48 protein-coding genes and 2 riboswitches (1 of these 50 cut by a window edge) are annotated in these 57671 nt (G+C 72.4%); of the genes, 21 read left to right on the forward strand and 27 right to left on the reverse strand.

Translation table 11 applies throughout. From position 1 onward, the window contains the following. Positions 1-171: 171 nt before the first annotated feature. The 5 genes from QSK30_RS18825 to cobN form a co-directional block, all read right to left on the reverse strand. Positions 172-2760 (reverse strand): bifunctional FO biosynthesis protein CofGH, encoded by a 2589-nt coding sequence (locus QSK30_RS18825; RefSeq protein ID WP_285504458.1) that lies wholly within the window; start codon positions 2758-2760, stop codon positions 172-174. A gap of 75 nt (positions 2761-2835) precedes the next feature. After that, a complete protein-coding gene (locus QSK30_RS18830) occupies positions 2836-3387 on the reverse strand; it encodes a DoxX family membrane protein (protein WP_285504459.1) in 552 nt (183 codons plus the stop codon). Between the two features lie 11 nt (positions 3388-3398). Beyond that, on the reverse strand, positions 3399-3905 hold the full coding sequence (locus QSK30_RS18835; RefSeq protein ID WP_285504461.1) for a hemerythrin domain-containing protein: 507 nt from the start codon (positions 3903-3905) through the stop codon (positions 3399-3401). Between the two features lie 81 nt (positions 3906-3986). After that, complete coding sequence (dapA, locus tag QSK30_RS18840) at positions 3987-4856, reverse strand: 4-hydroxy-tetrahydrodipicolinate synthase (protein ID WP_285504462.1); 870 nt, start codon at positions 4854-4856, stop codon at positions 3987-3989. A 74-nt stretch (positions 4857-4930) separates the two neighbouring features. After that, on the reverse strand, positions 4931-8524 hold the full coding sequence (gene cobN / locus QSK30_RS18845) for a cobaltochelatase subunit CobN (protein ID WP_285504463.1): 3594 nt from the start codon (positions 8522-8524) through the stop codon (positions 4931-4933). Between the two features lie 49 nt (positions 8525-8573). After that, a riboswitch (cobalamin riboswitch) is annotated at positions 8574-8668 on the reverse strand. Positions 8669-8709: 41 nt separating this feature from the next. Here cobN and QSK30_RS18850 point away from each other — a divergent pair. The 3 genes from QSK30_RS18850 to QSK30_RS18860 all read left to right on the forward strand — a co-directional run bounded on the left by QSK30_RS18850 (position 8710) and on the right by QSK30_RS18860 (position 12385). Further along, positions 8710-10047, forward strand: coding sequence for a ferredoxin-like domain-containing protein (locus QSK30_RS18850; protein WP_285504465.1), 1338 nt, complete (start codon positions 8710-8712; stop codon positions 10045-10047). 209 nt (positions 10048-10256) lie between these two features. Next, on the forward strand, positions 10257-10883 hold the full coding sequence (locus tag QSK30_RS18855; protein WP_285504466.1) for a precorrin-8X methylmutase: 627 nt from the start codon (positions 10257-10259) through the stop codon (positions 10881-10883). Beyond that, complete coding sequence (locus tag QSK30_RS18860; protein ID WP_285504468.1) at positions 10880-12385, forward strand: precorrin-2 C(20)-methyltransferase; 1506 nt, start codon at positions 10880-10882, stop codon at positions 12383-12385. Before QSK30_RS18855 ends, QSK30_RS18860 begins: the two co-directional genes overlap by 4 nt. Before the next feature lies 1 nt (position 12386). Here the strand turns inward: QSK30_RS18860 and QSK30_RS18865 are convergent, their stop codons facing one another. The 5 genes from QSK30_RS18865 to QSK30_RS18885 all read right to left on the reverse strand — a co-directional run bounded on the left by QSK30_RS18865 (position 12387) and on the right by QSK30_RS18885 (position 17458). Further along, a complete protein-coding gene (locus QSK30_RS18865) occupies positions 12387-12800 on the reverse strand; it encodes a hypothetical protein (RefSeq protein WP_285504470.1) in 414 nt (137 codons plus the stop codon). 111 nt (positions 12801-12911) lie between these two features. Then, complete coding sequence (locus tag QSK30_RS18870) at positions 12912-13238, reverse strand: hypothetical protein (protein ID WP_285504471.1); 327 nt, start codon at positions 13236-13238, stop codon at positions 12912-12914. A gap of 149 nt (positions 13239-13387) precedes the next feature. Continuing rightward, positions 13388-14170, reverse strand: coding sequence for a class I SAM-dependent methyltransferase (locus QSK30_RS18875; protein WP_285504473.1), 783 nt, complete (start codon positions 14168-14170; stop codon positions 13388-13390). A 49-nt stretch (positions 14171-14219) separates the two neighbouring features. Continuing rightward, entirely contained in the window at positions 14220-16739 is a 2520-nt protein-coding gene (locus QSK30_RS18880; RefSeq protein ID WP_285504475.1) for a DEAD/DEAH box helicase, read from the reverse strand. Further along, a complete protein-coding gene (locus QSK30_RS18885) occupies positions 16736-17458 on the reverse strand; it encodes a cobalt-precorrin-6A reductase (protein WP_285504477.1) in 723 nt (240 codons plus the stop codon). Before QSK30_RS18885 ends, QSK30_RS18880 begins: the two co-directional genes overlap by 4 nt. Before the next feature lie 50 nt (positions 17459-17508). Here QSK30_RS18885 and QSK30_RS18890 point away from each other — a divergent pair, with 50 nt between their 5' ends. Beyond that, entirely contained in the window at positions 17509-18612 is a 1104-nt protein-coding gene (locus QSK30_RS18890; protein WP_285504478.1) for a cobalt-precorrin-5B (C(1))-methyltransferase, read from the forward strand. A gap of 359 nt (positions 18613-18971) precedes the next feature. Here the strand turns inward: QSK30_RS18890 and cobM are convergent, their stop codons facing one another. The 5 genes from cobM to QSK30_RS18915 are packed head-to-tail and all read right to left on the reverse strand — an operon-like array spanning position 18972 to position 22762. Then, positions 18972-19715 (reverse strand): precorrin-4 C(11)-methyltransferase, encoded by a 744-nt coding sequence (gene cobM / locus QSK30_RS18895; RefSeq protein ID WP_285504479.1) that lies wholly within the window; start codon positions 19713-19715, stop codon positions 18972-18974. Then, a complete protein-coding gene (cbiE, locus tag QSK30_RS18900; RefSeq protein ID WP_352231595.1) occupies positions 19712-21433 on the reverse strand; it encodes a precorrin-6y C5,15-methyltransferase (decarboxylating) subunit CbiE in 1722 nt (573 codons plus the stop codon). Before cbiE ends, cobM begins: the two co-directional genes overlap by 4 nt. Before the next feature lie 33 nt (positions 21434-21466). After that, positions 21467-21676, reverse strand: a complete 210-nt coding sequence (locus QSK30_RS18905; RefSeq protein ID WP_285504481.1) for a DUF397 domain-containing protein — start codon at positions 21674-21676, stop codon at positions 21467-21469. Positions 21677-21678: 2 nt separating this feature from the next. Then, complete coding sequence (locus QSK30_RS18910; RefSeq protein WP_285504483.1) at positions 21679-21891, reverse strand: DUF397 domain-containing protein; 213 nt, start codon at positions 21889-21891, stop codon at positions 21679-21681. 4 nt (positions 21892-21895) lie between these two features. After that, positions 21896-22762 carry a helix-turn-helix domain-containing protein gene (locus QSK30_RS18915; RefSeq protein WP_285504484.1) on the reverse strand — a complete coding sequence of 289 codons (867 nt, stop codon included), beginning with the start codon at positions 22760-22762 and terminating at the stop codon, positions 21896-21898. A 138-nt stretch (positions 22763-22900) separates the two neighbouring features. Between QSK30_RS18915 and QSK30_RS18920 the strand changes: the two genes are divergently transcribed. The 4 genes from QSK30_RS18920 to QSK30_RS18935 all read left to right on the forward strand — a co-directional run bounded on the left by QSK30_RS18920 (position 22901) and on the right by QSK30_RS18935 (position 27451). Beyond that, positions 22901-23188, forward strand: coding sequence for a hypothetical protein (locus QSK30_RS18920; RefSeq protein WP_285504486.1), 288 nt, complete (start codon positions 22901-22903; stop codon positions 23186-23188). A 62-nt stretch (positions 23189-23250) separates the two neighbouring features. Continuing rightward, a riboswitch (cobalamin riboswitch) is annotated at positions 23251-23376 on the forward strand. Between the two features lie 54 nt (positions 23377-23430). Beyond that, positions 23431-25470, forward strand: coding sequence for a putative cobaltochelatase (locus tag QSK30_RS18925; protein ID WP_285504487.1), 2040 nt, complete (start codon positions 23431-23433; stop codon positions 25468-25470). Positions 25471-25481: 11 nt separating this feature from the next. After that, entirely contained in the window at positions 25482-26096 is a 615-nt protein-coding gene (gene cobO, locus QSK30_RS18930; RefSeq protein ID WP_285504488.1) for a cob(I)yrinic acid a,c-diamide adenosyltransferase, read from the forward strand. Next, complete coding sequence (locus QSK30_RS18935) at positions 26090-27451, forward strand: cobyrinic acid a,c-diamide synthase CobB (RefSeq protein WP_285504489.1); 1362 nt, start codon at positions 26090-26092, stop codon at positions 27449-27451. The genes cobO and QSK30_RS18935 overlap by 7 nt, the downstream gene beginning before the upstream one ends. Here QSK30_RS18935 and QSK30_RS18940 read toward each other — a convergent pair. Beyond that, positions 27448-27576, reverse strand: coding sequence for a hypothetical protein (locus QSK30_RS18940; RefSeq protein WP_285504490.1), 129 nt, complete (start codon positions 27574-27576; stop codon positions 27448-27450). The genes QSK30_RS18935 and QSK30_RS18940 overlap by 4 nt on opposite strands. A gap of 170 nt (positions 27577-27746) precedes the next feature. Between QSK30_RS18940 and QSK30_RS36920 the strand changes: the two genes are divergently transcribed. Continuing rightward, the gene (locus QSK30_RS36920) at positions 27747-27920 is read left to right on the forward strand and encodes a S26 family signal peptidase (RefSeq protein ID WP_352231596.1); all 174 of its coding nucleotides are present in this window, start codon (positions 27747-27749) and stop codon (positions 27918-27920) included. A gap of 742 nt (positions 27921-28662) precedes the next feature. On the opposite strand, the gene QSK30_RS18945 is transcribed toward QSK30_RS36920, so the two are convergent. After that, a complete protein-coding gene (locus QSK30_RS18945; RefSeq protein WP_285504491.1) occupies positions 28663-29466 on the reverse strand; it encodes a CbtA family protein in 804 nt (267 codons plus the stop codon). Next, positions 29457-29660 carry a CbtB domain-containing protein gene (locus QSK30_RS18950; RefSeq protein WP_285504492.1) on the reverse strand — a complete coding sequence of 68 codons (204 nt, stop codon included), beginning with the start codon at positions 29658-29660 and terminating at the stop codon, positions 29457-29459. The genes QSK30_RS18945 and QSK30_RS18950 overlap by 10 nt, the downstream gene beginning before the upstream one ends. Positions 29661-29890: 230 nt before the next feature. On the opposite strand from QSK30_RS18950, the gene QSK30_RS18955 reads away from it, so the two are divergent. From QSK30_RS18955 to QSK30_RS18980, 6 genes are all read left to right on the forward strand, one after another. Next, complete coding sequence (locus tag QSK30_RS18955; RefSeq protein WP_285504493.1) at positions 29891-30457, forward strand: histidine phosphatase family protein; 567 nt, start codon at positions 29891-29893, stop codon at positions 30455-30457. A 438-nt stretch (positions 30458-30895) separates the two neighbouring features. Next, a complete protein-coding gene (locus QSK30_RS18960; RefSeq protein ID WP_285504494.1) occupies positions 30896-32680 on the forward strand; it encodes a sensor histidine kinase in 1785 nt (594 codons plus the stop codon). Beyond that, positions 32677-33333: a response regulator gene (locus QSK30_RS18965; RefSeq protein WP_285504495.1), complete on the forward strand. Its 657-nt coding sequence runs from the start codon at positions 32677-32679 to the stop codon at positions 33331-33333. Before QSK30_RS18960 ends, QSK30_RS18965 begins: the two co-directional genes overlap by 4 nt. 154 nt (positions 33334-33487) lie before the next feature. Further along, complete coding sequence (locus tag QSK30_RS18970; protein ID WP_285504497.1) at positions 33488-34702, forward strand: UDP-N-acetylglucosamine 2-epimerase; 1215 nt, start codon at positions 33488-33490, stop codon at positions 34700-34702. Between the two features lie 57 nt (positions 34703-34759). Then, entirely contained in the window at positions 34760-35977 is a 1218-nt protein-coding gene (locus tag QSK30_RS18975) for an MFS transporter (RefSeq protein ID WP_285504498.1), read from the forward strand. Positions 35978-35999: 22 nt separating this feature from the next. Continuing rightward, positions 36000-37355: a GH1 family beta-glucosidase gene (locus tag QSK30_RS18980; RefSeq protein WP_285504500.1), complete on the forward strand. Its 1356-nt coding sequence runs from the start codon at positions 36000-36002 to the stop codon at positions 37353-37355. A 484-nt stretch (positions 37356-37839) separates the two neighbouring features. Here the strand turns inward: QSK30_RS18980 and QSK30_RS18985 are convergent, their stop codons facing one another. After that, positions 37840-38838 carry a beta-ketoacyl-ACP synthase 3 gene (locus tag QSK30_RS18985; protein ID WP_285504603.1) on the reverse strand — a complete coding sequence of 333 codons (999 nt, stop codon included), beginning with the start codon at positions 38836-38838 and terminating at the stop codon, positions 37840-37842. A 207-nt stretch (positions 38839-39045) separates the two neighbouring features. On the opposite strand from QSK30_RS18985, the gene QSK30_RS18990 reads away from it, so the two are divergent. Beyond that, positions 39046-39720 carry a class I SAM-dependent methyltransferase gene (locus QSK30_RS18990; protein WP_285504503.1) on the forward strand — a complete coding sequence of 225 codons (675 nt, stop codon included), beginning with the start codon at positions 39046-39048 and terminating at the stop codon, positions 39718-39720. Positions 39721-39954: 234 nt separating this feature from the next. Then, the gene (locus QSK30_RS18995) at positions 39955-40617 is read left to right on the forward strand and encodes a discoidin domain-containing protein (RefSeq protein ID WP_285504505.1); all 663 of its coding nucleotides are present in this window, start codon (positions 39955-39957) and stop codon (positions 40615-40617) included. Between the two features lie 90 nt (positions 40618-40707). Here the strand turns inward: QSK30_RS18995 and QSK30_RS19000 are convergent, their stop codons facing one another. The 3 genes from QSK30_RS19000 to icmF all read right to left on the reverse strand — a co-directional run bounded on the left by QSK30_RS19000 (position 40708) and on the right by icmF (position 45278). After that, positions 40708-40908: a hypothetical protein gene (locus QSK30_RS19000; protein ID WP_285504506.1), complete on the reverse strand. Its 201-nt coding sequence runs from the start codon at positions 40906-40908 to the stop codon at positions 40708-40710. Between the two features lie 232 nt (positions 40909-41140). After that, complete coding sequence (locus QSK30_RS19005) at positions 41141-41998, reverse strand: 3-hydroxybutyryl-CoA dehydrogenase (protein WP_285504508.1); 858 nt, start codon at positions 41996-41998, stop codon at positions 41141-41143. 46 nt (positions 41999-42044) lie between these two features. Further along, positions 42045-45278 carry a fused isobutyryl-CoA mutase/GTPase IcmF gene (gene icmF / locus QSK30_RS19010; protein WP_285504510.1) on the reverse strand — a complete coding sequence of 1078 codons (3234 nt, stop codon included), beginning with the start codon at positions 45276-45278 and terminating at the stop codon, positions 42045-42047. A 124-nt stretch (positions 45279-45402) separates the two neighbouring features. On the opposite strand from icmF, the gene paaI reads away from it, so the two are divergent. Beyond that, complete coding sequence (paaI, locus tag QSK30_RS19015; RefSeq protein WP_285504604.1) at positions 45403-45768, forward strand: hydroxyphenylacetyl-CoA thioesterase PaaI; 366 nt, start codon at positions 45403-45405, stop codon at positions 45766-45768. Then, positions 45765-46244, forward strand: coding sequence for a nucleoside deaminase (locus tag QSK30_RS19020; RefSeq protein ID WP_285504512.1), 480 nt, complete (start codon positions 45765-45767; stop codon positions 46242-46244). The genes paaI and QSK30_RS19020 overlap by 4 nt, the downstream gene beginning before the upstream one ends. Before the next feature lie 54 nt (positions 46245-46298). Here QSK30_RS19020 and QSK30_RS19025 read toward each other — a convergent pair whose 3' ends face one another. Further along, the gene (locus QSK30_RS19025; protein ID WP_502871851.1) at positions 46299-47873 is read right to left on the reverse strand and encodes a S8 family serine peptidase; all 1575 of its coding nucleotides are present in this window, start codon (positions 47871-47873) and stop codon (positions 46299-46301) included. A 181-nt stretch (positions 47874-48054) separates the two neighbouring features. Between QSK30_RS19025 and QSK30_RS19030 the strand changes: the two genes are divergently transcribed. Further along, positions 48055-50937 (forward strand): ATP-binding protein, encoded by a 2883-nt coding sequence (locus tag QSK30_RS19030; protein ID WP_285504516.1) that lies wholly within the window; start codon positions 48055-48057, stop codon positions 50935-50937. Positions 50938-51578: 641 nt separating this feature from the next. Here QSK30_RS19030 and QSK30_RS19035 read toward each other — a convergent pair. The 4 genes from QSK30_RS19035 to QSK30_RS19050 form a co-directional block, all read right to left on the reverse strand. Next, positions 51579-53378 carry a trypsin-like serine protease gene (locus QSK30_RS19035; protein WP_285504517.1) on the reverse strand — a complete coding sequence of 600 codons (1800 nt, stop codon included), beginning with the start codon at positions 53376-53378 and terminating at the stop codon, positions 51579-51581. 32 nt (positions 53379-53410) lie between these two features. Beyond that, on the reverse strand, positions 53411-54979 hold the full coding sequence (locus QSK30_RS19040; RefSeq protein ID WP_285504519.1) for a S8 family peptidase: 1569 nt from the start codon (positions 54977-54979) through the stop codon (positions 53411-53413). Positions 54980-55200: 221 nt separating this feature from the next. Continuing rightward, the gene (locus QSK30_RS19045; protein WP_285504521.1) at positions 55201-56592 is read right to left on the reverse strand and encodes a lamin tail domain-containing protein; all 1392 of its coding nucleotides are present in this window, start codon (positions 56590-56592) and stop codon (positions 55201-55203) included. A 122-nt stretch (positions 56593-56714) separates the two neighbouring features. After that, positions 56715-57326: a hypothetical protein gene (locus tag QSK30_RS19050; RefSeq protein WP_285504522.1), complete on the reverse strand. Its 612-nt coding sequence runs from the start codon at positions 57324-57326 to the stop codon at positions 56715-56717. 153 nt (positions 57327-57479) lie between these two features. Between QSK30_RS19050 and QSK30_RS19055 the strand changes: the two genes are divergently transcribed. Next, positions 57480-57671, forward strand: partial view of a class I SAM-dependent methyltransferase gene (locus QSK30_RS19055; RefSeq protein ID WP_285504524.1) — the start only. The gene runs 1131 nt beyond the window's last position; only the first 192 of its 1323 coding nucleotides appear in the window; it begins with the start codon at positions 57480-57482; its stop codon lies beyond the right edge, outside the window.

Below are 57671 nucleotides of genomic sequence, written 5' to 3' on the forward strand. Positions count from 1 at the left end.
CGGTCGAGCCGGACGTGGTCGAGCCGGACGTGGTCGAGCCGGACGTGGTCGAGCCGGACGTGGTCGAGCCGGACGTGGTCGAGCCGGACGTGGTCGAGCCGGACGTGGTCGAGCCGGACGTGGTCGAGCCGGACGTGGTCGAGGGGGCGCCGGGGCGGCCCCTCGACTAGGTCAGGAAACGGTGATCGGCAGCAGGTTCGGCTTCCACACCCCGTCGTGGGCCAGGCCCGCGGCGCGGCGCTCCGGAGGGACCACGCCGTAGGTGGTGGTGCGCTGCCGGGCCGGTCGGCCCGCCGCGGCGGCCAGGGCCTCGAGGTCGGCGATGGTCTTGTAGCTGCCGTTGTCGCTGCCCGCCATCCGGCTGATGGTCTCCTCCATCAGCGTGCCGCCCAGGTCGTTCACCCCGCCGCGCAGGACGTCGACCACGCCCGGGTCGCCGAGCTTGACCCAGCTGGTCTGGATGTTCGAGATCCGGCCGTGCAGCAGGATCCGGGCCAGCGCGTGCACCGCCCGGTTCTCCAGGTGCGTGGGCCCGGGCCGGGCGATGCCCGCCAGGTAGAGCGGGGCGTTGGTGTGCACGAACGGCAGCAGCACGAACTCGCTGAACCCGCCGGTGTCGGCCTGCACCGAGGCGATCAGCTTGAGGTGGGCCACCCAGTGCGCCGGGGTGTCGACGTGGCCGTACATCATCGTCGAGGTGGTGGGGATGCCCAGCCGGTGCGCGGTCGTGACGACCTCGATCCACGTGGCGGTGGGGAGTTTGCCCTTGGTGAGGATCCACCGGACGTCGTCGTCGAGGATCTCCGCGGCGGTCCCGGGCAATGAGTCCACACCGGACTCCCGGGCGGCGCTCAGCCAGTCGGCGATGGACAGGTTGGTCCGGGAGGCGCCGTTGACCACCTCCATCGGCGAGAAGGCGTGCACGTGCAGGCCGGGGGCGCGCTTCTTCACCTCGGCGGCGATGTCGAAGTAGGCCGTGCCGGGCAGGTCCGGGTGGATGCCGCCCTGCATGCAGACCTCGGTGGCGCCGACGTCCCAAGCCTGCTCCGCGCGCATGCCGACCTGGTCCAACGACAGCGTGTAGGCGTCGGCGTCGGTGCGGCGCTGGGCGAAGGCGCAGAAGCGGCACCCGGTGTAGCAGACGTTGGTGAAGTTGATGTTGCGGGTGACCACGTAGGTGATGTCGTCGCCCACGGCCTGCGCGCGCAGCGCGTCGGCCAGCGCGGCCAGCGCCTCGATCTCGGCACCGGGGCCCGCCGAGAGCAGGGTCAACGAGTCCGAATCGGACAGTCCGGCCGGGTCGCGCTCCGCGTTGCGCAGCGCCACGAGGAAGTCCGGGCGGATGGCGCCACCGGCGCCCACCGCGGAGGTCTTGCGCTCGACCTGGCCGCGCAGTTCCTCCCAGTCGCCGTAGACCGAGTCGAAGTCGTCGCGGCGGTCACCCGTGCGGCCCTCGGTGTCGATCGAGGTGTGCAGGTCGGTGCGGCCGGAGTCGACGAGGGCGACCTCCGGCTCCTGCCACGGCCGCCCGACCAGCGGCGCGTCCTCGACCGCCAGCCCGGTCTCCGGGTCGGCCAACGCCGCCACGTGCGCGGACAGCCGCGGGTCGAGCCACGGCTCGCCGCGCTTGAGGTACTCGGGGTAGATGGTCAGCCGCTCGGCGAGCCGGAACCCGGCCTCGGCGGTGCGCGCGGCCAAGTCCTCGATCTGCGGCCACGGCCGCTCGGGGTTCACGTGGTCCGGGGTCAGCGGCGACACCCCGCCCCAGTCGTCGACGCCCGCGCGCAGCAGCATCCCGAACTCGCCGCCGATCAGGTTGGGCGGGGCCTGGATGCGCGCCTTCGGACCGAGGACCACCCGGGCGACGGCGACCGTGGCGGCCAGTTCAGCGGCCTCGGCGTCGGGCATGCCGCGCATCGCGGTGTCCGGCTTGGCCCGGAAGTTCTGGATGATCACCTCTTGCACACCGCCGTAGCGGCGGGACACCTGGCGGATCGCGAAGATCGACTCGACCCGGTCGGCCAGTGTCTCGCCGATGCCGATCAGCACGCCGGTGGTGAACGGGACCGCCGAGCGGCCCGCCTCCTCCAGCACCCGCAGCCGGACGGCGGGCTCCTTGTCCGGTGAGCCGTAGTGCGGGCCGCCGGGCTCGGACCACAGCGCCGTCGAGGTGGTCTCCAGCATCATGCCCATCGACGGCGCGACCGGCTTGAGCCGCTGGAAGTCCGTCCAGGACAGCACCCCGGGGTTGAGGTGCGGCAGCAGCCCGGTCTCCTCGAGCACCCGGATCGCCATGGCGCGCACATAGGACAGCGTGTCCGGGTAGCCGGCCGCCTCCAGCCACTCGCGAGCGGCGTCCCAGCGGTCCTCGGGCCGGTCGCCCAGGGTGAACAGGGCCTCCTTGCAACCCATGGCGGCACCCTGGCGGGCGATCTCCAGCACCTCGTCGGGGCTGAGGAACGGCGCGGGCAACCTGCCTGGGACGGTCGCGAAGGTGCAGTAGTGACACCGGTCACGGCAGAGCCGGGTGAGCGGGATGAACACCTTACGCGAGTACGTGATCACCCCGGGCCTGCCCGTGGCCACGAGCCCGGCGTCGCGGACCCGCGACGCGGTGGCGAACAGGTCGTCGAGGTGCTCACCGCGCGCGTGCAGCAGGACCTCGGCCTCGACCTGGTCGATCACCACACCGTCGCGCGCCCGGCGCAACGCGCGCCGGATCGCGGACTCGGTGGGTTCGGGCACGTCTACACGGGTCACGGACACCTCCAGGAAGCGGCTCACACCAACCTATCCACCGATAGGGACGCGTGAGCCGTCCTGGTGATTCCGGACTCAGCCGGGAATGACGTTCCCCACTGCCTTCTTGGCCTTCGTCGGCACGCTCGAGACCGCCGACCCGACCGTGTCGGTGGTGTCGGAGATCCAGTCGCCGAGGTCGTGACCGGCGCGCTTGGCCCGCCAGGCGACCGACGGCTTGCCGTGCGTGTCGGCCGAGGCCAGCAGCAGGCCGCCGAGCAGGCTGACGTTCTTGAAGAACTGGACCTGCTGGCGCTGGCGCTCCTCCGGGTCCTTCTCCTCCCAGAAGCGGTGCGCCGCCAGCGTGGTCGGGACCAGGCTGCCGGAGAGCAGCAGCGCGGCGAGCCGGGGGAACTTGCCCAGCGCGAGCGCGAGCCCGGCGCCGATCTTGACCGCGCCGTCGATCTTGACCAGCGTGGCCGGGTCGGTCGGCACCTGGGCGGGGAGCTTGTCGCCCACCTTGTCCAGGGTGTCGGTCAGCAGCGGCTTGGCCGCCTCGACGTGGGCCTGGGGGGCGCGCAGCACGTTGACGCCGCCCGCGATGAAGATCGTGGCGAGCATCGGCCGGGCCAGCCTGCGCAGGATCATGGTCAGTCCTCTCAGTCGTCGATCCGGTCCTTGGTCTGCTCGACCAGCTCGCGGACGTGGGTCAGGTCGCCGCAGCCCGCCTTGATCCGCTCCTCGCGCACGCTGAGGAACCGCTCCCCCAGCTCCGCGCGGCGCTCGTCCGGGACATTGCGGCGGGCGTCGTCGAGGATGGTCCGCTCCTCCTCGTCGACGTGGTGGTTGACCGCCTTGACCAGGTCCTCGAGCTTCTCGTCCCACTGCTCGGAGCCCGCCGCCCCCGCCTCCAGCACGGCGAGCAGGGCCACGTGGCCCTCGGCGTGCTCCTCGGCACCGTGCTCGACCTCGTGGTCGTCGATGCCCTTGAACCGGCGCAGCGCCGGGTAGACCTCGGACTCCTCGGCCTCGGCGTGCGCGACCAGCAGCCCGGCCAGCTCGCCGAGCACCTGGTCCCGGTCGTTGGAGCTGTCGCGCAGCAGGCGGAACAGGTCCTCGAACCGGCGGTGGTCGGCCAGGATCAACTCGATCACGTCTGCGGACATCATGGCCTCCTGTGCGGTGTGTCGCCTGGGTCTTACCCCTGGCCGCGCCAGGTCAACCCTCAGGCCACGGCAAGTCGATCGTCACCGCAAGTCGATCTCCGCGCGGGCCCGGGCCAGGGCGGCGGCCGAGACGGGCAGCAGCGGCAGCCGCACGGCCGGGGTGGCGATGCGGCCCAGCGCGTGCAGCACCGCCTTGACCACGACCGGGTTGGGCTCGGCGAACAGGGCCGCGGCCAACCGGGCCAGGCGGTGCCCGAGCGCGCGGGCGCGGGCGACGTCGCCGGTGTGCCAGGCGTCGACGAGATCGGCGAAGCCGCGGGTGTCCAGGTGTGCCGAGGCCAGGATGCCGCCGTCGGCACCGATCGCGAGGAGCGGGGAGATCAGCACGTCGTCGCCGCCGTAGACGGTGAAGCCCGCGGGCCGCTCGGCCATCAGGGTGACCGTTTCGCCGTCGAGCGCGCCCGCGGAGTGCTTGGTGCCGACGACGCCGGGGACCCCGGCCAGCCGCAGGACGGTCTCGGCGGTGAGCTCCAGTCCAGTGCGATAGGGGACGTTGTACACGATCAGGGGAACCGGGCCCGCGAGCGCGGCGAAGTGGGCGAGCACGCCGTCCGCGGTCGGCCGGGTGAACGGCGGCACCGGCACCAGCGCCGCGGCGACACCGTCGGGCAGCTCGGCCAGCGCCTTGGCCGACCCCGCCGTGTCGTTGGAGCCACAGCCGACGATCAGCGGCACACCGTGCTCGTCGGCGACGCGGGCGCACACCGACAGCACGGTCGCGCGTTCGTCCACGGTCAGCGTCGCCGCCTCCGCGGTGGTTCCCAGCGCGACCAGCCCGACCGCGCCCCCGGCCAGCACGTCCCGTGCGAGACGCTCAAGGGAGGCGGTATCGACGCGGTCGTCGGCGGTGAACGGGGTGATCAGCGGTACCAGGACACCGGTGGGCAGCATGCCTCCGATCCTGCTGCCCACCGCGCACCGCACACCACCAAGAACCTGCCTGGCCGCGCCGAGAACCCGCCGATCTACTCCGAGCCCGCCTCGATGTCGCCCTCGACCTGCAGGTACAGCTCCTGCAACTGGCGCAGGGTGTCCGGGTCGGGCTCGGCCCACATCTTGCGCTCGGCCGCCTCCAGCAGGCGTTCGGCGATACCGTGCAGCGCCCACGGGTTGGACTCGGTGAGGAACTTGCGGTTCTCCGGGTCCAGCGCGTAGGTCTGCGCGAGCTTGTCGTACATCCAGTCGGCCACCACGCCCGTCGTGGCGTCGTAGCCGAACAGGTAGTCGACCGTGGCCGCCAGCTCGAAGGCGCCCTTGTAGCCGTGCCGCCGCATGGCCTCGATCCAGCGCGGGTTGACCACGCGGGAGCGGAACACCCGGTTGGTCTCCTCGGCCAGCGACCGGGTGCGCACGGACTCAGGGCGGGTGCTGTCGCCGATGTAGGCCGCGGGCGCGGTGCCGGTGAGCGCGCGGACGGTGGCGATCATGCCGCCGTGGTACTGGAAGTAGTCGTCGGAGTCGGCGATGTCGTGCTCACGGGTGTCGACGTTCTTGGCCGCGACGTTGATCCGCTTGTAGGCCGACTCCATGTCCGCGCGGGCGGCGGCGCCGTCTAGCTCGCGGCCGTAGGCGAAGCCGCCCCAGACCGCGTAGACCTCGGCGAGGTCGGAGTCGTCGCGCCAGTTGTGGCTGTCGATCAGCGGCAGCAGGCCCGCCCCGTAGGCGCCGGGCTTGGAGCCGAAGATCCGCGTGGTGGCGCTGCGCTCGCCCTTCTCGGCGTCGGCCTGGACGTGCGCGCGGACGAAGTTGTCCTCGTCGGACTCCGCCAGCGCGGCGACCAGTCGGACGGCGTCGTCGAGCAGGTAGACCACGTGCGGGAAGGCGTCGCGGAAGAAGCCCGAGATGCGCACCGTCACGTCGATGCGCGGCCGGCCCAGCTCGGCCAGCGGGATGACCTCCAGGCTGCTGACCCGCCGGGACGCCTCGTCCCAGACCGGGCGCGCGCCCAGCAGGGCCAGCACCTCGGCGATGTCGTCGCCGGAGGTGCGCATGGCCGAGGTGCCCCACACCGACAGGCCCACCGAGCGCGGCCACTCGCCGGTGTCCTCGCGGTAGCGGGCGACCAGCGACTCGGCCATCGCCGAGCCGGTCTCCCAGGCCAGCCTGCTCGGGATCGCCTTGGGGTCGACGGAGTAGAAGTTGCGGCCGGTGGGCAGCACGTTGACCAGGCCGCGCAGCGGCGAGCCGCTCGGGCCCGCGGGCACGTAGCCGCCGTCGAGGGCGTGCAGCACGTGGTCGATCTCGTCGGTGGTCTTGGCCAGCCGCGGCACGATCTCCGTCGCGGCGAAGGTCAAGACGTCGACGACGGCCGCGTTGTCCTCGTGCAGGACGTCCCGGGTGACCTGCTGGGCCTCGCCGGGCACCCAGCCGTGGTCCTCCATGGCCTGCACCAGCGCGAGGCCGACGGCGTCGATCTCGTCGGTCTTGGTCCGGGTCTCCGAGCCGTCCTCGCGCAGCCCCAGCGCCTCGCGCAGGCCGGGCAGCGCGGCGGCCTGGCCGCCCCACATCTGCCGGGCGCGCAGCATCGAGTTGACCAGGTTGACCCGACCCGGCCCGGTCGGGGCGTCGCCGAGGGTGTGCAGGCCGTCGCGGATCTGCACGTCCTTGATCTCGCACAGCCAGCCGTCGACGTGCAGCAGGAAGTCGTCGAACTCCGCGTCGTGCGGGCGGTCGTCCAGGCCGAGGTCGTGGTCGAGCTTGGCGGCCTGGATCAGCGTCCAGATCTGCGCCCGGATGGCCGGGAGCTTGGCCGGGTCCATCGCGGCGATGTTGGCGTGCTCGTCGAGCAGCTGCTCGAGCCGGGCGATGTCGCCGTAGCTCTCGGCGCGCGCCATCGGCGGCACCAGGTGGTCGACCAGGGTGGCGTGCGCGCGGCGCTTGGCCTGGGTGCCCTCGCCCGGGTCGTTGACCAGGAACGGGTAGACCAGCGGCAGGTCGCCCAGCGCGGCGTCCGGGCCGCAGGCCGCGGACAGGCCCAGGTTCTTGCCGGGCAGCCACTCCAGGTTGCCGTGCTTGCCCAGGTGGATCATGGCGTGCGCGCCGAAGCTGTCGGCGACCCAGCGGTAGGCGGCCAGGTAGTGGTGGCTGGGCGGCAGGTCCGGGTCGTGGTAGATCGCCACCGGGTTCTCGCCGAACCCGCGCGGCGGCTGGACCATCAGCACCACGTTGCCGGTCCGCAGGGCGGCCAGCACGATCTCGCCCTCGGGGTCCTGGGAACGGTCGACGAACAGCTCACCGGGCGCCGGTCCCCAGTGCTGCTCCATCGACTCGCGCAGCTCGGCGGGCAGGGTGTCGAAGAACGCGCGGTAGTCGGCGGCGGAGATGCGCACCGGGTTGCCGGTGAGCTGCTTCTCGGTGAGCCAGTTCGGGTCTTGGCCGCCCGCCTCGATCAGCGCGTGGATCAGCGCGTCGCCGTCGCCTGCCGCGCGACCGGGGAGGGCGCCCTCGGCACCGAGGTCGTAGCCGGCGCGGTCGAGCGCGTCGAGCAGGCGGATGGCGCTGACCGGGGTGTCCAGGCCGACGGCGTTGCCGATCCGAGAGTGCTTGGTGGGGTAGGCCGACAGCATCAGCGCGATCTTGCGCTCGGCGGCCGGGGTGTGCCGGAGGGCGGCGTGCTTGACCGCGATCCCGGCGACCCGGGCGGCGCGCTCGGGGTCGGGCACGTAGACCGAGAGGCCGTCGCGGTCCTGCTCCTTGAACGAGAACGGGACGGTGATCAGGCGGCCGTCGAACTCCGGGACCGCGACCTGGGTAGCGGTGTCCAAAGGGGACAGACCGTCGTCACTGTCCTCCCAGGACTGCCGATCCGAGGTGAGGCAGAGTCCTTGCAGGATGGGGATGTCGAGGTCGGCGAGGGCGCCGACGTCCCATGCGCCGTCGTCGCCGCCGGCACCCGCGGCGGCAGGGAGCGTGCCACCGGCGGCGAGGACGGTGACCACCAGGGCATCGAGCGTGCCGAGGATTGCGAGCAGCTCGGCGGGCGCGGTGCGCAGCGAGGCGCAGTAGACCGGGACGGCGACGCCGCCCTTGTCCTCGACCGCGTCGGCCAGCGCCCCCACGAACGCGGTGTTCCCGGCGAGGTGGTGCGCGCGGTAGTAGAGGATCCCGACCCGCGGCCCCTCGGTGCGGCGCGGCGTGCGCTCGAAGTGGCCCCACGGGGAGAGCTCGACCGGCGGGGCGAAGCCGGTGCCGGTGAGCAGGAGCGTGTCGGAGAGGAAGTGAACAAGCTCACGCAGGTTGTCCGGGCCACCGAAGGCGAGGTAGCGGTGCGCCTCGGCGACGACGCCGCCGGGCGCGGTCGAGCACTCCATCAGCTCCGCGTCGGGCGCCTGCTCACCGCCGAGGACCACGACCGGGCGCCTGCCCGCGAGCAGCGCGTCCAGCCCGGCCTCCCAGGCGCGGCGTCCGCCGAGCAGCCGCACCACGACGATGTCGACACCGTCGAGCAGCGGCGGCAGGTCGTCGACGTGCAGGCGGGCGGGGTTGGCCAGCCGGTAGTCCGCGCCGCTGGCGCGGGCGGAGAGGAGGTCGGTGTCCGAGGTCGACAAGAGCAGGATCATGAGGGCCCTTCCTGGGGTCCTCGCCCCGGGTCGTGGGTGGCGGTGGCAGGAGTGTCCTGGCTCCCGGATCAGCGTTCCCCTGGGTTCAGGGCCGCTCCCCCGGTGACAGTGGCGGGACCGCGCCGGACTCGCACCGGCTTCCTCCACGTGCCATCGCTGTGTCCGGACCACCCTATATTCGGACGGTGGCCTCCTCCCAGCGCCGAACGGGCGCCGACGCCTGCCCCGGCGCGCTCGACGTGCACCAGGCAGCCGACGGCGGCTTGGCGCGCGTGCGCGTCCCGGGTGGCCAGCTCACCGCCGAGCAGCTGCGAGTGGTGGTGGAATCCGCCGCCGACCTGGGCAACGGCGTCGTGGAGCTGACCTCGCGGGCGAACCTGCAGGTCCGGGGGCTGGCACCGGGTACGGAGGTCGACCTGGCGGCCCGACTCGCGGCCGTGGGGCTACTGCCCTCGCTCAGCCACGAGAAAGTGCGCAACATCATGGCCTCGCCCCTGGGCCCGGGTGACCTCGTGGCCGAACTGGACGAGCTGCTGCGCGCCACCCCGGCCCTGGCAGCCCTACCCGGCCGCTTCCTGTTCGCCTTGGACGACGGCACCGGCGACGTGGCCTGGCTGGGCGCCGACCTCACCGCTGTCCCGGTCGACCCACACCACAGCCGCAATTCTCAGAGCCGCACTCCCGCCCCGAGCACCCTCCACCCGCCAACCGCAAGCACCCCCCACTCCGCAAGCGCCTCAGACCCCGCAAGCGGCCCTCACCCCTCAGTGGACGGCCCCCACCCAACCCCGGGGGGACAGCCCACGCCCATTTTATCGGGGGGAGGGCTCGGGCGGGGACGGGACGGGCTGCCTGTGGATAGGTGTGGACAACTGCACGCGGTACTCCTTGGCGGTGTTGACCTGGGGATACGGGTTCGGCGAGAGGACACGGCGCGGGTGCTCGTCACTCTGGCGGGTGACTTCCTGAGATTGCGCGACGGGCACTGGCGGATCGCGGAACTGGGGCCGCAGGTGGCCGAGGTCGCCGCGGCGGTCGGGACCAGCGACGCGCGCATCGCCGTCGGCGCGCCGCCGACCGCGGGGCCGATGGGACCGCTGGTGTTCGCCGACGGGTCGCCGGGGTTCGGCGCTGTGGCGCCCCTCGGACGGATCACCGCGGCCCAAGCCGCCGTCCTGGGCACGGTGATCATCACGCCGTGGCGCGGCGTGGTCGTGCGGGGGGACGGGCGCGGGCTGGCCGAGGCGGGTTTGCTCACCGAGTGGGGGGCGCCAGGAATCGGGGTCACGGCGTGCGCGGGCAAGCCGGGGTGCGCGAAGGCGCTGGCCGACGTGCGGTCCGCCGCGCTGGCGGTCGACCAGCCGGGTCGGGCGGTGCACTGGTCCGGCTGCGGGCGGCGGTGCGGGCGGCCCGCGGGTGCGGTGATCGACGTGGTGGCCACGGCCGACGGCTACCTTCTCGACGGCCGGGCGATCCCCGGCGGCCAAGTGGTCGGAGCGGTCGCCGACAGACGGCAGCAGTGACAGTGACCGATGCGGCGGCCACGGCGGACAGCTACCTTCTCGACGGCGCGGCAACCCCACCGGCCAAGTGACCACGGCGGTCGCCGACAGACGGCAGCAGTCACAGTGACCGACCTGGTGGCCACGGCGGACGGCTACCTTCTCGACGACCGGGCGATCCCCGGCAACCAGGTGACCGCAGCGGTCGCCGACGGACGGCAGGAGTGATGGTGTTCGACTACATCCGGGACGGCGCGGAGATCTACCGCCGCTCGTTCGCCACGATCCGCGCGGAGGCCGACCTGGCCGGGCTGCCCGAGGACCTGGCGCGCGTGGTGGTCCGCATGATCCACGCCTGCGGGATGGTCGACCTGGTCCCCGACGTCGCCCACTCCCCCGACGTGGTGGCCTCCGCCCGCGCGGCGCTCGACGCCGGGCACCCGGTCCTCTGCGACGCGCACATGGTCGCCTCGGGCATCACGCGCAGGCGGCTGCCCGCCGACAACGAGATCATCTGCACCCTGTCCGACCCCCGGGTGCCGGGGCTGGCCCAAGAGCTGGGCACCACGCGCAGCGCCGCGGCGCTGGAGTTGTGGCGGGATCGGCTCGACGGGGCCGTGGTGGCGATCGGCAACGCGCCGACGGCGTTGTTCGCGCTGCTGGAGATGATCGAGAAGGGCGCGGGCAGGCCGGCCGCGATCCTCGGGCTGCCGGTCGGGTTCATCGGCGCGGCCGAGTCCAAGGACGCGCTCGCCGCCTACCCGGGCGAGATCCCGTACCTGGTGGTGCGCGGGCGCCGCGGCGGCAGCGCGATGGCCGTGGCCGCGGTCAACGCGATCGCGAGCGACGTCGAATGAGCGGCACCCTCTACGGCGTCGGGCTGGGGCCGGGCGACCCGGAGTTGGTCACGGTCAAGGCCGCCCGGTTGATCACCGGGGCCGATGTCGTCGCCTACCACAGCGCGCGGCACGGCAAGTCGATCGCGCGCGGTGTCGCCGAGCCGTACCTGCGGGACGGTCAGATCGAGGAGCAGCTGGTCTACCCGCTGACCGTCGAGACCACCGACCACCCCGGCGGCTACGCGGGCGCGATGGCCGAGTTCTACGAGCACAGCGCCGCCCGGCTGGCCGCGCACCTCGACGCCGGGCGCGATGTCGTCGTGCTGGCCGAGGGTGATCCGCTCTTCTACGGCTCCTACATGCACATGCACAAGCGGCTGTGCGACCGCTACCCCACCGAGGTGGTGCCGGGTGTGACGTCGGTCAGCGCCGCAGCGGCGGTGCTGGGCAGGCCACTGGTCGAGGGTGAAGAAGTCCTGACCGTCCTACCGGGAACGTTGCCCGAAGCCGACCTGGCCGAGCACCTCGCTCGGACCGACTCGGCCGCGGTGCTCAAGCTGGGTCGCACGTTCGGCAAGGTGCGCGACGCCTTCGCCGCGGCGGGCAAGCTCGACCGCGCCCTCTACGTCGAGCGGGCCACCTGGGACCAGGGCCGGAGTCTGCCACTGTCCGAAGTAGACCCGACCACCGTGCCGTACTTCTCGTTGGCACTGCTGCCAAGCCCGGTCAACGACGGTGTCCGATCGGCCGCGCGATCCGCCGAAAGCGTCGTGGCGGTGGGCGAGGTGGTGGTCGTGGGCACCGGCCCGGCGGGCAGGCCGTGGCTGACGCCGGAGGCGCAGGAAGCGCTGGCGGTGGCCGACGACCTGGTGGGCTACAAGACCTATCTCGACCGCGTGCCGCCGAACCCCCGTCAGCAGCGGCACGCCTCGGACAACCAGGTGGAGGCCGAGCGGGCGGCGTTCGCGCTCGACCTGGCCAAGCGCGGGCGCCGGGTCGCCGTGGTGTCCTCCGGCGACCCGGGCGTGTTCGCGATGGCGGCGGCGGTCCTCGAGGTGGCGACCGATCCGCAGTGGACAGAGGTGCCGGTGCGGGTGCTGCCCGGCCTGACCGCCGCGCAGGCGGTGGCCAGCCGGGTGGGCGCGCCGCTGGGGCACGACTTCTGCGTGATCTCGCTGTCCGACCGGCTCAAGCCGTGGGAGGTGATCACCCGCAGGCTCGACGCGGTGGCCGCCGCCGACCTGGTGATCGCGATCTACAACCCGGCGTCGAAGAGCCGCACCTGGCAGCTGGGCGAGGCGCGGGACCTGTTGCTGCGCCACCGGTCCCCGGACACACCGGTGGTGATCGGCCGCGACGTGGGCGGCCCGACGGAGTCCGTCCGGGTGCTGCGGCTGGCCGATCTCGATCCATCCACTGTGGACATGCGCTGCCTGCTGCTGGTCGGCTCCTCGCAGACCCGGGTGGTCGAACGAGGCGACGGCACCCGGGTCGTGTTCACCCCCCGGCACTACCCGTGACTCAGGCGGCGCGGCAGGGCGCGCCCTTGATCCCCATCGCCAACTCGGTGGCGTCCGCGCCCTCGACGCTGACCGAGCCGACCTCGAAGCCGTAGACCAGGGTCGAGGCGTCGTCGCAGAGCGCCTTGGCCTTGGCCGAGTCCTTGGCCTTGAACGCGGTGGACACCACGACCCGGGTGCACTGGCCGACGATCTCGACCCCCTTGACCCCGTCGAGTGCGCCGATGCCCTCCTTGAGGTTCTTGATCGCTGCGGGCGGGCAGCTGGCGTCCCGGTCGCCTGAGCCCTCGCTCGCGGCGGGGACCACGGGCGCGCCGGGCACGGTCGGGATCGGTGTGCTCGACCCGCAGCCGCCTAAGGCGAACAGGAACGCGGCGGGGACGACGAGAGCGGCGAGGCGGGCGGTGCGGGTCATCTGGTCCTCCTGTGGAGCGCGGCGGGAGCTCGTCGCCTTTGAGGACGCGACGGCCGGGCACCGGGTTGCGATCTTGTCCGGCCGAATCTCCGCACTCCACAATGGACAGTGTCAGCGCCGTGCGCAGGGCGCGCCCTTGATTCCCGTCGCCAGCTCTGAGGAGTCCACGGCCCGCACGCTCACCGAGCCGATGCCGAAGCCATAGGCCAGGACAGCGGCGTCATCGCAGATGGTGGTGGCACGGTCGGAGACCTCGCCCGCGGCTTTGAGGCTGGTCGACACCACCAGCCGGGTGCAGTGCCCCACGACCTCGGCGCCGGTGACCCCGCCGATGGACTTCACGTCGCCCAGCAGGTCCGCGAGCACCTCCTCGGACAGGCACAGGTCCTGGTCCGACGCCGGGGCGGACCCGGCGGACGAGCTGGGCGGCAGGGGCACGCCGGAGGTGGTGGAGCCGCACCCGACGAGAGCCAGTCCGCTAACGAGGACAAGGGCGAACGCGAGCGGGGTTCTGCCAGGCTTGGGGGCTCTGGAAGGCTTCGGGCTTCCTTCGGGCATGGATGTCCTCCTGGTGGTGGGTCCACCAGTCAAGACGCGGCACGGGGGCTACCGGTTGCGATCAGGTGGGCACTGGCGGCGATCAGCCGCGGATCTCGCTCGACCAGCCGAGCGCAGCGCGCGGCCGCGTCCACCATTCGGGCGAACCCGTTGTCCCCCAGTGCGTCCAGGGTAGGCCAAACGGGTCCCTCGACCCCGTACACCGCCACGTCGGTGAAACCGCCCGCGGCGACCTCGGCGCCGAGCTCGTCGGCGTCGTGGAAGTGCGCCGGGACGAAACCGACGTGCCCGTCGTAGGCGCCGGTGGCCAGCACCTCGGCGACCCGGGGCGCCAGCTCGGCGGAGAGCCGCCCGGCGCTCCCGGTCTCCAGCAGCGTCAGGCACCGGCTGATGGCCGCCGCGAACAGGACTCCACCGGGCCGCAGCACGCGCGCGGCCTCGGCCAGCGCGAGTCGCCGGTCGGCGACGTCGCACAAGTGGTAGAGCGGCCCGAACAGCAACACCACGTCGACGCTGCCGGTCGGCACGGCCGGCTCCCGGGCGTCCCCCACCGAGGCAGTCACCCCTGGCAACGAGGCGGCCGCCTCGACGTGGGCCGGGACGGGGTCGATGACGTGCACCGAGTGCCCGTCCGCCGCCAGCCATTCGGCGTGCGCGCCGGTCCCACCACCGACGTCGAGCACCCGGGCCCGGGCCGGGATGTCCCGGCGGATGATCTCCTTGGTGCGCAACAGCTCCAGCCTGCCGTGCGGCGTGCGGTACAAGCGATCGTGCTCGGTGGTGCCGCTGGTGTAGTAGCTGTGCAGGTCCATGCGCCCATGCTGGCGTTCCCAACCGACCACGCGCCAACGGTTTTCGGGGTCAGGCGCGTAGTTCGACCAGCGCGGCGAGTTCGTCGTCGGTCAGTTCGGTCAGGGCGGACTCACCCCCGGAGAGCACCGAGGCAGCCAGATCCCTTTTGCTGGCAAGCAATGCCGCCACGCGGTCCTCGACCGTGCCCTCCGCGATCAGCCGGTGCACCTGCACCGGGCGCGTCTGCCCGATCCGGTACGCGCGGTCGGTCGCCTGGTCCTCGACCGCCGGGTTCCACCAGCGGTCGTAGTGCACGACGTGGTCGGCCCGGGTCAGGTTCAGCCCGGTGCCCGCCGCCTTGAGGGACAACAGGAACACCGGGAAGGCGCCCGCGGTGAACTCGGCCACGAGCGTGTCGCGGCGGGCCACCGGGGTGCCGCCGTGCAGGAACCCAGTGGCGACACCGCGTTCGCGCAGGTGCCGTTCGAGCAGCCGGGCCATCGCCACGTACTGGGTGAACACCAGCACCGCGCCGTCCTCGGCGAGGATGGTGTCGAGCAGCTCGTCGAGCAGGGCGAGTTTGCCGGAGCGGCCCGCCGTCCGGCCCGACTCCTCGGCGAGGTAGTGCGCGGGGTGGTTGCAGATCTGTTTCAGCACCGTCAGAAGGCGCATCACCTGGCCGCGGCGGGCCATCCCGTCGGCGTCCCGGATGGCGGCCATCGAGCCGCGGGCGGCGGCGGTGTAGAGGCCGATCTGCTCGCGGGTGAGCGGCACCGGGTGGTCGGTCTCGGTCTTGGGCGGCAGTTCGGGGGCGATCCCGGGGTCGGACTTCTTGCGCCGCAACAGGAACGGGCCCACCAGCCGGGCGAACCGCTCCGCCACGGCGGGGTCGGCGGCGATCGGCTTCACCCAGCGGGCGCGGAACGAGTCCAGGGTGCCGAGCAGCCCGGGCGTGGTCCAGTCGAGGATCGCCCACAGGTCGAGCAGGCCGTTCTCCACCGGGGTCCCGGTCAGCGCGACCCGGGCCACCGCGGGGATCGTCCGCAGCGCCTTGGCCGTGCTCGCGGCGGGGTTCTTCACGTGCTGCGCCTCATCGGCGACCACCAGCCCCCAGCGGTGCAGGGCGAGCAGGGACGCGTCGCGGCGCATCGTGGCGTAGGTGGTGAGCACGAACCCGTCGTCGGCGACCGACCGGGTGGCACCGTGGTAGCGCCGGACCGGGACGCCCGGGGCGAACCGGCGGATCTCCCGCGCCCAGTTGCCCAGCAGCGAGGCCGGGCACACCACCAGTGTCGGCCCTCGCGTGTCCACATCGGACTGTCGGTGCAGGTGCAGGGCGATGAGCGTGATCGTCTTGCCCAGTCCCATGTCGTCGGCCAGGCAGGCACCGAGACCGAGGTCGCTCATCCGGGCCAGCCAGCGCAGGCCGCGCAGCTGGTAGTCGCGCAGCGTGGCGGCGAGCGCGGCGGGCTGGGCCACCGGCGCCCCGGACTCCGGGTCGGCGATCCGGGCGCGCACGCCCGCCAGCCACCCGTCGGCGACGACCTCGACCCGGCGGCCGTCGACCTCCGTGCTGCCGACCAGCGCGGCGCCCAGCGCCTCGGCCGCGGCCATCGGCGGCAGCGCGCGCGGCACGGGGCCGGACCCGAGCACGACCCACTTGTCGCGCAACCGCACGGCCCGGTGGTGTGTGTCGGCTAGCCGGTCGATCTCGGCGCGGGTGAGCGGCACGCCGTCGAGCACGAACTCCCACTGCGCGGACAGCGTCCCGTCGCGCTCGGTCCGGCCGAGGACGACGTGCTCGGTCAGCGTGCCCAGCAGGTCGCGCGGCCAGTGCACGGCGAGCCCGATCACGCTAAGGCGCGGGGCGGTGGTCAGGAGGTCACCGACCTCGGACTCGGTGAGCGCGATCCGGTCGGGGGTGGTCTGGAGCAGCAGCCGCCGCAGTGGTGGCCACGAGCGCGCGCCCCGGGTGAGGGCGGTGGTCAACGTCGCCCGGGCGGTGGCGTCGCCGCGCGCCCAGACCTCGACCGCGTCGAACACGGTCCCGGGCTCGCCGACCGGGTGCGCCTGCGCCACGCAGGTCCCATCGGCCTCCAGGCGGAGTGAGCAGCGCACGGCACCGCGCAGTCCGTCCACGATCTCGGGCTCGTCGATCACGGGCGGGGCGTCCATCACTGCGGGCCGCTCGTCGGCGGCCGCGCCTGCGATGGCCGCGACGAAGGCGTGCACCAGGTCCTCGGGGCGGCCGGAGCGCGGTGTGCGGGCGTCGGCGGGCATGGCCGCGGCGAGTTCGCGCAGGCGGGCGGTGTCCTCGGGCCGCCGGTGCCCCTGGGCGACCAGGCGCAGCGCGAAGAGCACGACGGAGCCCCAGTAGCCCGCGGTGGGGTGGGCGTCGGGGCGCCGCCGGGCCCGGCTGAGGACCGGGACCGCCTCGGCGACCGGCAGGTGCGCGGCCACCACGACCCGGGCCGGGTCACCGAGCTCGAGCTCGCCCAGCTCGACCTCGTCGGGGAGGGCGTCGCCGTGGAAGGCCACCACCTGGGCGTTCTCCACCGTGACGGCGCAGCGCGCCAGCCCGTCGATCACCGCTGGTCCAGCCAGGCGAGGACCTCGTCGACGGTGGCGACCAGCGGCACGTCCGGTGGCGCGGGCCGGGCGACCACGACCACCGGGACGCCCAGCGCCTCGGCGGCGTCGAGCTTGGCCACCGTGAGCGGGCCGCCGCTGTCCTTGGTGACCAGCACGTCGACGCGGTGCTCGCGCAGCAGGGCCAGCTCACCCTCGAGTGTGTAGGGGCCGCGGTCGAGCAGCAGGTGCATCCGCTTTGGGAGCGGAGGGTCGGGTGGGTCGACGCAGCGGACCAGGAACCACCGGTCGGTGTCGGCGAACACGGCCAGCCCCTGGCGGCCGGTGGTGAGGAAGATCCGCTCCCCCAGGTCGGCGGCCGCGCGGTTCGCCGCGGCGAGGTCGGGCACCGGGTGCCAGCCGGGCCGGGGTGTCCAGCCCGGACGGCGCAGCATGATCAGCGGGACGCCGCGTTCGCGGGACGCGGTGGCCGCCGACGCGCTGATCCGCTCCGCGAACGGGTGGGTGGCGTCGACCACGGCGTCGACCCGCTCGGCGACCAGCCACTCGGCGAGCTTGACCGGACCACCGAAGCCGCCGACCCGGACCTCCCCCACCGGCAGCTTGGGGTCGCGCACCCGACCGGCCAGGGAGGACACCACGGTCGTACCCGCGCGCCCGTGCAGCGCGGCCGCCAGTGCGCGGGCCTCGGCGGTGCCGCCCAGGACGAGGACCCTCACCGGACCACCCCCGCCGCGCCCGCGCGGTGTCCATCGGTCACCCTGGTGCCATGACCGGAGAGCGGCGGACGCCGGAGGGCCTGCGCTACGGCTGGACCACCGGCGCGTGCGCGACGGCCGCCACCACGGCGGCCTACACCGCGCTGCTCACCGGCGACTTCCCCGATCCGGTGACGATCACCCTCCCCAAGGGACAGACCCCGGCGTTCGCGCTGGCCGTCGAGCACCTGGGCGGCGAACACCCGGGCGGCGAGGCGATGGCGGGCGTGGTCAAGGACGCGGGCGACGACCCGGACGTCACGCACGGCGCGCTGATCCGGTCGACGGTCCGCCACGGCTCGCCGGGCAGCGGGGTCGCGTTCCGCGCCGGTCCGGGGGTGGGCACGGTGACCAAGGCGGGGCTGCCGTTGGACGTCGGCGAGCCCGCGATCAACCCGGTGCCCCGGCAGCTGATCCGCGAGCACGTCGCGGCGGTGGCGGCGGCGCACGGCGGCACCGGTGACGTGGTGGTCGAGATCTCGGTGGACGGCGGTGAGGAGCTGGCGCGCAAGACCTGGAACCCCCGCCTGGGAATCCTGGGTGGACTGTCCATTTTGGGCACGACAGGCGTGGTGGTGCCGTACTCGTGCTCGGCGTGGATCGACAGCATCCGCCGGGGCATCGACGTCGCCCGAGCGGGGGGGTACGAGCACGTGGCGGGCTGCACGGGGTCGACGTCGGAGAAGACGGTCATGGCGCTCTACGGGCTCCCCGAGGACGCGCTGCTCGACATGGGCGACTTCGCCGGCGCGGTGCTGAAGTACCTGCGCAGGCACCCGGTCCCCCGACTGACGGTGGCGGGCGGTTTCGGCAAGCTCTCGAAGCTCGCCGACGGCCACCTCGATCTCCACTCTGGACGGTCGCAAGTGGACTTGAGCGCGCTCGCCCGGACCGCGGTCGCGGCGGGCGGCGACGACGAACTGGCCGCGCGGATCACCGCTGGGAACACGGCGTTGGAGGCCCTGCGACTGGCCGAGGCGGCGGGGGTGCCGCTGGGTGATGCCGTTGCGCGCCAGGCGAAGCAGACGGCAGTCGAGGTGCTCCGCGGGGCCGAGGTGGCGGTGGACGTGGTGGTGATCGACCGCGCCGGGGTGATCGTCGGTCGGGCACACTGAGATCGCTCGGGAGACCCACCGGCGGCGCTCGTGGGGCAGGGGAACCGAGGTCGCGCAGTGGGCTCGGTCCGCGTAGCGATCGACGGACAGGCACATCGAGGCCGCACAGCAGGCCCACTCGCAGCGAACGCCGGACAAGCACACCGAGATCGTGCGGTGGGCACGCCCGCAGCGAACGCCGGTCGGGTCCACCGAGAGCGCGCAGTAGGCCCACCCACGGCGATCGAAGGTCGGGCGCACCGACGTCGCGCAGTGGGCTCGGCGCCCGTGGCGATCGGCGGATAGGCACAGTGAGGTCGAGCGCGGTGAATTTGGCCGTGGAGCCCGGCACCCGTGGCGATCGGCGGGGCGGGGCGGGCTCACGGGCGCTCGCGCTCGGTCGAGTAGAGGTGGCTCTCGCAGAAGCCGCCGGGGTCCAGGACCCGGCCCACGATGATCACCGCGGTGCGGCGGACACCGGCGGCCTGGACCTGCTCGGCGATGTCGGCCAGGGTGCCGCGCAGCACCACCTCGTCCGGCCGGGAGGCGTAGGCGACCACCGCGACCGGGCAGTCCGCGCCGTAGTTGGGGAGCAGCTCGGCGACGACCTCGTCGATCCGCTGGACGGCCAGGTGCAGCACCATGGTGGCGCCGGAGCGGCCGAGTGAGGTGAGGTCCTCGCCGGGCGGCATCGGCGTCGCGCGGGCCGAGGTTCGGGTGAGCACCACGGTCTGGCCCACCGCGGGCACGGTCAGCTCGCGACGCAGGGCCGCCGCGGCGGCGGCGAAGGCGGGGACGCCGGGGGTGACGTCGTAGGGGATGCCTGCCGCGTCGAGCCTGCGCATCTGCTCGGCCATGGCGCTGAAGACCGAGGGGTCCCCCGAGTGCAGCCGGGCCACGTCGTGACCGGCGGCGTGGGCGGCGACCAGTTCGGCGATGATCTCGTCCAGGGTGAGGTTCGCGGTGTCGACCTTGCGCGCGCCGGGCGGGCACACGGCCAGCAGCTCGACCGGCACCAGCGCACCCGCGTACAGGCAAACCGGCGACCGGGCGATGATGTCGCGCCCGCGCACGGTGATCAGGTCGGCCGCACCGGGCCCCGCCCCGATGAAGTGGACTGTCATGCGCGCTCCTGGGTAAGGGGATCGATAGCGGGATCGGCGGCGGATTCCCCGGACGACGCGGTAGTCGGCGGGCTGGCCGATCGAGCACCCGCCACCCCGCGCGACCGGGCGGCGGGCCAGCGGCCCGCTCGAGGACTCGGACCGGTGGGCGGCTCGAGAGCCGGTGTCGAGACCGGTTGGACAGCGGCCGCACCCGTCGAGCCCGCGCGCAATCCAGCACTCGGACCGGTGGGCGGCTCGAGAGTCAGGTGGCCGACCGCCATACCAGTCGAGCCCGCGCATGATCCAGCAGCCGGACCGATGGGCGACACGAGAACTGATCTTGAGACCGGTTGGACAGCGGCCGCACCGGCCGAGCCCGCGCGCGGTTCAGCAGCCGCACCCGTGGGCCGTTCGAGAGCCGGCGTCGAGACCGGTTGACCGGCCGCCGCACCCGTCGAATCCGCGGTCGGACCAGCGGCCGGGCCGGCGGGTGACACGAGAGCTGGTGGCGAGACCGGTTGGCCGGCAGCCGCACCTGTCGAGCCCGCGGTCGGTCCGGTAGTCGGAGTGGTGGTGGGCTTGGTGGCCGACCACTGGGTGACCGGCATCATCGGGCGCCACCCGGTGAACCCGCCGACCGGTGCGGCGCGGCTGACCGATAGTCGGACCAGGTCGCCGCCGACCTGGCGGTGCCACTGGGTGATCAGTGACTCGGACTCCACCGTCACCGCGTTGACCACGATCCGGCCACCGGGTGGGAGGGCTGCCCAGCAGGCGGGAAGCACGCCGTCGGCCGTCACGCCGCCGCCGATGAAGATCGAGTCCGGGGTGTCCAGATCGGCTAGGGCGGCCGGGGCGGCATCCCTGACCACGCGCAAGCCGGGAACGCCCAGGCGAGCGGCGTTGCGCTCGACGCGGTCGGCCCGGTCGGCGCGCGGTTCGACCGCCACGGTCCGGCAGGACGGGTGGGTGCGTGACCACTCGATGCCGATGCTGCCCGAGCCCGCGCCCACGTCCCACAGCAGCAGTCCGGGGGCGGGCGCCAGCGCGGCGAGGGTGATGGCCCGGATCTCGCGTTTGGTGATCTGGCCGTCGTGCTCGTAGGCGTCGTCCGGTAGGCCCGGCACCCTGGGCAGGCCGCGCGGACCCACGCACTCGATGGCCACCACGTTGAGGTCGCCCGCGTCCGCCGCCGTGCTGATCCGTTCGGCGGGGTCGCCCAAGTCGTTGAGCACGGTAAGAGTGCTGTGCTCGAACCCGCGCTCCCGTAGCAACGCCTCAACAGCGGTAGGCGTACCGGAGTTCTCGCTGAGGACCAGTACACGACGCCCGTGGTGCAGGACGGCGTGCAGTCGGTCGAGTGGTCGGGCGACCGCGCTGACGACCTCGACGGACTCGACCGCCCAGCCCAAGCGCGCGCAAGCCAACGAGACCGACGACGGGTGCGGCAGGACGCGAACCTCGGTGAACCGACTCAGCGTGGTGCCGATGCCGTAGAACATCGGATCGCCGCTGGCCAGCACGCACAACGCCCGACCCTCGTGCGCGGCGAGCAGGCCGGGAATCGCGGGCACCAGCGGCGACGGCCATTCGACCCGCTCGGCCCCGACCGACGCGGGCAGCAGGTCGAGCTGACGGGCACTGCCGACCACGACCTCGGCCGCGGCCAACAGCGCCCGCTGGGCGGACCCGAGTCCGGCCCACCCATCAGCTCCGATACCCACCACGGTGACCACGGACGGACACGATAGCCGCGCCCGGACACCGACCTACGCGGACGCGTCGCCCTTCAGCGTGGCGACCAGCGACCCGAACCCGACGGCACTCAACCGCAGCACCGCACCGGCCGGACCACCCTTGCTGTCCCGCACGAGCGGCACCGCACCCGCGAACGCCACCTCGACACAGTCAGTGGTGTTGCCATCGCCGCCGGCGCCACTGCTCCGGCTCGACTTCCGCCACACCAGGCCCGCGCTCACAGTCACCTCCCGTGCTTCAGGTCCGCGACCAACGCCGCGAAGCCAGACGGGCTCAAGCGCAGGCACTCGCCGTCTGGACCACCCTTGCTATCCCGAACCAGCGACACCGTGCCCACGAACGCCACCTCGACACAGTCATTGGTGTTGCCGCTGCCGCCAGCACCGCTGCTTCGGCTCGACTTCCGCCACACCACACCTTCAAGGCTCCCACTCATGGATTCACCCTCTTGTAGACGCGTATGTGCGTGCCGCTTCCAGGATAAGCGCCTTGGAAGCAGGCAAGCTGAGCGCTGCGACCCGCTTGCGCTCCCAAGCGACCCGGTACGGCTCCGTGGCGGCCGTTCGGTCACGGAAGAACGCTTCGCCATGGCTGTCGACACGTACCCGGTCGGTGGCGGGGTCGTCGTCGAGCCGGATGAGCAGGAACGAGCTGCCCATGCCCGGGTAGGCGCCTTCCTCGATCGGCTGGATCTGGATCTCGACGTTCGGCAGGTCGCACAAGCCCGCCAGGTAGACCAATTGGTCATGCATGACCTCCGGGCCACCGACCGGCAGCCGCAGGGCGAACTCGTGGATCACCGCACGCACCGTGGGTGGGTTCTCCTTCACCAGGCTGTCCTGCCTGCCCTTGCGCACGTTCATCAACTCGCTCATGCGGCCCTCGGACACGCGCTCGCCAGTGGACTCAAAGAGGGCTCGGATGTAGCCCTCAGTCTGGAAGTGGGCAGGGACCAGGTCGATGTGCACCATCAGGATCTCGGTGGCCTCGGTCTCCAACTCCAGGAGCGCCCGCGTCTTCACGCTGACGAAGGCCGGGAAGGTGCCCTTGTTGGTCCTGGTCTGCTTGGCGAGTTCGAGCAGGCCGTGGAGTTCGTCGTCGGTCAGGTCGTAGGCGCCTGCCAGGACCTTGAGCTTGGCGCGGTCGACCGGGGCCTCGCCCTTCTCGATCCGGCCCATGGTCACGGCGCTGACGTCGATCAGCTCGTTGACGTCCTCGATCCGCGCGTAGCCCGCCCGGGTGCGGAAGCTGCGCAGTGCCGCGCCCAGCTCACGCCGGTTGCCGCTGACCGTTCGCTTTGTCGTCATCGCTGGTGGATCCCCTGTTCGAGTGAAAATTGCAGCTTCAGATTGAAGCTCCCCGAAGAGTTGCTACGGTCGCGGTGCTAGAAACTTCAGATAGAAGTTACAAGACCAACTAACCTACAAGACACAGGGGTGTACCGCATGTCTTACGCATACGCACTGGTCAAGCGGCGCGGCGAGGGCCAATACCGGTGGCCCGAGCGGATCCAGCTCGACCGATGCGCCGAAGCGACCATCGGAGAACTAGTCGTGGGTTTGCGCGACTGGGCGAGTGAACAGCTCCACGCAGCCATTTCGACTGACAACGGAGAGTACACGGCCTATCTCGTGGCGTTGACAGTGGGGGATGATTTCGACCCCGATGAGGCCCTCCACCAGGAGAACCTCGTGTGGTTCCACGGCTGCGAGCATGTGCCGGTAAACACCTGAGCAGTGGTTGGTCGGCCGGCCCGCCATCTGCGACGATGCGAGACGACCAAGCAGGGTGTGCGAGGAAACCGGTGCGAGTCCGGTGCGGTCCCGCCACTGTGACCGGGGAGCGCCACTCCCCCGCGCGCCACCGGGGCACCCGCCCCGGGAAGGCCGGAGCGGCGCGTCAATCCGGGAGCCAGGACACTCCGCCCTGCCGTGAGTGACCGACCCGGGCGCGGACCCGGAGTGAGGATCGCGGCGTGCCCCAGCCTGCCCTGCGCCCGGTAGCCACCGGATACCCCTTCTCAGCCGTCGTCGGCCACGCCGACCTGCGCCTCTCCCTGCTGCTCAACGCCGTGCACCCGGCGATCGGCGGGGTCCTGGTCCGGGGTGAGAAGGGGACCGCCAAGTCCACCGTGGTGCGGGCGCTGGCCGCCCTGCTGCCCGCCGCGGCCGTGGTGGCGGGGTGCCGGTTCTCCTGCGACCCGACCCGCCCGGACCCGGCCTGCCCGGACGGCCCGCACACCGCCCCCGAGTCCGACACCCGGCCGGCCCGACTGGTGGAACTACCCGTTGGAGCTACCGAAGACCGCCTGATCGGGTCACTCGACCTGGAGCGCGCGCTCACCGAGGGTGTTCGCGCGTACCAGCCGGGTCTGCTGGCCGCCGCGCACCGCGGTGTCCTCTACGTCGACGAGGTCAACCTCCTGCACGACCACCTGGTCGACCTCCTGCTCGACGCCGCCGCGATGGGCCGGGCACATGTCGAGCGCGAGGGCGTCTCCGTGTCGCACGCGGCGTCGTTCCTCCTGGTGGGGACCATGAACCCCGAGGAGGGCGAGCTGCGCCCGCAGCTGCTCGACCGGTTCGGGCTGACCGTCGAGGTCCGGGCGGCGCGGGACGTCGACACCCGCACCGAGGTGATCCGGCGCAGGCTGGCGTTCGAGGCGGACCCGGCCGGGTTCGGCGCGGCCTGGGCGGCGCCGGACGCCGAGCTGGCCGACCAGATCGTCACCGCGCGCAAGGCGCTGCCCGAGGTCCTGCTGCCCGACGCCGAGCTGCGCCGGATCGCGGCAGTGTGCGCGGCCTTCGACGTCGACGGCATGCGCGCCGACCTGGTCGTCGCCCGCACCGCCGTCGCGCACGCGGCCTGGCGCGGGGCGCCCGCCGTCGAGGAGTCCGACGTGGCCGTGGCGGCCCGGCTGGCCCTGCCGCACCGGCGGCGCCGCGACCCGTTCGACGAGCCCGGCATCGAGCAGGAGCAGCTCGACCAGGCACTGCGCGACGCCGCCGAGGAGGCCGACCGCGACCCGGACCCGGACAACACCGATGGTCCCGGCGGCGGCACACCGCCGCCGGACGCCCAAGACTCGGACACTCAAGACTCGAACACGCCGCCGAGCGACGCGCCGACCCCGGGCAACCAAGAGCAGGAAACGCCCAAGGGCGGCGACAACAGCCGCGCGGCCGCCAAGCCAGATGAGGCGTTCCGCGCGCGGACCCTGCAGATCGCGGGCGTTGGTGAGGGTGCGCCCGGTCGTAGGTCGCGCTCTCGCGCGGGGTCGGGACGAGCACTGCGTTCTTCGCCGTCGCAGGGGTCCGGCATCCACCTGGTGGGGACTCTTACAGCTGCCGCGCCGTTCCAGCGCGACCGTGGGCGTAGTGGGCCTGGTCTGCTCGTGCGTACAGGCGATGTGCGCAAGGCGGTCCGGGAGGGCCGCGAGTCCAACCTGGTGCTCTTCGCCGTAGACGCGTCCGGCTCGATGGCCGCGCGCAAGCGGATGTCGGCTGTGACAGGCGCGGTGATTTCCTTGCTGCGTGACGCTTACCAGCGTCGGGACAAGGTAGGACTAGTCACGTTCCGCGCCGGTGAGGCTGAGTTGGCACTACCGCCCACCTCTTCGGTGGAGGCTGCGGTGGCGCGTCTGCGTAACCTGCGCACGGGCGGCCGCACTCCATTGGCCGACGGCCTCTTGCGCGCTCAGAAGACTCTTGCCACTGAGCGGCTAAGAGATCCTCGTAGGCGTGCCCTCCTGGTAGTGGTTACCGATGGCCGCGCGACTGTCGCGGTCAACCGCGGCGGGCGTTCCTCTAACGACCCGATGGCCGATGCCCTGCGCGCGGCGGTCGGTATCGCGGCGGACGGCGTGGCGAGCGTGGTCGTCGACTGCGAGAGTGGTCCGGTCCGCCTCGGGCTGGCGGGCAAGCTCGCCGCCGCGCTCGGTGGCACCGGGCTGCGGCTCGAAGAACTGTCCGCCGACGCCGTCGCGGGCGTGGTCCGCGCCGCCCGCGCAGCCTAGGGAGGACCGCCATGCCACAGGGGAAGCCCACCGTCGTGCCGCAGGACGGTCTCACCACGCGGCAGCGGCGCAACCGCCCGCTGGTCGTCGTGCACACCGGCGAGATGAAGGGCAAGTCGACCGCCGCGTTCGGCCTCGCGCTGCGCGGGTGGAACCAGGGCTGGTCGATCGGGGTGTTCCAGTTCGTCAAGTCGGCCAAGTGGCGCGTGGGCGAGGAGTCCGCGTTCCTCGCGCTGGGCAGGCTGCACGAGCAGACCGGCGAGGGCGGCCCGGTCGAGTGGCACAAGATGGGCGCGGGCTGGTCGTGGTCGCGCAAGGCGGGCACCGAGGACGACCACGCCGAGGCCGCCCGCGAGGGCTGGGCCGAGATCTCCCGGCGGCTGGCCGAGGAGCGGCACGGCGTCTACGTGCTCGACGAGTTCACCTACCCGCTCAAGTGGGGCTGGATCGACACCGACGAGGTGGTCCGGACGCTGGCCGACCGGCCGGGGCACCAGCACGTGATCATCACCGGCCGGGACGCGCCGCAGTCGCTTGTGGACAGTGCGGACCTGGTGACGCACATGACGAAGGTGAAGCACCCGATGGACGCCGGGCACAAGGGCCAGAAGGGCATCGAGTGGTAGCCCGGATCGTCGTGGCCGCGCCCGGCTCGGGCAGCGGCAAGACGACGGTGGCCACTGGCCTGATGGCCGCGCTGCGCGGGCGCGGGCACACCGTGGCGCCGTTCAAGGTCGGCCCCGACTACATCGACCCGGGCTACCACACCCTCGCGGCGGGTAGGCCCGGGCGCAACCTCGACCCGGTGCTGGTCGGGGAGCACCGGATCGCGCCGCTGTTCCGGCACGGCGCGCTCGGGGCGGACCTGGCCGTCATCGAGGGCGTGATGGGGCTGTTCGACGGCCGCATCGGCCACCATGTCGAGGCAGGGGGCTTCGGCTCCACCGCGCACGTCGCCGGGCTGATCGACGCGCCGGTGCTGCTGGTGGTCGACGCGCGGGGGCAGAGCACGAGCATCGCCGCGCTGCTGCACGGGTTCCGGTCGTACCGACCGGGCGTGCGGATCGCGGGGGTGGTGCTCAACCAGGTCGGCTCCGACCGGCACGAGCAGGTGCTGCGCGAGGCGTGCGTGGACGTCGGGCTCCCGGTGCTGGGCGCGGTGCGGCGGACGGTGGCGGTGGACGTGCCGTCGCGCCACCTGGGCCTGATCCCCGCAGCCGAGCACGGCGACCCGGCGACCCGCGCGGTCGCGGCGATGGCGGACCTGGTGGCCGCGTCGGTCGACCTGGACGAGGTCGTCCGGATCGCCCAGACAGCGTCCAGTGTGGATAGTGCACTGTGGAGCGCCTCGGACGAGGTCGAGCCGGTGGCCGGACGGCCGGTGATCGCGGTCGCGGGCGGTCCGGCGTTCACCTTCGGCTACGCCGAGCACACCGAGCTGTTGCGAGCCGCGGGCGCCGAGGTGGCCGTGGTCGACCCGTTGCGCGACGAGGGTCTCCCGCCGGGGACGGCCGGGCTGGTGCTGCCCGGCGGGTTCCCCGAGGCGCACGCGGAAGCGTTGTCCGCCAACGAACCCCTGCGCGACGCCGTGGCCGCGCTCGCCCGGTCGGGCGCTCCGGTGCACGCCGAGTGCGGCGGCCTGCTGTACCTGGCGTCCAAACTGGACGGTCACCCGATGTGCGGGGTACTGGAGGCGGAGGCGTCGATGACGTCCCGGCTGCTGCTGGGTTACCGGGACGCGGTGGCGCTGACGGCATCGGTCCTGCACCCGGAGGGCGCACGGGTCTCCGGCCACGAGTTCCACCGCACCCGCACGCTCCCCCAGCACGGCGAGCGCCCGGCGTGGGTGTGGCGTGACCACGACGGCACCGTGCACCGCGAGGGCTTCCTGCACGGGCGGGTGCACGCCTCCTACCTGCACACCCACCCGGCCGGGAACCCCGCGGCGATCCGTGCGTTCATCGCGGCGGCGGCGGACTAGACGGCCTCAACCGCCTCGGGCACAGCGGGTTCGACCTTCTTCACCTTGCGCTGCGCCCAGGAGGCGGCTATAGCGCCGCCGATCACGCTGAGCAGCGACATGAACAGGTCGCCGAGATCGGACACCGGGAACGCCGCGACGGAGACTGTGACTACGGGTCACAGGTAAGGTGGCCAACGTTAGCGACCACCCGCAAGCTGACCGAAGTCGACCACTCAGCGTACGAGCGGCTTCACCGAAATGAACTCAGCTCACGTTTCACGGTCACTTTCGGCAACATTGAACTCCGGCCAGACTGGACATCGTGGTCCTATCACCACCCGGCCGCGAGGCACCGGTGGTGAAACGGGTGATCGGCGTACCCGGCGACCAAGTCCGTTCGACCGACGGCCGACTATGGCTAAGACTGTGGCCAGTGCAAGAAATCAGCACGCTCCCCACACTCCGCCCATTCCCCGCAGGCACCTGACTCACACTCTCTAACGCGACCCACAGTCTCCGCCATTCACCTTCGACCCACAGCCCAGCACCCCCATGGACCCCTCCGTCGATCGACGACCAACCACCCACAGCACCCCCAATCCGTTCGGGCACAACAGACTCAGCCCCCAGACCAGCCCTCCCCCTGCATTCCATACGCAGCCAAAACACGGCCTGCGATTCTTTGTCAAGGTACTCTTTCCCGCCTTGACAAAGAATCGCAGGCCGTAGTGATAATTGGCGTAGGGGATTCAGGGGCCCACGGGTGGCTACACTCCACAGGCAGCACGTACGCCCCCGATAGCGCATACACATGGGCTGCCCGAGGAAAAGACGGGGGCTCGATCTAGTGAACTCACTTCGCGCGGGGCCCCTAGAGCACCGCGGTGGAGATAAAAGGGCAGGGTAAGGGCATCCCCACCCACGGCAAGTTTAGCGGCACTCTCCCCCCACACGAAGCAAGTCCACCAGATCGAGCATCCGTAACGGGACTTACGTTCCAGCGGAGTCGGCCTATCCGTGGCGGTTGGGTGGGTGGAGGGAAGATCTGTGGCGGGGGCTGCCGCATCAGCGGGCTTGGGATCCTGCCGCGGTTTGGTGGGGCTGGGCATCTTGTCCGTTCAACAGGAGCGGGGTTCAGCTGCGTTGATTGCTGGGTGCCCGTTTCCACCACCAACGCCGGACGGGCCCCGCTCCGAAGTGGAGTGGGGCCCGTCCGATGTGGAGTCGGCTCAGACTGCCTGCGGTTGGAGCTTGGTCAGGCCCCGGTGCAGCAGTGCCGCGAAGACCAGTCCGATGCCCGCCCAGAGCACCGCCGAGGTGCCCAGGGAGGCCACTCGGAAGTCCCACAGGACGTTGCCCGGGAAGCCCTCCGGCACCTCCTGGAAGCTCGGCAGCAGCTTGGCGACCACGGTCACGGCCACCAGGTAGCCGATCGCCGTGGACACCGTGGCCCACCAGCCGCCGATGCGGGGGGTGAGGCGTTTGGCCAGGATCACCGCGGCGATCACCAGGACCAGGGAGATGCCGATCATGCCGAAGAACAGCGCCGTGCGGTCGCCGATGGTCTCCGGTTTGCCCACCGCGGGTGGGTTGGCCGGGTAGGCCAGGAACGGGACCAGCACGACCGACACGTACCCCAGGCCCGCCAGCGTCAACGCCGTCGTGCGCGGGGTGAGTGGACCGATGCGGCCGTAGGCGAACGCGAAGGCGAGGCTGAACAGCCCGCCCAGGCCCAGGCCGTAGGCGACGGCCCCGATGCCGAGTCCGCCGGTGGACTGGAAGGCCCGGGAGACCTCCTCTTCCTCGGCGGGGGCGGTCTCGTCGTGGTGGTGCTCGGCGGGGTCGGTGCCGTGCGTGTGCTCGGCGCCCGCCGATTCCTCGATGGCGATGGCCTTGTCGACCGACGGTTCGCCGAAGGCCGAGGCGAAGCCGAAGGCGAGCAGACCGCCGACCAGGCCGGCCAGCAGGCCCCAGACGAGCAGTGACCGGACGGTCAAGGTCGCCGGGGCCGCCTCGGTGTCGGTCAGTGGCACGGGAAGCCCAGCAGGTGGCGCGCGTCGTGCACGAGCTCGTGCACGTAGGTGCCGTCGAAGATCGCGAGAGCGCCCTGCTCCGCGCCGACGAAGTAGAGGGCGAGCAGGGAGATGATCCCGGCGAAGAGCGCGTACGGCAGGATCTGCCGAACGGGGATGCTCACGGGTGTGGGGAGTGCGACGGCATGCGTCATGGCGGTGCCTCCTGGGGGCTTCACGCGGCCCGGTCGGTGGAGCAGACGATGGTGGAGGGTCTGACTGCGGGCTCGAGGAGCCCGATCACAGTGGCGCGGCCGTGCCGGGGTCTCACCGGCTTCCTTCTACCATCAGGGTCAACTCGGCAACGTATGGGAGTTCACATCGCGGTGTCAACGCGGCCGTTCGGACGGTGGGAAATGTCATTCGGCTGGTCAGAGGAGTGTCGGTGAGCGCCCGGCTGGTCCTGGTGTGCCACGGGGCCACGGCGGCGACCCGGGCCGCGGCCTTCCCGGCCGACGAGGAGTTGGACGCGGCCGCGATCGCCGCCGCGGCCGGGGGGCCGCCGCTGGGGCGGGTGGGGACGGCGCTGCGCGGGCCCGCCGAGCCGTGCGCGCAGACCGCGGCCGCGCTGGGGCTCGACGCGCTGGTCGACGACCGGCTGCGCGACGCCGACTTCGGTGACTGGCGCGGCCGGGCGCTCGACGAGGTGGCCGCCGCCGAGCCGGACGGGCTCACCCGCTGGCTCACCGACCCGGGGGCCGCGCCGCACGGCGGGGAGTCGGTGCTGGAGCTGGTCGACCGGGTCGGCGGCTGGCTCGACGAGCGGCCCGCGACCGACCGGCACACCGTCGCGGTCACCCACCCGGCGGTCGTCAAGGCCGCGCTGGTGCACGCGCTGCGCGCCGACCCGGGCGCCTTCTGGCGGATCGATGTGGCCCCGCTCTCGCGCACCGTTGTGCGCGGTGGACCGGGCCGGTGGACGTTGCGCTGGATTGTCGATGGCGGCGGCTGATCACATTCTTCCCGGAACAGTGCGCCATTTAGGTCGAATTGCGCCGGACAAATCGCCGCTGCCATTTGCGCCGAACAGCCCATCAGACTCCCGTCGTCCCGGTCACCGAAAGCGATGTCCAAATCCCCTGGCCGGGAACCGATGCCGCCAGTCAGGTAACGGAACACCGGCACGCGGTGACCGCGCGGCAGCGGAGCGTGAGCAAGAGCCATAAGGTCACCAACTACCCCACGGGCGTGGGAGCGAGTAACATCATTGGTCATTTCGGTGACATCGCGGCGGCACCCTTGCGTCCGGTGCGAATGTCGTGGACGCTCGACGCACCGATGGCACCGGTCGGATTTCCGTGGTCGGGCGTATCAATCGGACAAACCTGGACGAGGCATTCCGGGAAGCGCGTGGGACGTGCGCACGCGAGGCGGAGAAGGCGGTGGCGCCGTGCTGGAGACGGGCGCGGACACGCCGGGCGACCCGGACCGGGCACCCGGCGGCGAGCCGCACCGCTACCAGCTCTTCCGCGGCCTGGTCGACCGCGCGGCGGCCGCCGAGGTGTCCCAGGAGCGGATGCGCCACCTGCTCGACGCCGTGCTCTCGGTCGCCAGCGACCTGTCGCTGCCGGACATGCTGCGCCGGATCGTCACCGCCGGGTGCGAGCTGGCGGGTGCCCGCTACGGCGCGCTGGGCGTGCTCGGGCAGGACGGCCACCTCGTCGAGTTCACCCACACCGGGTTCACCGCCCAGACCGCGGCCGCGATCGGCGTACTGCCGGTCGGCAAGGGCGTGCTGGGCCTGGTGATCGAGCGCCCCGAGCCGCTGCGCGTGCCGGACCTGTCCGGCCACCCGGACGCGGCGGGATTCCCGGCCAACCACCCGCCGATGACCTCGTTCCTCGGCGTGCCGATCCGGGTGCGCGGCGAGGTGTTCGGCAACCTCTACCTGACCGAGAAGATCGGCGGCCGGACCTTCACCCAGGAGGACGAGGACGTGGTGGTCGCGCTGGCCGCCGCGGCGGGGATGGCGGTGGAGAACGCCCGGCACTTCGACCGCAGCCACCGGCGTGAGCGCTGGCTGCGCGCGACCACCGAGGTCACCTCGGTGCTGCGCACCAGCGTGTGCGCGGGCACCGGGCTCGAGCTGCTCGCCCAGCGCGCCCGGGAAACGGCCAACGCGGTGCTCGCCTTCGTCGCGGTGCCCGCGGGGCCGGAGTTCCTGGAGGTCCGCGCGGTCGACGGGCTGCTCACCGAGGAGCTGACCGGCGCGCGCATGTCGGCCACCGACAGCTTCACCGGCGACGTGTTCAGCACCGGCCGGGCCCGGGTGCTCACCGAGGTCGCCGAGGCCACGCTGAGCCGCTCGGCCGCCACCTTCCGGCAGCTGCCGCCGGGCATCGACGTGCTGGGACCCGCGATGTTCGTGCCGCTGAGCACCGGCGGCCGCCCGGCCGCGGTGCTGATGGTCGCCCGCGAGCACGGCGCCGCCCGGTTCGACGACGACGACCTGCGGATGATCACCGACTTCGGCACGCACGCCGCGCTGGCCGTCGAGTTCGCCGAGGCGCAGCAGGACCGGCAGCGGCTCGCGCTCTACGAGGAGCGCGACCGGATCGCCCGCGACCTGCACGACCTGGTCATCCAGCGGCTGTTCGCGATCGGCCTGGGCCTGCAGGGGCTCAAGCGGGCGCCCGGGCAGCCCGAGGCGGGCGAGCGGCTGACCGGCTACGTCGCCGAGATCGACCAGACCATCCGGGAGATCCGGCGCAGCATCTTCTCCCTGCAGGAACCCGCGAACGGCCCGTACAGCCTGCGCGGCGAGATCCTGCGGGCCATCTCCGAGGCCACCGTCGCGCTGGGCTTCGAGCCCACCGTGCGGCTGGAGGGGCCACTGGACTCGGTGGTGCCCGCCGACGTCGCCCTCGACCTGATGGCCACCCTGCGCGAGGCGCTGTCCAACGTGGTCCGCCACGCGCGCGCGAGCGGGGTGGCGCTGACGGTCTCGGTCGACCGCCTGGCCAGCGGCCTGCGGCTGCGGGTCGCCGACGACGGGCGCGGCCTGCCCGCGGGGATCACCCACCGCAGCGGCCTGGCCAACATGGCCCAGCGGGCCCGCCGGTGGGACGGCACGTGCGAGATCGTTTCCCCCGCCGGGGGCGGGACCAGGGTCGACTGGGGGGTGCCGCTGCGGCGGGACACCCCGGCGGCGAGAGGCCAGGAGGCAGGCGGATGAGCATTTCCGTGTTCGTGCTCGACGACCACGAGGTGGTGCGCCGGGGACTGCGGCAGCTGCTCGAGGTGGAGCCCGACATCGACGTGGTGGGCGAGGCGGCGACCGCCGCCCAGGCGCTGGCCCGGATCCCGGCGGTGCGGCCCCGGGTGGCGATCCTGGACGTGCGGCTGCCCGACGGCGAGGGCGTCTCGGTGTGCCGGGAGGTGCGCTCGGCGGTCACCCCGCCGCCCGCGTGCCTGATGCTGACCTCGTTCTCCGACGACGAGGCGCTCTTCGGCGCGATCATGGCGGGCGCGGCCGGGTACATGCTCAAGCAGGTCAGCGGCGACGACCTGGTCTCGGCGGTGCGCACGCTGGCCGACGGCGGCTCGCTGCTCGACGCCGGGGTCACCGCCACCGTCCTCGACCGGCTGCGCGCGGGCCGCGCGGAGGACCCGCGCTACAGCACGCTGAGCCCGCAGGAGCGCAAGATCCTCGACCTGATCGCCGAGGGCATGACCAACCGGCAGATCGCGGGCGCGCTGTACCTGGCCGAGAAGACGGTCAAGAACTACGTGTCCACGCTGCTGCACAAGCTCGGCTTCGACCGCCGCACCGAGGCCGCGGTGTACGCGACCCGGCTGCACAACACCCAGCGCGGCACCGAGTCCTGACGCCCCGCGTGTCAGTGGGCACACGAAAGCTACCGCCGGTAACGTCTCAGGGGTCTCGCGCTATACCGCAGAGAAGAGACGGGGAATCCAGCGGGGTGCTCGGCGACGAACCACCCCCGTTCACCCGGTCACCGAGACGGCGGAAGGGGTGTGTGTGCCCGTGCCGAACACCCTGGTACCGCTGCCCGTCCCGACCGAGCCCGGTCGGGTGCCCGAGGTGCTGCTGGTCGTCGGCGACGCCGCGGCGGCGGTGAAGCTGGCCCCGCTGGCCACCGCGATGCGCGACCGCAGGCGGATCCGGCCGGTGGTCCTGGCCTGCGGCGACGGCGCGGCGGCGGCCACCGAGGTGCTCTCCGCCTTCGGCATCGCCACCGACGTGCTGGTGGAGCTCTCCCGCGACGGCCAGGAGACCAGCCGGGCGGCCGCGCAGCTGCTGGCCGGGTTCGACCACGCCCTCGCCGACCGAACCCCGGACGCGGTGCTCGTGCAGGGCGACTCGGCCACCGCGTTCAGCGCCGCGATGGCCGCGTTCTGGCGGCGGCTGCCGGTGATCCACCTGGACGCGGGTGTGCGCTCCTACGACCTCACCGAGCCGTTCCCGCAGGAGGGCCACCGCAGGCTGATCGCGCAGGTGTGCTCGCTGCACCTGGCGTCCACTCCGGACGCCTCGGCGAACCTCGCCGACGAGGCGCACGCCGGTCCCAAGGTCGTCACCGTCGGGAGCACCGCCGTCGACGCCGGGTTCGACGCGCTGGACCGGCACCTGCGCCACCGCGACGAGCGGGTGCAGGCGGTCGAGGACGCCGTCGTCGCCGGGGACGTCCGGCTGGCGCTGGTCGTGCTGGACGCGGCCCGCTGGAGCCCCGAGTCCGCCGCACAGCTGCTGCACGGGGTCGCCGACCTGGTGCTCGCGTGCCCGGACCTGGAGGTCGTGCTGCCCGCCCCGCGCGGGCCGCTGCGACACCTGGCCTACGAGATGCTGGGCAGGCTGGTCCGGGTGACGATCACCGACCCGCTGCCGCTGCCGGAGCTGGTGTGCCTGCTCTCGGTCGCGGCCGCGGCGGTGACCGACTCGGCGACGCTGGCCGAGCAGGCGCCCAGCTTCGGCGTGCCGACGCTGGTGGTCGGCGGCGAGCCCGGGTCCTGGGCCGAGCCGGAGCGCCCGGGCTACCCGTGGACGGCCGGGCCAGACCGCGCGGTGGTGGCCCGGATCGCCGAGAAGCTGGTGCTCAGCCACGTCGAGCGGCTGGCGGTCTCGCCCACCGACAACCCGTTCGGCGACGGGTTCGCCGCGGTGCGCTGCGAGCAGGCCGTGCAGTGGCTGCTGGGCCTGCGCGAGCGGCCGCACGAGTTCACGCCGCGCCCTTGACTGGTGGGGGACGCGCGAAGATCCTGACGTGACCTTTCCTCGCGTCCAGGAGGTGGCATGGCCACGCTCGAGCGGGGCGCCCGGGTGTCCGGCCGCTGGACGGCCGCGCTCTGCCTGGCCACGGTCGCCACCTTCGTCGGCTGGTACGGCCCGCTGCAGATCCTGCTCGGCAAGCAGGCCGACCTGATCGCACCGCTGTCCAAGGAGTCGGTGCTCGCCCTGGTCGCCGGGGTCGGCGCGGCCTGCTCGATGGTGGCGAACCCGTTGTGGGGCGCGCTTTCCGACCGCACGACCGGCCGCTGGGGCAAGCGCGCGCCGTGGGTGCTCGGCGGCGCCGTGGCGGGCGCGGGCGGGCTCGCGCTGCTCGCGGCGGCGGACTCGGTGGCGGGGATGGTGCTGGGCTGGTCGGTGGCGCAGATCGCGTTGAACGCGCCGTTCGCCGCGCTGAGCGCGGCCATCCCGGACCAGGTGCCGGTCGAGCGGCGGGGTACCGCGGGTGGCTACTTCGGACTCGCGCAGACCGCCGGGATCATGGGCGGCACCGGGTTGGCGCTGGTCGGCGGGACTGTCCTGAGTGGATACCTGGCGTGCGCGGTGGCCGTGCTGCTGGGCTCGCTGCCGTTCGCGCTGCTGCGCCACGAGGTGGTGCCCGGACCGCGCCCGCCCTGGGACCTCGGCGACTTCCTGCGCGGGTTCTGGGTGAACCCGCTGCGGCACCGCGACTTCGGCTGGGCCTGGCTGACCCGGTTCCTGATCAACCTGGGCAACGCGGTGGCGCTGCTGTACCTGCTGTACTACCTGCAGGACGAGGTCCGGATCGCCGATCCGGCGGGCGGGGTGTTCGTGCTGACCGCGGTGTACGCGGTGGCGCTGCTGGGCACCGTGCTGGTCGGCGGGGTGCTCTCGGACCGGCTGGGCAGGCGCCGGGCGTTCGTCTGCTGGTCCGGGGTGATCATGTCGGTGGCCTCGGTGCTGCTCGCCGGGTGGCCGACCTGGACCGGCGCGGTGGTGGCCGCGGCGGTGCTCGGGGTCGGCTTCGGCACCTACACCTCGGTCGACTTCGCGTTGGTCACCGAGGTGCTGCCCGCCGCGGCCGACCGGGGCAGGCACCTCGGTGTGATCAACATCGCCAACACGCTGCCGCAGGTGCTCGCCCCGGTGCTGGCCGCGCCTATCGTGGCGCACCTGGGTGGGTACCCCGTGCTCTACCTGACCGCCGCGGCGGTCGGCCTGCTCGGTGCGGTGCTGGTGTACCGGATCGAGTCCGTCCGCTGATCTCGTCGAGAGGATCTCCCGCATGCCGTTCCCCGAGTTCCCGCCGGACTTCCGCTGGGGCGTCGCCTCGGCCGCCTACCAGGTGGAGGGCGCGGTCGCCGAGGACGGGCGCGCGCCGTCGGTGTGGGACACCTTCTGCGCCGAGCCGGGCCGGGTCCGCGGCGGCGACACCGGGGCGGTCGCCACCGACCACTACCACCGCTACCGCGAGGACGTGGGCCTGCTGCGCGACCTCGGCGTGGGCGCTTACCGGTTCTCCATCTCCTGGCCGCGGGTCATGCCCGACGGGGTGGTGAACGCGAAGGGCCTGGACTTCTACGACCGGCTGGTCGACGAGCTGTGCGCGGCCGGGATCGCGCCCGCGGCGACGCTGTTCCACTGGGACACCCCGCAGGCGCTCGAGGACGCGGGCGGCTGGCTCACCCGGGACATCACCGGCCACTTCGCCGACTACGCCGCGGTCGTGGGCGAGCGGCTCGGCGACCGGGTGCGGCTGTGGATGCCGCTCAACGAGCCGATGGTCGTCACCATGTTCGGGTACGCGCTGGGCAACCACGCCCCGGGCAAGACCCTCGGGTTCGAGGCGCTGCCCGCGGTGCACCACCAGCTCCTCGGCCACGGCCTCGCCGTGCAGGCGCTGCGGGCGGCGGGGTGCACCGGCATCGGGATCGCGAGCAACCACGCGCCGGTCTGGCCCGCTTCGGAGTCCGAAGTGGACACAGAGGCCGCGCGGTCGTACGACACGCTGGTCAACTGGCTCTTCGCCGACCCGATCCTGCGCGGGCGCTACCCGGTCGAGGAACTGGCGGTGGCGATGCCCGGCCCGGTGGTGGCCGACCTGGCGGTGATCTCCACGCCGCTGGACTTCTACGGCATCAACTACTACCAGCCCGCCCTGGTCGGAGCGTCCACATCGGACGACGCGGAGGTGGCGGGCGCTTTGCTCCCGCCCGGTTTGCCGTTCGCGCCGCGACCGATCACCGGCTACCCGACGACGGACTTCGGCTGGGCCGTGGTGCCCGACGGCCTGCGCCAGACCGTGCAGATGTTCCGCGACCGGTACGGGGACGCGCTGCCACCGCTGTACATCACCGAGAGCGGGTGCTCCTACCACGACCCGGACCCGGTGGACGGCCGCGTGCCCGACGCCGACCGGATCGCTTACCACGACGGGCACTTGCGGGCGCTGGCCCAGGCGATGGCTGAGGGGGCTGATGTGCGCGGGTACTTCGCGTGGTCGGCGACGGACAACTTCGAGTGGGCGGAGGGGTACCGGGAGCGGTTCGGGCTGGTGCACGTGGACTACGCGTCGCAGGTGCGGACGCCCAAGGACTCGTACCACTGGTATCGGGATGTGATCGCTGGTCGGGCGGTCTGAGGGGGTTCGGGCCGGGTTGCCCCTGGGTTGGCCCTGGTGGGTGTTCGGGTCGTGGGTCCCCTGAATCCCCTACGCCGAGTATGACTACGGGCGGGAGGTGCTTGTCAAGGCGGGACAGATGCCTTGACAAGCACCTCCCGCCCGTGTTTTGGCTGCGTATGGGATGCAGGGGGCGGACTGGTCTGGGGGGTGAGTTGGGTGGCCGGGCGGGAGTGGCGGGGAGGGAGAAGCGACTGGCTCGGTGTGAGAGGCGGGAGGGGCGCGGCTGGCTGGCGGGGCGGGAGTGGCGGGAGGGACGCGAGTCGCGGGGAGGCCAGTGGCGGGAGGGACGCGACTGGCGGGGAGGCTGGTGGCGGGCGTTGTGCCGGGTGTTTGTGGCGGGGACTGGGAGAGGTGAGTGGCGGCGTGCGCGACGGGTCGACTTGGGCCTGGTCGCGCTGGACACCCGATCGTTGCGGTCTACGTGGGCAGGCGCGGTGCCGCGTCAGACCTGGGCTGGGACTCGGGTGGGGAGGCGCACGACCTGGGCGGCGTAGGTCAGGCCCGCGCCGAAGCCGATCAGGAGGGCCAGGCCGCCGGGTTCGGCCTCGCCCTCGGCGAGGAGGCGGTCCATCGCCATCGGGATGGAGGCGGCCGAGGTGTTGCCGGACTCGCAGACGTCGCGGGCGACCACGGCGTTCGGGGCGTCGATCTTGCGGGCCAGGGCCTCGACGATGCGCAGGTTGGCCTGGTGCGGCACGATCGCCGCCAGGTCGCCGGGCCGGATGCCCGCGCGCTCGCAGGCGAGCAGGGCGATCGGGTGGATCTCGGTGGTGGCCCAGCGGAAGACCGCCTGGCCCTGCATGCGCATCCGGCCGTCGGCCGGGATGTGGATCAGGTCGGCGGCCTCGGCGGTGCCGTCGCTGCCCCAGACGATCGGGCCGATGCCGGGTTCGTCGGCGGCCTCCACGACCGCGGCGCCCGCGCCGTCGGCGAAGATGATCGAGGTGCCCAGGTCGGTCGGGTCGACCCAGGCCGACATCTGCTCGGTGCCGATCACCAGCGCGCGCCGCGCCGAGCCCGCGCGCAGCAGGTCGGCGGCCACGGCCATCGCGTAGCAGAAGCCGGCGCAGGCGGCGTTGAGGTCGAACGAGGCGGCCGAGCCGACGCCGAGCGCCTTGGCCACGCCCGCGGCGCGGACCGGGACCGGGGTGCGGGCGCTGCAGGTCGCGACGATCACCAGGTCGATGTCGGCCGCCAGGTAGCCCGCCTGGGTGAGCGCCCGCCTGCCCGCCTCGACGGCCATCGGCTCCATCGCCTCGCCCTTGGCGAAGCGGCGGGACACGATGCCGGTGCGCTCGCGGATCCAGTCGCCGGTGCGGCCGAACCGGGCGGCGATCTCCGCGCTGCCGACGGTGGTGGCGGGCCGGTGCGAGCCGAGCCCGACCAGCCGGGCACCGCCCACCGCGGCGCGCTGGCGCAATGCGATGACTGTCACCGTAATACTGTGAGGAACTACCATCCGGTAGCGCTCGGCGTGTGATGGAGTTCTCACCGAAAGTGTTAACAGCTTTCCTGGTTCCCCGTCAGTAGAACCGATCGGTAACTTGTTCGCCCTGGTAGACACCACCGCGACGAATACCGGAAACCGCCCCGTCGTATTCAAGACACCCGGCCGCCACCGCCGAACGGGATTCGGCAAGATGGGTGGATGAGCAGCGTGAACCCGGATCACGAACACGCCGTGCGAATGGCCACCGCGGCCAATGCGGCGGGCGACAACACCTGGTTCGAGCGCCTCTACGCCGACGCGCGCGCGGGTGCGGGCCCGGAGGTCCCCTGGCGCCGCGAGCAGCCCAACGCGCGCCTGGTGCGCACGGTCGACTCCCCCGGCACCGGTCGCGCGCTCGTCGTGGGGTGCGGCTACGGCCACGACGCCGGCTACCTGGCGGCGCTGGGGTACGCGGTGACCGCGTTCGACCTCTCCGCCACCGCGGTGGCGGCCGCGGCGGAGACCTACGCGGGCGTCGAGTTCGCCGCCGCCAGCGTGCTGACCCCACCCGCCGAGTGGCGGCGGGCCTTCGACCTCGTGTTCGAGGCCTACACCATCCAGGTCTTGCGCGCGGCGAACCGGGCTGCGGCCACCGCGGCGATCGCGGACTTCGTGGCCCCCGGCGGCAGGCTCGTGGTGACCGGCTTCGCGGCGCGGCCGGACGACCCGGCACCGCGGATCGCCCAACCGCTGACGCGCGCGGAGATCGACGCTTTCGCCACCGGTGGGCTGGTCCAGGACGGGGTCGAACTGCTGGCGCCGGACGCGGACGCGCTGCCGGACCGCTGGCACTGGCTGGCCGGGTTCCACCGACCATTGTCCATTGAGGACTAGATCTTCGGAAAACCGACGCGATCGAGATGTTCGACCATCTAGGAACCGGATCGCCCGTGTGGCAACAGTTCCACCTAGTGGATATCTCCACGATGGACAGTCCGTGCCGTCCGGCCAGGTTGGACCGAATGGGAATGACGGCGTCCGATCAGCGGTAGTCAGGACGGCTCCGGACCAGCGATGATCCCTCACCGGCACGGACCTGTTCCGAGCCTGACACGAGAGGAACAACCGGTGCGCCTCCCTGCCAAGCGACACCTCCCGACCGCGCTCGCGCTGGTCGGCCTGGCCGCCCTGGGCGTGATCGTCCCCACCGCGGCCGCCAGCCCGAACGGCCCGAGCAGCTCCCCCACCACCGTAGGCCCCAACGGCGCGTACTCGACCCCGAGCATGAGCGTCCCGCCCAGCTCGCCGCCGACCACGCCGATCCCACCCACCACCACGACGCCGCGGCCGCCGCGCCCCGGCGAGAACTTCGCCCGTTCCGGCACCGCCCTGGCGTCCTCGACCTACGACGGCTACGCCGCGGCCAAGGTCAACGACGGCGACGTGAGCACCGCGGTCGGCGAGGAGCACAGCTGGGCCAACGACGAGTTCCCGTCCCTGGAGACCTACTCCCAGTGGGTGGAGGTCCGCTGGCCCGACCTGCGCTCGGTCGGCCGCATCGTCCTCTACACCAGCGAGGGCTACCAGCTGCGCGACTTCGACGTCCAGGTCCTGCACGAGTCCGGCGGCTGGTGGGACACGGTCAAGACCTACAACTACAACACCGCCACCACCGTGACGGTCTGGCTGCCGCCGCGCAACACCCGCGGCGTCCGGATCGTCGGCAAGGTCGGCCCGACCCGGCAGGTCAACTACGCCCGGGTCAACGAGATCGAGGCCTACGCCTACTGAGCGGGCCGCAGTCACTGTCCACAGTGGAGCAGACGGCGCCCGGGGCGAGCGGCCCCGGGCGCCGGACCCCTGGAATGGCTCGGACGCCCCTCAGAACAGGTATTCGTCAGCCGCTTGGGCGTCGTGCAACGGGCGCACGAGGACGAAGCGGCGACCGACCAGCGCACGGTCGAAGAGCGTGGCGGCGCGCCGCGCGGCATCAGTGTCCCTCGTCCGCTCGGCGTGCCCGAGGACGCGCAACCCGACATCGTTGAGGGCACGCCCGGGATCACCTGCTGCTGGACCGACCATCCCGCGAAGCCTGGAGCACGACAGACGGGTCGAGCGGCCCGGCGACCCGGAGCAGGTTGGCTCGTCCGAAAACTCGTGCCCTCGCTCGGCTTCCGCCCACCGCCGACCTCGCCGCAGGCGCAGCAGCGCGACCATCAGGACAGCGGTCCAGGCGTCCGGGTCGGCCCCCGACCTGAGCGCGCGACACGATCCGTCACGCAGCTCGGCCAGGTCGGACCGTCGATCACCGGGGTCAGTACTGGTAGAAGCCGCGGCCGCTCTTCTTGCCGAGCAGGCCGGCGTCGACCATGCGCAGCAGCAGTGGGGGCGCGGAGTAGAGCTGCTCCTTGAACTCCGAGTACAGCGAGTCCGCGATGGCCTTGGTGGTGTCCAGGCCGATCAGGTCGGTGAGCCGCAGGGGGCCCATCGGGTGGGCGCAGCCCAGGACCATGCCGTTGTCGATGTCCTCGGCGGAGGCGAAGCCGGACTCCATCATGCGGATCGCCGAGAGCAGGTACGGGACCAGCAGCGCGTTCACCACGAAGCCCGCGCGGTCCTGGGACAGGATGACCTGCTTGCCCAGGGCGCCCTCGACGAACGCCTTCGCGCGGTCGCGGGTCTCCTCGGCGGTGAGCAGGGACGGGACGAGCTCCACCAGCTTGAGCACCGGGACCGGGTTGAAGAAGTGCACGCCGATGACCTGCTGCGGGCGGGCGGTCGCCATGCCGAGCTTCATGATCGGGATGGACGAGGTGTTGGAGGCGAAGACCGCGTCCGGGTCCTCGACGACCTTGTCCAGGGTGGTGAAGACCTCCGTCTTGACCTGTTCGATCTCGGCGACGGCCTCGATCGTGAGCTGGCGGTCGGCGAACTCGCCGAGGTCGGTGGTGAAGCGGGTGCGCGCGAGGGCGGCGTCCCGGTCCTCCTCGGCCAGTTTGCCGCTGCGCACGCCGCGGGCCAGGGACTTCTCGATCCGCTGGCGGCCCGCGTCCAGGGCCGCGGTGCTGACCTCGGCGACGACCACGTCCAGGCCCGCCCGCGCGCACACCTCCGCGATGCCCGACCCCATCAGACCCGCACCGACCACACCGACCCGGCTGATCTCGCTCACCCGCACACCCTCACCCTCGTCGACCACGTTGTCTCACCGCCCAGGATCACACGTTCCGGCGGTACTGCCCACCGACCTCGAAGAAGGCCTCGGTGATCTGCCCGAGCGTGCACACCCGGGCGGCGTCCATCAGCACGTCGAAGACGTTGCCGTCGGTGCCCGCCACCTCGCGCAGCCGGGCCAGCGCCTGCTGCGCGTCGTCGCGGTGCGCCTGCTGGTAGGCGCGGGTGCGCTCGACCTGCGCGCGCTTCTCGTCCTCGGTGGCCCGGGCCAGCTCGATCTCGACGACCTCGTCCTCCTCGCCCTTGGTGGGCAGGAAGGTGTTGACCCCGACCAGCGGCAGCGAGCCGTCGTGCTTGCGGTGCTCGTAGAGCATCGACTCGTCCTGGATGCGGCCGCGCTGGTAGCCGGTCTCCATCGCGCCCAGCACGCCGCCGCGGTCGGAGATCCGGTCGAACTCGGTGAGCACGGCCTCCTCGACCAGGTCGGTCAGCTCGTCGATGACGAAGGAACCCTGCAGCGGGTTCTCGTTCATCGACAGGCCCCACTCCTTGTTGATGATGAGCTGGATGGCCATCGCGCGGCGCACCGAGGACTCGGTCGGGGTGGTGATCGCCTCGTCGTAGGCGTTGGTGTGCAGGGAGTTCGCGTTGTCGTAGAGCGCGCACAGGGCCTGCAGGGTGGTGCGGATGTCGTTGAAGTTCATCTCCTGGGCGTGCAGCGAGCGGCCCGAGGTCTGCACGTGGTACTTGAGCTTCTGCGACCGCTCCGCCGCGCCGTAGCGCTGCTTCATGGCCACCGCCCAGATCCGGCGGGCGACCCGGCCGATCACCGAGTACTCGGCGTCCATGCCGTTGGAGAAGAAGAAGGACAGGTTCGGCGCGAAGTCGTCGATGTCCATGCCGCGGGCCAGGTACGACTCGACGTAGGTGAACCCGTTGGCCAGGGTGAAGGCGAGCTGGCTGATCGGGTTCGCCCCGGCCTCGGCGATGTGGTAGCCGGAGATCGACACCGAGTAGAAGTTGCGCACCCGGTTGCGGATGAACCACTCCTGGATGTCGGCCATCATCCGCAGGCTGAACTCGGTGGAGAAGATGCAGGTGTTCTGCCCTTGGTCCTCTTTGAGGATGTCGGCCTGCACCGTGCCGCGCACGTTGGCCAGCGCCCACGCGGACAGCTCCGCGTGCTCCTCGGCGCTCGGCTGCCGGTTGTGCTCCACGACGAACGCGTCGACGCGCTGGTCGATGGCGGTGTTGAGGAAGTAGGCCAGGATCGTCGGCGCCGGGCCGTTGATCGTCATCGACACCGAGGTGGTCGGCGAGGTCAGGTCGAAGCCGTCGTAGAGCGCCTTCATGTCCTCGAGCGAGGCGATGGACACCCCCGAGGTGCCGATCTTGCCGTAGACGTCGGGCGGGGTGTCGGGGTCGCGGCCGTAGAGGGTGACCGAGTCGAACGCGGTGGACAGCCGGGTGGCCGGGTTGCCCGCCGAGAGCAGCTTGAAGCGGCGGTTGGTGCGGAACGCGTCGCCCTCGCCCGCGAACATCCGGGCCGGGTCCTCGCCCTCGCGCTTGAACGGGAAGACACCCGCGGTGAACGGGAAGCCGCCGGGCAGGTTCTCCTTGCGCAGGAACCGGGTCAGCGAGGCGTCGTCATCCAGGCGGGGCAGCGCGACGCGGGGAACGCGGTTGCCGGAGAGGGTCTCGCGCCAGAGCTGGGTGTGCAGCTCCTTGTCGCGGACCTTGACCACCAGCTCGTCGGCCCGGTACTGCTCCACGGTGGCCGGCCACCGGGCGAGCAGGTCCTCGGTGTCGCGGTCGACCCGGCGCGCGGCCTCGGCGGCCAGCCGGTCGATGTCCTCAGTGGACAGACCGGCCGCGTCGAGCGCCTTGTGCGCCAGGGTGAGCGCCGAGTGCGCGCGGACGGCCTCGACCTGCGCGTCGGTCGCGCGGTGGTAGCCGCGGACGGTCTCGGCGATGTCGGAGAGGTACCGGGCGCGCTGCGGCGGCACGATCGTGGACGCCGAGGTGGACACCCGGCCCTCGACGTGCGGCAGGGTGCCCTCGTGGAACGGCACGCCCTTGGCCGCGAGCAGCGTGCGCAGCTCCTGGTAGAGCGCGGTGACGCCGTCGTCGTTGAAGGTGGCCGCGCTGGTGCCGAAGACCGGCATGTCCTCCCAGGACTGGCCGAACGCCTCGCGGTTGCGCACCAGCTGGCGGGCGACGTCGCGGCGGGCGTCCTCGGCGCCGCGGCGCTCGAACTTGTTGATCGCCACCACGTCGGCGAAGTCCAGCATGTCGATCTTCTCCAGCTGCGAGGCGGCGCCGAACTCCGGCGTCATCACGTACAGCGAGAGGTCGACGAACGGCACGATCGCGGCGTCGCCCTGGCCGATGCCGGGGGTCTCGACGATCACCAGGTCGTTGCCCGCGGCCTTGGCGGCGGCGATGGCGTCGGAGAGGCCCTCGGGGACCTCCGAGCCCGCGCCGCGGGTGGCCAGCGAGCGGAAGAACACCCGGTCGCCGTCGAGGGAGTTCATCCGGATCCGGTCGCCGAGCAGGGCACCACCACCGCGGCGGCGGGTGGGGTCGACGGCGATGACCGCGATCCGCAGCTTGTCCTGCTGGTCCAGGCGCAGCCTGCGGACCAGCTCGTCGGTGAGCGAGGACTTGCCGGAGCCGCCGGTGCCGGTGATGCCGAGCACGGGCACCGGGCGCGCGGTGTCGGCGATCGCCGAGCGGACCTCGTCGGACAGGGTGCGCGCCTCGATCTGGGTGATCGCGCGGGCGAGCGCGGCGTGGTCGCCGGCGAGCAGCGCGTCCTTGCCCGCCGGGGCGGCCAGACCGGGGTCGACGTCGCAGGCCTCGATCATCGAGTTGATCATCCGGGCCAGCCCGAGGGTCTGGCCGTCCTCCGGGGAGAAGATGCGCGCGACGCCGCGGGAGTGCAGCAGCCGGATCTCCTCGGGGACGATGACGCCCCCGCCGCCGCCGAACACCTTGACGTGGCCCGCGCCGTGCTCGGCCAGCAGCTCGACCAGGTAGCTGAAGTACTCGACGTGCCCGCCCTGGTAGGCGCTGATGGCCACGCCCTGCACGTCCTCCTGGATGGCCGCGGTGACCACCTCGCGGACCGACCGGTTGTGGCCGAGGTGCACGACCTCGGCGCCCTGCGACTGCAGGATGCGGCGCATGATGTTGATCGCCGCGTCGTGCCCGTCGAACAGGCTGGCCGCGGTGACGAACCGGACCGGGTTCGCCGGTCGGTACAGCTCGGCGGACATGGGACCTCCAGGGGTCGGGCGTCAGGGGAATAGTTTGACGTCCTACTTTCGGAAGGGCAACCACCTTGTGTCCGACGTAACGCGCCTACCATGTGTCCGCGTGACCCCGGAACCGGTGACCAGGATGCTGTCCGACGACCGCGCCTCGACCGCGCTGGGCATCCGGCTGCGCTCGGCCGGGCCCGGGCGCGCCGAGGTGAGCATGGCGGTGACCGAGACGATGGTCAACGGCCACGGCATCGGCCACGGCGGGTACGTGTTCCTGCTGGCCGACACCGCCTTCGCCTGCGCGTGCAACAGCCACGGGCCGGTGACCGTGGCGGCGGGGGCCGAGATCACCTTCGTCGCCGCGGTGCGGCTGGGTGACGAGCTGGTGGCCACCGCGACCGAGCGCACGGTGTACGGCCGCAGCGGCATCTACGACGTGACGGTGACCAGGGGCGACGAGGTCGTCGCCGAGTTCCGCGGCCGCAGCCGGACCCTGCGATGACCGGCGCGGTCCCCGCGGCCCGGTGGCTGGCCGAGGCCGTGGCCCTGGCCACGGCGAACGTCGCCCAGGGCGGCGGCCCGTTCGGCGCGCTGGTGGTCCGCGGCGAGGAGGTCGTGGGGCGCGGCGTCAACCGGGTGACCCTGGACCTCGACCCGACCGCCCACGCCGAGGTCGTCGCCATCCGGGCGGCCTGCGCCGCCGTCGGCGACTTCCGGCTGGCCGGCTGCGTGCTGGTGTCCTCCTGCGAGCCCTGCCCGCTGTGCCTCTCGGCCGCGCTGTGGGCCCGGCTGGACGCGGTGGTCTACGCCGCCGACCGCGACGACGCCGCCGAGGCGGGCTTCGACGACCGCGAGTTCTACGACGTGCTCGCCCGTCCCCGCGAGACCTGGCCGGTGGCCGTCACCCACCACCGCACGGGCACCGAGTCCGCCCCCTTCACCGCCTGGCGGACCCGACCGGGCCGGGTGGACTACTGAGAAACGCGGACTGCCCGCCCCCGGGACAGGGGCGGGCAGTCCGGCGCAGCGCGGTCAGACCGTGAGGGACCAGGTGTCGATGGTGCCCGAGTCGAACCGGTAGAGGTCACGCACGCTGAGCTTCCAGGTGCCGTTCTTCGCCTCACTGGACAGGTTCACCGTGAAGGTGGCCCGCACGTCGTCGGCGGGGTCGCCCGCCGAGGCCGCCTTGAGCGGGTAGCTGGTGCCGTCGGGGGCGATCAGGTCCACCGCGAGGTCGCCGCGGTAGGGGTGCGCGATGGCGACCTCCACCGAGGCGGTGGCCGAGGCGTTGCCCGAGCAGCCGGAGACCGTGATCGGGCTGGTCGCCGCGGCACCCGCGTCCGGGACGGCCACGTCGGCGCCGTTGGTCTGCTTGGCGCACGTCGGGTCCGGGCCGGGGCCCGGGGTCGCGGTGATGTCCTTGGTGTAGAGCAGCTTGTTCGGCGAACCGGTGCCCGGGTCGGTCACCTTGCCGGGGGTGGCCAGGTCGGTGATGGCCTTGGTCACCTCGGCCGGGGTCGCGTTCGGGTGGCCCTGCAGGTACAGCGCGACCGCGCCCGCGACGTGCGGGGTGGCCATGGAGGTACCGGAGTTGCCCGCGGTGCCGGTGTCGCTGGAGTAGGACAGCGAGGTGATGTTGCCGCCGGGGGCGTAGATGTCGACGCAGGTGCCGATGTTGGAGAAGCTCGACCGGCGGTCGCCCTGGTCGATCGAGGCGACGGTGATCGCCTCGGGGACCCGGGCCGGGCTGTAGTCGCACGCGCTGGCACCGTTGTTGTTACCCGCGGCGACGGCGTAGTTGAAGCCCGCTCGGATCGAGGCCTGGATCTGCTCATCGCCGATGCCGGTCTCGAACTGGCCGATGCTGATGTTGACCACGGCGGGCTTGACGCCGTTCGCGGTGATCCACTCGACCGCGTCGCTGAGCAGCGAGTCCGGACCGTTGTTGTCGCAGCCGAGCACCCGCAGCGCGACGAGCTTGGCCTTCTTGGCCACGCCGTAGGTCTTGCTGACCGCGGTGCCCGAGGTGTGCGTGCCGTGGCCGTTGCAGTCGGAGGCGTCGTTGTCCTTGTCCAGGAAGTCGTAACCGGACTTGGCCCGGCCCTCGAAGTCCTGGTGCGAGATCCGGACGCCGCTGTCGACGCTGTAGACGGTCACGCCCTCGCCGGTGGCGTTGTACTCGTACTTGCGGTCCAGGGTCGTGTCCCGCTGGTCGACCCGGTCGATGCCCCAGGTCGGGTTGGTCTGCACCTCGGCGCCGCGCATGGTGCCGTCCTGGTAGACGGTGCGCACGGCCGGGTCGGCGGCGAGCCTGCGGGCCTGGTCCTCGGTCATGCCGTGCACCGAGTAGCCGCGGGTGGTGACCTTGTAGGTGGAGGCGATCGTGCCGCCGTAGGTGCTCACCAGCGACCGGGAGGTCGTGTCGACGGCGGCGGCGCTCGCGGCCGCGTCCTTGAGCACCACGATGTACTGGCCCGCGTAGTGCTGCTTGGCCTGCACCACCGTCCCGACCGCGGGGGCGGCCGCGCCCGCGGGGACCGCGACGGCCAGCCCGGCGCACGTGAGACCCACCGCGAGCGCGGCCAGGCCTGTTCTCCGACTCATCATTCTTGGACTCCCTCGTAGAGCGGCGACAGGGCAGGGAAAGGGGACACCGCTCGGCACAACCATGCGGCAGCGGCGAAGTCGAGTGAATGGCGCGCGCTATTTGTGGGTGTACCCATTCAAAGTCGAACTCCCGGTAAAACGTGCCCTTCTCAGTCGGGATCCGCGCCGGTAACGTGCGATCGTGGCGCAACCAGAACTCCCCCCGGTGCGAATGCCGACGTCGATATTCGTCGGCCGGGCCACCGAGTTGGCCGAACTCGCGGGCACCGTCGCGCGGCCGCCCGCGGTGGTGCTGCTCGAGGGCGAGGCGGGGGTGGGCAAGACCCGGCTGATCCGGGAGCTGCTGCGGCTGCCGCAGGTGGCCGACCGCACGGTGCTCTTCGGTGCCTGCCAACCGATGCGCACCCCGCTGCCGTACGGCCCGGTGGTCGACATCCTGCGCGAGGCCGGGTCCCGGCTCGACCGGGTCGCCGGGGCGCTGCCCGCGGTCACCGGCGCGCTGCGCCCGCTGCTGCCCGAGCTCGCGCCGCTGCTGCCGCCGGAGCCGGAGCGCGGCGACGCGGCGGTCGACCGGCACCGGGTGTTCCGCGCGGTGCGCGAGCTGCTCGCCGCGCTCGGGCCGACGCTGCTGGTGGTGGAGGACCTGCACTGGGCCGACGAGGGGACCCACGACCTGCTGCGCTTCCTGGCCGGGCAGCCGACCGCCGAGCTGTCGGCCGTGCTGAGCTACCGCCGCGAGGAGCACCGGGTCGGCGGCGCGACGCTGCTGCCCGGCTCGGGCTACCGGCTGCTGGCCGACGGCCGCAACTCGCTGCTGCGGCTGCGCCCGCTGGGACCGGGACCGGTCGGCACGCTGGCCGCCGACCTGCTCGGCACGGCCCAGGTGCCGCAGGACTTCGCCGTGGAGCTGCACCACCGCACCGCGGGCATCCCGTTCGTGATCGAGGAGGTCCTGCGCGAGGTCCGGGACGCGGGCGCCGCGCCGCGACCACGCCTGCTCGACCTGGTCGACATCCCGGTCCTGTTGCGCGACACCATGTCCGACCGCCTCGCCCGGCTCGGGCCGACCGTGGCCGCGGTGGTGCACGCCGCCGCCGTGCTGGACATGCCCGCCACCGAGCAGGACATCGCCGCGGTCGCCGGCCTGCCCTCGCGCCGGGTGGGCAGCGCGCTGATCCGCGCGCTGGGCGCCGCTGTGCTGCACGAGACCGACGACACCGGGACACCCCGCTACGCGCTTCGCCACGCCCTGGCCCGCCAGGCCGCCTACGTCTCGATCCCCGGCCCGGCCCGGCGCAGGCTGCACGCCCGCGCCGCCGAGCTGCTCGCGGCCCGCCCCGATCCCCCGGTCGTCCGGCTGGCCCACCACCACCGGCGCGCGGGCGACCTGGCGAACTGGGCGCGCAAGACCGTGGCCGCGGTGGACCACGCCACCGAGGTCGGCGACACCGCGCTGGCGCTGCAGCTGCTGGAGGACGCGCTCGTCGACGACGCCCTGCCCACCCGGGCGAGGAACACCCTCGCGGTGCGGCTGAGCCGCGTCGCGTTGAACGGGATCGCGCACGACACCACCGTCGAGCGGCTGTGGGCGGTGCTGCGCGAGGAGTCCCTCGGCCGGGCCGCGCGCGGCGAGGTGCGGCTGAACCTGGGCAGGCTGCTGATCAACCAGGTCGGCCGGATCGAGCTGGGCCAGAACGAGATCGAGATGGCCGTGCTGGACCTGCGCGACCGCCCCGCGCTGGCGATGCGCGGGATGGCCGCGCTGAGCCTGCCCAGCTTCGGCACGCGCCCGGTCGAGTTCCACCTGGGCTGGCTGGCCGAGGCGCTGCGCGCGCTGGATACCGTGCGAGACCCCGAACTGATCGCCTCGGTGCGGGCCAACGAGGTGACCGCCCTGGCCCAGCTGGCCGACCCGGCGATGTGGGCGGCGGTCACCGCGCTGCCGGAGGCGGGCCGCTCGTCCCGGATCCGCCGCCAGCTCAGCCGCGCGTACAACAACCTCGCCGACGCCACCGCGTGGACCGGCCACTACGGCAAGGCCCGCGAGTACCTGCGCACCGGCGGCGCCCTGCTGGCCGACGCCGACGTGCCGTTCCTGTCCCTGCTGGCCACCGGCACGGCGCTGCGCCTCGACGTGCAGACCGGCCGGTGGGACACCCTCCCGCAGGCGGCCGACCTGCTGATCGAGCAGGCGGGCGACATGCCGTACCTGGCCGTGGACGCCTGGCTCGCGCTGGCCTGGCTGGCCCTCGCCCGCGACGACCGCGACCAGGCCGAACGGCACGTGGACGACGCGCTGGCCGCCGCCCCGGAGAACGCCCCGGTCTCGATCTCCGCCGCCGCCTGCCGCGTCGCGATCTCCCTGAGCCGCGGCGACGTCGCGGCGGCGGCCGTGCTCGCCGACCGGGCGATGGCCCAGGTGCGGCGCAAGGGGGTCTGGGTATGGGCCTCGGACCTGGCCCCGCAGGCGACCAGGGCCCTGGTCCGCGCGGGCAGGCTGGACGACGCACGGCACCTGGTGGTCGAGTTCGAGGAGGGCATCCACGGCCGCGACGCCCCACTGGCCGCCGCCGGAGCCCAGCTGTGCCAAGGAATCCTCGACACCGCCACCAACAACCACGCCGCCGCCTCGACCCACTTCGCCCGCGCGGCGGAACGCTACGACGCCCTCCCCCAACCCCACACCGGCGCGACCGCCCACGAGGCGGCCGCCAGAGCGGCCCTGGAGGCCGACGACACGGCCACCGCCACCGCGCAACTGACCCTGGCCACCACCACCTTCGCCCGCCTCGGCGCCACCAGGGACGAGGCCAGGTGCAGGCACATGGCCCGCCGCTTCCGCCAAGGCACCCCACGCGGCCGCAAGAGCTACGGCGACGACCTGTCCCCACGCGAACGCGAGGTGGTCGGCATGGTGGCGGCAGGCAGGACCAACCGCCAGATCGCCGAAGAGCTCTACCTCTCCTCCAGAACCGTCGAACACCACGTGGCCAAGGCGATGCGCAAACTAGGCCTCCGCTCCAGAGCGGCCTTCGTGGCCGAATCCACTCCCCCACCCGACTAGACTCCGGCCGGCTCCAGCAGCGCCCCGGCTCGGCTCAGGTCGGCTGGCTCACCCCAGCCCGGCCCGGGGCGCCCAGCTCACAGCGCCATGCCCGGCTCACCTCGGCTCACCCGCTCAGCCCGGCCGGCTCGGCCTGACTCACCTCTGCCTGACTCAGCCCGACCTGTCCCGACCCAGCTTTGTCCCGGCCCGACCTGTCCCGACCCAGCTCATCCCCACTTGGCCTGTCCCGACCCAGCTCGTCCCCACTTGGCCTGTCCCAACCCAGCCCGTCCCCCAACCCAGCCCGACCAACTCACCCCACGAGCAACCACCACCCCCACCCCACCAACTCCAACCCGCCGCCCCCGCTCCCCCCGCTGACCACTCCCGCCCCTGCATCCCATACGCAGCCCAAAACACGGGCGGGAGGCGGTTGTCAAGGCATCTCTCCCGCCTTGACAACCGCTTCCCGCCCGTAGTCACACTTGGCGTAGGGGAAGCAGAACCCAGGCCACCCGAGGGAAGCAAAACCCACGCCACCCAAGGGGAAGCAGAACCCATGCCACCCAAGGGAAGCGGAACACACGAAGCAGGAACACGAGCAAGGGAAGGGGCCGGGCAGGAGCCTGCACCTCCCACCCGGCCCAGCCGCGACCCCGCTAGCGCGACCCCACCGTGAGCGTGTAGTCCGCGAACCCGGACTTCCCGCCCCCGGTAGCGGTGACCCTGATCTTGTACGTCCCCGGCGCGGCCGAGAACGACGCGTTCAGGAACAGCATGGAGCTCTGGTTCCCGCTGATCGTGGCGGGCACCAGCTGCGCCGTCACCCCGGCGGGCACCCCGCTGGTCGACAGCGTGACCGACCCGGTCGCCCCGGTCACCCGGATGTTCGGGAACAGGGCACCGCCGGGCTGGATGCTGCCCGAGGCGGGCGAGAGCGCCACCGTGAGCCCACCCGGCTGCTGCCCACCATCACCGACGGTCACCGTCAGCACGGCCTGCTTGCTGACCGAGCCCGAGGTACCGGTGACAGTCACCCGGTACTCGCCCTTCGGCGTGCTCGCCGTGGTGGTGATCGTCAGCTTGCCGGTCCGCCCGGAGGTGATCGTCGAGGGCTGGAACACCGCCTCGGCGCCCGAGGGCAGACCCGAAGCCGACAGGGTGATCTCGGCGGAAGCGCCGCCGACGACCTCACTGGTCACGTTGGTGGACACCGACTTGCCCGGGTCCACCTTCACCGCCGCCGGGCTGACGCCCAGGCCGAACTCGCCGCCGGGACCGCCGCCCTTGCCCACGGTCAGCGACACCGGCGCCTGCTTGGTCGCCGACGCCGTCTTGCCGGTGACGGTCACCGTGTAGGTGCCGTCCGGCGTGCCCGCGGCCGCGCTGAACGAGAGCTTCGCGCCCTCGCCGGTCTTGATCGAGCCCGGCTGGAACACCGCCTCCACCCCGGAGGGCAGACCCGAGGCGGAGAGAGCCACGTCCTCGGGCGAGGCGCCCGCGGTCGTGTTGACCGCGACGGAGTTGCTCGACCCCGCCTCGACCCGGACCGACGTCGGGTTGACCGCGAGACCGAACTCGGCGGGCTGGGTCGTGCCGACCTTCTCCTTGACCCAGTCGCCCATGTCGTTGTCGAGCCTGCTCCAGATGCCGTACCACTTGAAGTCCGACCGGCTCCAGGACGCCAGGCCCACCAGCTTGCCGTTGACGACCAGCGGTCCGCCGCTGTCGCCGGGCAGGATCGTGGTGCGCCCGTCGGGGTAGCCCGCGCAGATCATGGTCGCGGCCTTGAAGCCCGCGCCGACGCCCTGGCACACGCTCGCGCCGTCGACGATCGGGAAGCTCTGCTTGTCCAGCGAGACGTCCGCCGGGCTGTCCTCGTGCGTCTTCTTGCCGTAGCCCAGGCTCAGGCCCTGGTCACCGATCTTCCAGACGCCCGCGTCGGCCGAGGTGGCGAACTTGGCCCACTTGTCCGGCGAGAGCGGGATGTCCTCGTTGGTGGTGACCACCGCGACGTCGTAGCCCTGGTCGAAGTTGACGTAGCGCGGGTGCACCTCGTAGGACTTCACCGTCAGCGTGGTGCCGGTGCCGACGTTGAGGTCGTCGAGGCCGTAGTTGAAGGTCTTGGTGCCCTCCAGGCCGTTGCAGTGCGCCGCGATGACGATGGAGCGCTTGCCCACCACGGAACCGGTGCACGACTGGCCCTTGGGGCGGACACCGCCCGCGCGCAGCGCCGCGATCACCGGCGGGTACTCCGACAGCGTGGCGTCCTGGCCCTTGTAGATGAACGCGGAGGCGTCACCCGGCGGTGGCGACGGGGTGTCGCCCTCGAAGGTGGCCGCGGTCCGGTTGCCGGTCTCGATCGGTGCCGCGTTGGCGACCGTGACGGCGGCGAGCGCGGTCAGCGCCACGCCCATCACCACCGCGGCGGCGCGCGTGGAACGCTTGTTCCTGAACATGGTTGGTCTCTCCACTGTGGACTTCGCGGTGGTCACGGGGTCAGCGTCCAAGAGGTGATGGCGCCGGTGTCGAAGCGGTAGACGTCGCTCACCCGCAGCTTCCAGGTGCCGTTCTTCTGCTCACCCGAGGCGTCGACGGTGTAGCTGGTGTGGATGCCCGCGGCGTCGCCGAGGCCGCCGGAGGGGCGCAGGTTGAACACCGCGCCGGACGGGCCGACCAGGTCGACGGCCAGGTCCGCGGTGAAGGTGTGGTCGATGTCGACCTTGACCGTGGTGGACGCCGAGGCGTTGCCGGTGCAGTTGGCCATGGTCACCGGGGAGTCCGCCGAGCCCGCGTCCGGGATCGAGACGGCGCCGGAGCTGGTCTGCGGGGCGCAGGTGCCCGGGTTCGGGCCGGTGCCGAATTCCTTGACGTAGAGCAGCTTGTTCGGCGAGCCCTTGGGGTCGGTGACCTTGTCCGGGGTGGTGGCCGCCAGCAGGCCCTGGGTGACCTGAGCGGGCGTGCTGCCCGGCTTGGCGGTCAGGTACAGCGCCGCGGCGCCCGCGACGTGCGGGGTGGCCATCGAGGTGCCCGACATCTGGCCGGACCCGCCGTTCTGCAGCGTCGAGGTGATGTTGGTGCCGGGGGCGAACAGGTCGACGCAGGTGCCGTAGTTCGAGCCCTGGCCGTTGGTCCACAGCGACCGCTTGTCGGCGTTGTCGGTGGCGCCCACGGTGATCGCGTTGGGCGTGCGGGCCGGGCTGGTCTGGCAGGCGTCGCCGTTGTTGTTGCCCGCGGCGATGGTCGAGGTGATGCCCTTGGCCACGACCTTGGCCACCGCGTCGTCGACCGAGGAGTTGCTGCTGCCGCCCAGGCTCGCGGTCATCACCGAGTTGGCGCCCGCGTTGGCCGCGACCCAGTCGAAGCCGCCGATGATCTGCGACCACTGGCCGGAGCTCTGGCAGTCCAGCACCCGCACCGCGACGATCTTGACCTTCTTCGCCACGCCGTAGGTGGCGCTGCCGACGGTGCCCGCGACGTGCGTGCCGTGGCCGTGGCAGTCCGAGGCGTCGGCGTCGTTGTCGATGAAGTCGCGGCCCGAGGTGACCCGGCCGCCGAAGTCCGAGTGACCGCGGTACACGCCGGTGTCCACGACGTACACGGTCGCGCCGTCACCGTCGTTGGGGTAGGCGTACTTGTTGTCCACCGGCAGGGCGCGCTGGTCGATCCGGTCCAGGCCCCAGGTCGGGTTTGGCTGCTCGCCGACGGCGCGCGCGGTCCCGTCCTGCTCGACGTAGGCGACCTGCGGGTCGGCGGCGAGCCGCTTGGCCTGGGTCTCCGACATCGCCACGGAGAAGCCGCGGATGGTCGCCGAGTAGGTGAGCTTGCGCTGGCCGCCGTAGCGGCCCGCCAGGTCGGCGGAGACCGCGTCGACCTGGTTCGCCTGAGCGGTGTCCTTGAGCACCACGATGTAGCTGCCCGAGACCGAGCCGGGCGCGCCCGCGCCGCGGACCACGCCCTCGGCGGGCGCTGCGGTGGCGGGCACCACCGCGGCGACCAGCGCGGCGCCCGCCACCACGCCCGCCACCGCCAACGCACGCGTCGAATACCTGTAATTCATCGAAACTCTCCTTTATCGCGCCCACGGCACTACCGCGGGCGTGGCGACCGCGAGCAGGGTCGTGAATTGCGGCCACCACGGATCACCCTCCCTGAGCACCTACGGGAGGGGAATGTGCGCGCAATTAAGTGGCGATACCCATTAAATCGCCGCGCGGGGGAAGGCCCACCCGCGCGGCGAAATAATGGGAAATCACACTTGAGGAGAGTCCGGTCGGACGGTTACCGGGCGGTGGCGCAGTTCAGGGTGCCCGCGCGGAGCGCGTGACCACCGTCGTTGTCGTCGTCGGCCCACAGGACCGGCTTGCGCCCGCTCACGCACGCCGCCTGCGGCGCGATGGCGAAGCCCTCGTTGTTGTAGTCGGACATCCCGGTCGGCCGGTTGTACACCGCGGTGACGGCGAACTTGCCCTGGGCGTTGACGTCGAGGGTGGCCGAGCGGCCCTGGCAGGTGTTGTCGCAGACGGCCCACAGGTGCCCGGACGCGGGGTCGAACTCCAGGTCCATCACACCGCTGAAGCCGCTCGCGACGGTGGCGACCCTGGTGTAGGAGGTGCCGGACTGGTTGAGGGCGTAGGCGTAGACGGTGCCGTTGGCCTCGAGACCGACCAGGTAGAGGCCGGTGCCGTGGCCGGCGTAGGTGCTCGGGTTGTACGCCGCGCCGGTGTGCTCGTCGCGGAAGCCGCGAGCGGTGAGGAACGAGTCCGGCACCCACGAGATGGCCTCGAGCCCGCTGTTGGCCGCCACCGACGGCAGGTCGGCGGTGAGGTTCCACTCGGCGGTCGCGTTCAGGGTGGACGCCGAGGAGGTGCCGTCGTAGCGGAGGACCTTGAGCGCGCTGCCGCCGCCGCTGTTGTCGCGCTCGGTGGCCACGACCAGCCCGTCGGGGGTGGCGACCACGCCTTCGGCGTCGGGGTCGCCGGAGCCGTTGGCGTAGTGCAGCACCTTGCCCGACGCCCAGCCGCCCGTGGTGTCGGGGCGCCACGCGCTGCCGTTGGGCACGAGCCGGTAGAGCGTGCCGGGGCCGTTCTTCACCGCCCACACCACCCCCGTGCCCTGGTAGGACAGGCCGCTGAGGTTGGTGCCGAACACGTTCGAGGCGTCCGCGGTGGTGACCGCGGCGTCGCCCGGCCAGGCGGAGGTGGTGACCGGGCACGCGTTCGCGGCGCCCCTGGTCGGGGTGGTGGTCGTGGCGAACGCCCCGACGCCGTCGGCGCACCGGCCGTACGTCGTGGTCGCGTGCGCGCTCCAGGTGTAGGAGTCCACCAGGGTGGACGACCGGTACAGCCGCGCCGAGTCCGCGCTGCCGAGGCCGTAGACCGGGTCGACGTCGACCACCAGGTACCCGCCCGGGGCCACCGACGTGCCCGAGGCGATGGTGAACGCGTGCGAGTTGTCGTTGTCCTTGACGACCCAGCCGGACACGTCGACCGCCGCGGCCGAGGTGTTGACCAGCTCGACCCAGTCACCCGGCGAGCCGCCGTTGGACTCGACCTCGTTGATCACCACCCCCGGCGCCGCCGCGGCCGCCGCGGGCAGCGCGCCCCCGGCCAGCGCGAGCGCCGAGAGTGCCGCCGTGACCAGCCGTGCGTGTCCTCGCCAGTGCGTCCGCATGCGCCGCTCCTCCTCGCCGGGTAACGCTGTCCAGTGGAGCCTCCGGTACAGCGGCGACCAGGAGTTGAACGCGCGGCCACCACCGAGGACACCGTACGTGACCAGGCGTGTTCACGCAGTCATCAGCGGATCAGCAGGAACACCGCCCCGCCGACTAGCGGGCCGACCAGCACCCCGACCACCACCTGGGCGGCGGTGTGGTCGGTCAGCACCACCCTGGACCAGCAGACCAGGGCTAGCGGGGCCAGCAGGAGCAGTGCCCACTGACCGTAGAGCAGGGTGGTCATGGCCACCGCTCCCCCGGCCACGGCCGCGTGCAGCGAGATCTTCCAGGCGGTGGTGATCGCGATGCAGACCACCAGCGTGGCGAACATCGACAGGGACAGCGCGAGCACGTCGCGCGGCGCGTCGGCTAGGACCTGGATGGTGATGCCGACGGCGGTCGAGGCCAAACCGACCAGCAGCGGCAGGAAACGGTGCTCGCGGTCGCGCACGTGGTGGCCGTCCCACCGCCCCGCGCGGGCGCCGCGGATGATGAAAGCCATCGGCAGCACGCTGGAGAACACCGCGACGACCAAGCCCCAGAGGACTGTGGCCGCCGGATCGTGCCCGGTGGCCACCCAGGCGACCGCCAGCGGCAGGATCAGGACGACGACAGCGGGCGAGAAGACCTCGGTCGCGACCTTGGCGAGCCGCGTGGCGGGCGGGGCGACGGGGGGCGCGATGGTGTCCACCGCCCTGATGATTCCACCGAGGGTGATCGCCGGTCACGCTTCGGCTCGCGGATCCGGTCGAAGCACTAGTGCCTCCCCGCGCGGGGAGGCAGCCGACGGCCGACAATCTGATCGGGCCCGCCCATCCCCACCCGCGGTGGCGGCGAATGACCCATGACCTTGTCCCCCGACGATCGGAGCCGCGCGGTGGCCGGATCCACCCCAATCGCGAACACCCTGGCCGAGGTCGTCGAGCGCGTCCTCGGCGCGCCCCTGCCGATCCGCCTGCGCGCCTGGGACGGCAGCGAGGCGGGCCCGCACGGCGGGCCGGTGGGCGTGATCAGGTCCCGTCGAGCGCTCCGCCGC

The organism is Actinokineospora sp. NBRC 105648, assembly GCF_030269645.1.
Taxonomy (GTDB): domain Bacteria; phylum Actinomycetota; class Actinomycetes; order Mycobacteriales; family Pseudonocardiaceae; genus Actinokineospora.

Coding starts and splice junctions, on each gene's coding strand:
- QSK30_RS18865 (WP_285504470.1), bottom strand. CDS start 12,800: ATGACCCGCACCGCCCGCCTCGCCGCTCTCGTCGTCCCCGCCGCGTTC.
- QSK30_RS18860 (WP_285504468.1), top strand. CDS start 10,880: ATGAGCGGCACCCTCTACGGCGTCGGGCTGGGGCCGGGCGACCCGGAG.
- cobN (WP_285504463.1), bottom strand. CDS start 8,524: ATGATCCTGCTCTTGTCGACCTCGGACACCGACCTCCTCTCCGCCCGC.
- QSK30_RS19035 (WP_285504517.1), bottom strand. CDS start 53,378: ATGTTCAGGAACAAGCGTTCCACGCGCGCCGCCGCGGTGGTGATGGGC.
- QSK30_RS19040 (WP_285504519.1), bottom strand. CDS start 54,979: ATGAATTACAGGTATTCGACGCGTGCGTTGGCGGTGGCGGGCGTGGTG.
- QSK30_RS18920 (WP_285504486.1), top strand. CDS start 22,901: ATGTCTTACGCATACGCACTGGTCAAGCGGCGCGGCGAGGGCCAATAC.
- dapA (WP_285504462.1), bottom strand. CDS start 4,856: ATGCTGCCCACCGGTGTCCTGGTACCGCTGATCACCCCGTTCACCGCC.
- QSK30_RS18975 (WP_285504498.1), top strand. CDS start 34,760: ATGGCCACGCTCGAGCGGGGCGCCCGGGTGTCCGGCCGCTGGACGGCC.
- QSK30_RS18890 (WP_285504478.1), top strand. CDS start 17,509: ATGACCGGAGAGCGGCGGACGCCGGAGGGCCTGCGCTACGGCTGGACC.
- icmF (WP_285504510.1), bottom strand. CDS start 45,278: ATGTCCGCCGAGCTGTACCGACCGGCGAACCCGGTCCGGTTCGTCACC.
- QSK30_RS18965 (WP_285504495.1), top strand. CDS start 32,677: ATGAGCATTTCCGTGTTCGTGCTCGACGACCACGAGGTGGTGCGCCGG.
- QSK30_RS18980 (WP_285504500.1), top strand. CDS start 36,000: ATGCCGTTCCCCGAGTTCCCGCCGGACTTCCGCTGGGGCGTCGCCTCG.
- QSK30_RS18830 (WP_285504459.1), bottom strand. CDS start 3,387: ATGATCCTGCGCAGGCTGGCCCGGCCGATGCTCGCCACGATCTTCATC.
- QSK30_RS18950 (WP_285504492.1), bottom strand. CDS start 29,660: ATGACGCATGCCGTCGCACTCCCCACACCCGTGAGCATCCCCGTTCGG.
- QSK30_RS18835 (WP_285504461.1), bottom strand. CDS start 3,905: ATGTCCGCAGACGTGATCGAGTTGATCCTGGCCGACCACCGCCGGTTC.
- QSK30_RS19045 (WP_285504521.1), bottom strand. CDS start 56,592: ATGCGGACGCACTGGCGAGGACACGCACGGCTGGTCACGGCGGCACTC.
- QSK30_RS19000 (WP_285504506.1), bottom strand. CDS start 40,908: ATGGTCGGTCCAGCAGCAGGTGATCCCGGGCGTGCCCTCAACGATGTC.
- cobO (WP_285504488.1), top strand. CDS start 25,482: ATGCCACAGGGGAAGCCCACCGTCGTGCCGCAGGACGGTCTCACCACG.
- QSK30_RS19020 (WP_285504512.1), top strand. CDS start 45,765: ATGACCGGCGCGGTCCCCGCGGCCCGGTGGCTGGCCGAGGCCGTGGCC.
- QSK30_RS19025 (WP_502871851.1), bottom strand. CDS start 47,873: ATGATGAGTCGGAGAACAGGCCTGGCCGCGCTCGCGGTGGGTCTCACG.
- paaI (WP_285504604.1), top strand. CDS start 45,403: ATGCTGTCCGACGACCGCGCCTCGACCGCGCTGGGCATCCGGCTGCGC.
- cobM (WP_285504479.1), bottom strand. CDS start 19,715: ATGACAGTCCACTTCATCGGGGCGGGGCCCGGTGCGGCCGACCTGATC.
- QSK30_RS18910 (WP_285504483.1), bottom strand. CDS start 21,891: ATGAGTGGGAGCCTTGAAGGTGTGGTGTGGCGGAAGTCGAGCCGAAGC.
- QSK30_RS18875 (WP_285504473.1), bottom strand. CDS start 14,170: ATGGACCTGCACAGCTACTACACCAGCGGCACCACCGAGCACGATCGC.
- QSK30_RS18990 (WP_285504503.1), top strand. CDS start 39,046: ATGAGCAGCGTGAACCCGGATCACGAACACGCCGTGCGAATGGCCACC.
- QSK30_RS18915 (WP_285504484.1), bottom strand. CDS start 22,762: ATGACGACAAAGCGAACGGTCAGCGGCAACCGGCGTGAGCTGGGCGCG.